At 74.8% G+C, this 48,802-nt stretch carries 50 protein-coding genes and 1 pseudogene; 28 read left to right on the top strand and 23 right to left on the bottom strand.

Annotated elements, in window-relative coordinates:
- Positions 1–19: 19 nt before the first annotated feature.
- The 5 genes from ABEA77_RS26455 to ABEA77_RS26435 all read right to left on the bottom strand — a co-directional run bounded on the left by ABEA77_RS26455 (position 20) and on the right by ABEA77_RS26435 (position 4,575).
- The gene (locus tag ABEA77_RS26455) at positions 20–805 is read right to left on the bottom strand and encodes a hypothetical protein (RefSeq protein WP_345652616.1); all 786 of its coding nucleotides are present in this window, start codon (positions 803–805) and stop codon (positions 20–22) included.
- A 9-nt stretch (positions 806–814) separates the two neighbouring features.
- On the bottom strand, positions 815–1,000 hold the full coding sequence (locus ABEA77_RS26450; protein WP_345652614.1) for a hypothetical protein: 186 nt from the start codon (positions 998–1,000) through the stop codon (positions 815–817).
- A gap of 177 nt (positions 1,001–1,177) precedes the next feature.
- Positions 1,178–2,260, bottom strand: a complete 1,083-nt coding sequence (locus ABEA77_RS26445) for a S1 family peptidase (protein WP_345652612.1) — start codon at positions 2,258–2,260, stop codon at positions 1,178–1,180.
- Positions 2,261–2,617: 357 nt separating this feature from the next.
- Entirely contained in the window at positions 2,618–3,685 is a 1,068-nt protein-coding gene (locus ABEA77_RS26440; protein ID WP_345652610.1) for a serine hydrolase domain-containing protein, read from the bottom strand.
- Positions 3,682–4,575: an IclR family transcriptional regulator gene (locus ABEA77_RS26435; RefSeq protein ID WP_345652607.1), complete on the bottom strand. Its 894-nt coding sequence runs from the start codon at positions 4,573–4,575 to the stop codon at positions 3,682–3,684. Before ABEA77_RS26435 ends, ABEA77_RS26440 begins: the two co-directional genes overlap by 4 nt.
- Positions 4,576–4,629: 54 nt before the next feature.
- Here ABEA77_RS26435 and ABEA77_RS26430 point away from each other — a divergent pair, with 54 nt between their 5' ends.
- Genes ABEA77_RS26430 through ABEA77_RS26410 form a run of 5 tightly spaced genes read left to right on the top strand, consistent with a single transcriptional unit; the run spans position 4,630 to position 9,866 of the window.
- Entirely contained in the window at positions 4,630–6,201 is a 1,572-nt protein-coding gene (locus tag ABEA77_RS26430; RefSeq protein ID WP_345652603.1) for an ABC transporter substrate-binding protein, read from the top strand.
- Positions 6,198–7,199 carry an ABC transporter permease gene (locus ABEA77_RS26425; RefSeq protein ID WP_345652600.1) on the top strand — a complete coding sequence of 334 codons (1,002 nt, stop codon included), beginning with the start codon at positions 6,198–6,200 and terminating at the stop codon, positions 7,197–7,199. The genes ABEA77_RS26430 and ABEA77_RS26425 overlap by 4 nt, the downstream gene beginning before the upstream one ends.
- Entirely contained in the window at positions 7,196–8,113 is a 918-nt protein-coding gene (locus ABEA77_RS26420; RefSeq protein WP_345652597.1) for an ABC transporter permease, read from the top strand. The genes ABEA77_RS26425 and ABEA77_RS26420 overlap by 4 nt, the downstream gene beginning before the upstream one ends.
- A complete protein-coding gene (locus tag ABEA77_RS26415) occupies positions 8,110–8,955 on the top strand; it encodes an ATP-binding cassette domain-containing protein (protein ID WP_345652594.1) in 846 nt (281 codons plus the stop codon). Before ABEA77_RS26420 ends, ABEA77_RS26415 begins: the two co-directional genes overlap by 4 nt.
- The gene (locus ABEA77_RS26410; RefSeq protein WP_345652591.1) at positions 8,952–9,866 is read left to right on the top strand and encodes an ATP-binding cassette domain-containing protein; all 915 of its coding nucleotides are present in this window, start codon (positions 8,952–8,954) and stop codon (positions 9,864–9,866) included. Before ABEA77_RS26415 ends, ABEA77_RS26410 begins: the two co-directional genes overlap by 4 nt.
- Before the next feature lie 19 nt (positions 9,867–9,885).
- Here the strand turns inward: ABEA77_RS26410 and ABEA77_RS26405 are convergent, their stop codons facing one another.
- A complete protein-coding gene (locus tag ABEA77_RS26405) occupies positions 9,886–10,821 on the bottom strand; it encodes an ROK family protein (protein ID WP_345652623.1) in 936 nt (311 codons plus the stop codon).
- A gap of 63 nt (positions 10,822–10,884) precedes the next feature.
- Here ABEA77_RS26405 and ABEA77_RS26400 point away from each other — a divergent pair, with 63 nt between their 5' ends.
- The 3 genes and pseudogenes from ABEA77_RS26400 to ABEA77_RS26390 all read left to right on the top strand — a co-directional run.
- The gene (locus ABEA77_RS26400; protein ID WP_345652589.1) at positions 10,885–11,757 is read left to right on the top strand and encodes a creatininase family protein; all 873 of its coding nucleotides are present in this window, start codon (positions 10,885–10,887) and stop codon (positions 11,755–11,757) included.
- Positions 11,754–12,881, top strand: coding sequence for a mandelate racemase/muconate lactonizing enzyme family protein (locus ABEA77_RS26395; protein WP_345652586.1), 1,128 nt, complete (start codon positions 11,754–11,756; stop codon positions 12,879–12,881). The genes ABEA77_RS26400 and ABEA77_RS26395 overlap by 4 nt, the downstream gene beginning before the upstream one ends.
- A 36-nt stretch (positions 12,882–12,917) precedes the next feature.
- A pseudogene (locus ABEA77_RS26390) lies at positions 12,918–13,446 on the top strand (TetR/AcrR family transcriptional regulator C-terminal domain-containing protein); the annotation flags it as partial.
- Between the two features lie 203 nt (positions 13,447–13,649).
- Here the strand turns inward: ABEA77_RS26390 and ABEA77_RS26385 are convergent.
- Positions 13,650–14,015 carry a MazG-like family protein gene (locus tag ABEA77_RS26385; protein ID WP_345652583.1) on the bottom strand — a complete coding sequence of 122 codons (366 nt, stop codon included), beginning with the start codon at positions 14,013–14,015 and terminating at the stop codon, positions 13,650–13,652.
- Positions 14,016–14,132: 117 nt separating this feature from the next.
- Here ABEA77_RS26385 and ABEA77_RS26380 point away from each other — a divergent pair, with 117 nt between their 5' ends.
- Positions 14,133–15,074: a D-2-hydroxyacid dehydrogenase family protein gene (locus ABEA77_RS26380; RefSeq protein ID WP_345652580.1), complete on the top strand. Its 942-nt coding sequence runs from the start codon at positions 14,133–14,135 to the stop codon at positions 15,072–15,074.
- Positions 15,075–15,129: 55 nt separating this feature from the next.
- Here the strand turns inward: ABEA77_RS26380 and ABEA77_RS26375 are convergent, their stop codons facing one another.
- From ABEA77_RS26375 to ABEA77_RS26360, 4 genes are all read right to left on the bottom strand, one after another.
- The gene (locus ABEA77_RS26375) at positions 15,130–15,978 is read right to left on the bottom strand and encodes an SDR family oxidoreductase (RefSeq protein ID WP_345652578.1); all 849 of its coding nucleotides are present in this window, start codon (positions 15,976–15,978) and stop codon (positions 15,130–15,132) included.
- 108 nt (positions 15,979–16,086) lie between these two features.
- Positions 16,087–16,728, bottom strand: coding sequence for an FMN-binding negative transcriptional regulator (locus tag ABEA77_RS26370; RefSeq protein ID WP_345652575.1), 642 nt, complete (start codon positions 16,726–16,728; stop codon positions 16,087–16,089).
- Positions 16,729–16,842: 114 nt separating this feature from the next.
- A complete protein-coding gene (locus tag ABEA77_RS26365; RefSeq protein ID WP_345652573.1) occupies positions 16,843–18,345 on the bottom strand; it encodes an amidohydrolase in 1,503 nt (500 codons plus the stop codon).
- A gap of 232 nt (positions 18,346–18,577) precedes the next feature.
- Positions 18,578–19,564, bottom strand: coding sequence for a Gfo/Idh/MocA family protein (locus ABEA77_RS26360; protein WP_345652571.1), 987 nt, complete (start codon positions 19,562–19,564; stop codon positions 18,578–18,580).
- Positions 19,565–19,644: 80 nt separating this feature from the next.
- Here ABEA77_RS26360 and ABEA77_RS26355 point away from each other — a divergent pair, with 80 nt between their 5' ends.
- Positions 19,645–21,099 carry a multidrug effflux MFS transporter gene (locus ABEA77_RS26355; RefSeq protein WP_345652569.1) on the top strand — a complete coding sequence of 485 codons (1,455 nt, stop codon included), beginning with the start codon at positions 19,645–19,647 and terminating at the stop codon, positions 21,097–21,099.
- A gap of 26 nt (positions 21,100–21,125) precedes the next feature.
- On the opposite strand, the gene ABEA77_RS26350 is transcribed toward ABEA77_RS26355, so the two are convergent.
- From ABEA77_RS26350 to ABEA77_RS26340, 3 genes are all read right to left on the bottom strand, one after another.
- Positions 21,126–21,839 (bottom strand): MBL fold metallo-hydrolase, encoded by a 714-nt coding sequence (locus ABEA77_RS26350; protein ID WP_345652567.1) that lies wholly within the window; start codon positions 21,837–21,839, stop codon positions 21,126–21,128.
- 90 nt (positions 21,840–21,929) lie between these two features.
- Positions 21,930–22,343 (bottom strand): type II toxin-antitoxin system VapC family toxin, encoded by a 414-nt coding sequence (locus tag ABEA77_RS26345; protein WP_345652565.1) that lies wholly within the window; start codon positions 22,341–22,343, stop codon positions 21,930–21,932.
- A complete protein-coding gene (locus ABEA77_RS26340) occupies positions 22,340–22,603 on the bottom strand; it encodes a CopG family transcriptional regulator (RefSeq protein ID WP_345652563.1) in 264 nt (87 codons plus the stop codon). Before ABEA77_RS26340 ends, ABEA77_RS26345 begins: the two co-directional genes overlap by 4 nt.
- A gap of 109 nt (positions 22,604–22,712) precedes the next feature.
- Between ABEA77_RS26340 and ABEA77_RS26335 the strand changes: the two genes are divergently transcribed.
- Positions 22,713–23,528 carry a site-2 protease family protein gene (locus ABEA77_RS26335; RefSeq protein WP_345652560.1) on the top strand — a complete coding sequence of 272 codons (816 nt, stop codon included), beginning with the start codon at positions 22,713–22,715 and terminating at the stop codon, positions 23,526–23,528.
- Positions 23,529–23,592: 64 nt separating this feature from the next.
- Here ABEA77_RS26335 and ABEA77_RS26330 read toward each other — a convergent pair whose 3' ends face one another.
- The 3 genes from ABEA77_RS26330 to npdG form a co-directional block, all read right to left on the bottom strand.
- A complete protein-coding gene (locus tag ABEA77_RS26330; RefSeq protein WP_345652557.1) occupies positions 23,593–25,446 on the bottom strand; it encodes a coagulation factor 5/8 type domain-containing protein in 1,854 nt (617 codons plus the stop codon).
- Between the two features lie 267 nt (positions 25,447–25,713).
- A complete protein-coding gene (locus ABEA77_RS26325) occupies positions 25,714–25,899 on the bottom strand; it encodes a hypothetical protein (RefSeq protein WP_345652554.1) in 186 nt (61 codons plus the stop codon).
- 161 nt (positions 25,900–26,060) lie between these two features.
- A complete protein-coding gene (gene npdG, locus ABEA77_RS26320) occupies positions 26,061–26,777 on the bottom strand; it encodes an NADPH-dependent F420 reductase (protein ID WP_345652550.1) in 717 nt (238 codons plus the stop codon).
- 79 nt (positions 26,778–26,856) lie between these two features.
- On the opposite strand from npdG, the gene ABEA77_RS26315 reads away from it, so the two are divergent.
- From ABEA77_RS26315 to ABEA77_RS26290, 6 genes are all read left to right on the top strand, one after another.
- Positions 26,857–27,537: a hypothetical protein gene (locus ABEA77_RS26315; protein ID WP_345652547.1), complete on the top strand. Its 681-nt coding sequence runs from the start codon at positions 26,857–26,859 to the stop codon at positions 27,535–27,537.
- Between the two features lie 249 nt (positions 27,538–27,786).
- The gene (locus ABEA77_RS26310) at positions 27,787–28,797 is read left to right on the top strand and encodes a bile acid:sodium symporter family protein (protein WP_345652621.1); all 1,011 of its coding nucleotides are present in this window, start codon (positions 27,787–27,789) and stop codon (positions 28,795–28,797) included.
- 249 nt (positions 28,798–29,046) lie between these two features.
- Positions 29,047–29,922 (top strand): TetR/AcrR family transcriptional regulator, encoded by an 876-nt coding sequence (locus ABEA77_RS26305; RefSeq protein ID WP_345652544.1) that lies wholly within the window; start codon positions 29,047–29,049, stop codon positions 29,920–29,922.
- Between the two features lie 77 nt (positions 29,923–29,999).
- Positions 30,000–30,893, top strand: coding sequence for a beta-keto acid cleavage family enzyme (locus ABEA77_RS26300; protein ID WP_345652542.1), 894 nt, complete (start codon positions 30,000–30,002; stop codon positions 30,891–30,893).
- Between the two features lie 45 nt (positions 30,894–30,938).
- Positions 30,939–31,895, top strand: coding sequence for a 3-hydroxyacyl-CoA dehydrogenase NAD-binding domain-containing protein (locus ABEA77_RS26295; RefSeq protein WP_345652619.1), 957 nt, complete (start codon positions 30,939–30,941; stop codon positions 31,893–31,895).
- A complete protein-coding gene (locus tag ABEA77_RS26290; RefSeq protein ID WP_345652539.1) occupies positions 31,892–32,371 on the top strand; it encodes a thioesterase family protein in 480 nt (159 codons plus the stop codon). The genes ABEA77_RS26295 and ABEA77_RS26290 overlap by 4 nt, the downstream gene beginning before the upstream one ends.
- Positions 32,372–32,439: 68 nt before the next feature.
- Here ABEA77_RS26290 and ABEA77_RS26285 read toward each other — a convergent pair whose 3' ends face one another.
- Positions 32,440–33,246, bottom strand: coding sequence for a sulfite exporter TauE/SafE family protein (locus tag ABEA77_RS26285; RefSeq protein WP_345652536.1), 807 nt, complete (start codon positions 33,244–33,246; stop codon positions 32,440–32,442).
- A gap of 93 nt (positions 33,247–33,339) precedes the next feature.
- On the opposite strand from ABEA77_RS26285, the gene ABEA77_RS26280 reads away from it, so the two are divergent.
- The gene (locus tag ABEA77_RS26280; protein ID WP_345652533.1) at positions 33,340–34,104 is read left to right on the top strand and encodes an AraC family transcriptional regulator; all 765 of its coding nucleotides are present in this window, start codon (positions 33,340–33,342) and stop codon (positions 34,102–34,104) included.
- Positions 34,105–34,181: 77 nt separating this feature from the next.
- Here the strand turns inward: ABEA77_RS26280 and ABEA77_RS26275 are convergent, their stop codons facing one another.
- Positions 34,182–34,400: a hypothetical protein gene (locus tag ABEA77_RS26275; RefSeq protein WP_345652530.1), complete on the bottom strand. Its 219-nt coding sequence runs from the start codon at positions 34,398–34,400 to the stop codon at positions 34,182–34,184.
- 114 nt (positions 34,401–34,514) lie between these two features.
- On the opposite strand from ABEA77_RS26275, the gene map reads away from it, so the two are divergent.
- Complete coding sequence (gene map, locus ABEA77_RS26270) at positions 34,515–35,372, top strand: type I methionyl aminopeptidase (protein WP_345652527.1); 858 nt, start codon at positions 34,515–34,517, stop codon at positions 35,370–35,372.
- 134 nt (positions 35,373–35,506) lie between these two features.
- Positions 35,507–36,169, top strand: a complete 663-nt coding sequence (locus ABEA77_RS26265; protein ID WP_345652524.1) for a biliverdin-producing heme oxygenase — start codon at positions 35,507–35,509, stop codon at positions 36,167–36,169.
- Here the strand turns inward: ABEA77_RS26265 and ABEA77_RS26260 are convergent.
- Positions 36,154–36,360 (bottom strand): hypothetical protein, encoded by a 207-nt coding sequence (locus ABEA77_RS26260; protein WP_345652521.1) that lies wholly within the window; start codon positions 36,358–36,360, stop codon positions 36,154–36,156. The genes ABEA77_RS26265 and ABEA77_RS26260 overlap by 16 nt on opposite strands.
- Before the next feature lie 169 nt (positions 36,361–36,529).
- Between ABEA77_RS26260 and ABEA77_RS26255 the strand changes: the two genes are divergently transcribed.
- Positions 36,530–37,759 (top strand): DUF5937 family protein, encoded by a 1,230-nt coding sequence (locus ABEA77_RS26255; protein WP_425588393.1) that lies wholly within the window; start codon positions 36,530–36,532, stop codon positions 37,757–37,759.
- Here the strand turns inward: ABEA77_RS26255 and ABEA77_RS26250 are convergent.
- The gene (locus tag ABEA77_RS26250) at positions 37,671–38,348 is read right to left on the bottom strand and encodes a PhzF family phenazine biosynthesis protein (RefSeq protein ID WP_345652518.1); all 678 of its coding nucleotides are present in this window, start codon (positions 38,346–38,348) and stop codon (positions 37,671–37,673) included. The genes ABEA77_RS26255 and ABEA77_RS26250 overlap by 89 nt on opposite strands.
- A gap of 333 nt (positions 38,349–38,681) precedes the next feature.
- On the opposite strand from ABEA77_RS26250, the gene efeO reads away from it, so the two are divergent.
- The 4 genes from efeO (at position 38,682) to ABEA77_RS26230 (ending at position 43,023) form a co-directional block, all read left to right on the top strand.
- On the top strand, positions 38,682–39,830 hold the full coding sequence (efeO, locus tag ABEA77_RS26245; protein WP_345652515.1) for an iron uptake system protein EfeO: 1,149 nt from the start codon (positions 38,682–38,684) through the stop codon (positions 39,828–39,830).
- A gap of 5 nt (positions 39,831–39,835) precedes the next feature.
- A complete protein-coding gene (efeB, locus tag ABEA77_RS26240; protein WP_345652512.1) occupies positions 39,836–41,119 on the top strand; it encodes an iron uptake transporter deferrochelatase/peroxidase subunit in 1,284 nt (427 codons plus the stop codon).
- 82 nt (positions 41,120–41,201) lie between these two features.
- Positions 41,202–42,173 carry an iron uptake transporter permease EfeU gene (gene efeU, locus ABEA77_RS26235; protein ID WP_345652509.1) on the top strand — a complete coding sequence of 324 codons (972 nt, stop codon included), beginning with the start codon at positions 41,202–41,204 and terminating at the stop codon, positions 42,171–42,173.
- Complete coding sequence (locus ABEA77_RS26230) at positions 42,091–43,023, top strand: SCO2278 family lipoprotein (protein ID WP_345652506.1); 933 nt, start codon at positions 42,091–42,093, stop codon at positions 43,021–43,023. The genes efeU and ABEA77_RS26230 overlap by 83 nt, the downstream gene beginning before the upstream one ends.
- A 52-nt stretch (positions 43,024–43,075) precedes the next feature.
- On the opposite strand, the gene ABEA77_RS26225 is transcribed toward ABEA77_RS26230, so the two are convergent.
- Entirely contained in the window at positions 43,076–44,098 is a 1,023-nt protein-coding gene (locus ABEA77_RS26225; RefSeq protein WP_345652503.1) for a small ribosomal subunit Rsm22 family protein, read from the bottom strand.
- Positions 44,099–44,160: 62 nt separating this feature from the next.
- On the opposite strand from ABEA77_RS26225, the gene ABEA77_RS26220 reads away from it, so the two are divergent.
- Positions 44,161–45,456: an MFS transporter gene (locus tag ABEA77_RS26220; RefSeq protein ID WP_345652501.1), complete on the top strand. Its 1,296-nt coding sequence runs from the start codon at positions 44,161–44,163 to the stop codon at positions 45,454–45,456.
- A gap of 68 nt (positions 45,457–45,524) precedes the next feature.
- On the opposite strand, the gene ABEA77_RS26215 is transcribed toward ABEA77_RS26220, so the two are convergent.
- Positions 45,525–45,992: a MarR family winged helix-turn-helix transcriptional regulator gene (locus ABEA77_RS26215; RefSeq protein ID WP_345652498.1), complete on the bottom strand. Its 468-nt coding sequence runs from the start codon at positions 45,990–45,992 to the stop codon at positions 45,525–45,527.
- An 83-nt stretch (positions 45,993–46,075) separates the two neighbouring features.
- On the opposite strand from ABEA77_RS26215, the gene ABEA77_RS26210 reads away from it, so the two are divergent.
- Positions 46,076–47,527, top strand: coding sequence for an MDR family MFS transporter (locus tag ABEA77_RS26210; protein WP_345652495.1), 1,452 nt, complete (start codon positions 46,076–46,078; stop codon positions 47,525–47,527).
- 74 nt (positions 47,528–47,601) lie between these two features.
- The coding region (locus ABEA77_RS26205; RefSeq protein ID WP_345652492.1) for an AfsR/SARP family transcriptional regulator at positions 47,602–48,802 on the top strand (1,201 nt) is incomplete at its 3' end.

Below are 48,802 nucleotides of genomic sequence, written 5' to 3'. Positions count from 1 at the left end.
TGCGCCCGCGCCGGTGCGCTCACGCGGCGGCCCCGGCGCGCAGGGCGCGCGCCGCCTGGGTGTGCAGCGCCACGCGCGCGTCGGCGCCGCCCATCTGCGCCACGAAGTCGAGGCCCGCGTCGAGGCCCAGGGTGTCGGGCACCCCGTCGAGCACGGCGAGCCAGCGGCCGGTGCCTGCGGCCTGGAGCCAGTCGCGGCGGCGCACGGCGCGCACGAAGCCGCGCGCCACGTCCACCGGCCGTCGCGCGGCCACCCGTGCGACACCGGAGTGAGAGTCCGGCACGGCCAGGGCGGCGAGCACCGCGAGCTGATGGGCCAGCGTCTGCCAGGGGGCGCCGTCGAGCCAGTCGGTGGAGGGCTCGGCCGCGGGGACCCCGTGCGGGGGCTCCGGGGCCGCGGCCCCGTCCCCCGGCTGCACTGCACGGCCCCTCGATTGCTCCGAACGGGTGAATGTGCCGACCGTGTCCGCGGTGCCGGCCAGCCGGAGAAGTGTCTGCGTCATCGCCCAGTGGCTCCACGCGGACACGGCGGAGGCGTCGGAACTGGGCGGGAAGACCGTGACGGCCTGCTGGAGGAGTGCGAGGTCGGACCGGTCCGCGGGACGGCCGAGCAGCACGCTCGGCAGCAGCAGGTCGGAGCCCAGCACGCGCACCGCCGCGAGTCCGAGGCCGTCGTCGCCGCTGATCCCGGCGCTGCCGCCCACACCGCCGACGTGGTCCCCGCCCCGGAGGGCGGAGACCACCTCGAACGCGAGGTCCTGTACCGCGCCCGTCAGACGGGTCGAGGTACCTGACTGCTCGGTCATGGACTTCCGTCAGCCCTTCTTCGGCCGCGGGGTCGGGGGCGACAGCAGCAGGCCACCGCTGCCGCCGGCCAGGGCCAGCGCCGCGCATTCGCGCGAGTCGCGGAAGGTGCCTTCTGCCTCCAGAGGGTTGAGGGCTGCTTCGAGATCCGTGTCCTGAAGCTGCGTGTCGCGGGTCACGGGTTCGACGGAAGCCATCCCCACCATCCCCTTTCGATTGGTTCTTCGCTTGCGTCACCCATCACAACACACAAACCGCACAAGGGGCAAAAGGGGCAAATCTCCCTGAAATGCCGCACTCTGTAATGTGCGGAGTTCAACAGGCAGAGTGTGCAGGCACACCGGCGCCGACGGCCGCCGGCGCCGGTGCGCGCGTCAGCCGATCTCGGCGCCGAGCGCCTTCAGCGCGTCGGGCACGGGCTGGAAGTAAGTCTCCCCGCCCGAGGTGCAGTTGCCGCTGCCACCGGAGGTGAGCCCGAGGGCGGTCGAGCCGTCGAAGAGGGGGCCGCCGCTGTCGCCGGGCTCGGCGCACACCGAGGTCTTGATGAGCCCGCTCACCGACCCCTCCTGGTAGTTGACCGTCGCGTCGAGGCCCGTCACCTCGCCCGTGTGGGTCTTCGTGGTGCTTCCGCTGCGCTCCACGGTCTGCCCCACGAGCGCGGTGCCCGCCTCCTTGACCGGCTGCGTCTTGCCGTTGTAGAGGTTCACCTCGCTGGGGTGCGGGGTGTCCGGGGAGGTGTACTTGACCAGGGAGTAGTCGTGGGTCGGGAAGGTCGCGCTCTCCGTCTTCGCGAGCTCGCTGCCGCTCTGCTTGTCGGACCAGGTCGAGACGGCCTTCCCGCAGTGACCCGCGGTCAGGAAGTACGGGTCGCCGTCCTTGACCACGTTGAAGCCGAGCGAGCAGCGGGCGTCGCTGCCCCAGATCGCATCGCCGCCCGACAGGTCCAGCGACAGCCGGCCCCCGGTGCGTTCGAGCACGGCCCGGCCGCCCAGATCGCCGACGACCTTGTTGAGCCTGGCGAGGCGGTCGTCGGTCACCGTGCCGTCCGCCGTCACCACGACCTTGTCGGCCCGCGGGTCGATGACCCAGGACGTGCCGGTCATGGTGGCGCGGTCGCGCAGGGTGGCGGTGGCGGAGCGCAGGTCCGCCAGCGAGTTGGGGACCAGGCGGGGCGTCGCGCCCCCGGCCCGTACGGTGTCGGCCGCCGACTCGTCCAGGACGTTGACCACGAGCCGGTGACGCGCGGCGTCGTAGTACGAGCCCTGCGAGGTGTCGTCGAAGCGCGCGGCGAGCGAGTCGGCGGAGGCCGCGGAGATCCCCTCGGGCCCCGGCGGGGCCGGGGCCGCGGGCCTCGCCTGGGCCGAAGCGGCGGCGGACAGGACGGCGGTGGCGGTCAGGGCGAGGGCGCAGGCACCGGCCAGTCGGGTGCGCCGCGGCGAGACGTGTCTGTACGGCAACTCAGGACCCTTCGGGGCAGAGGTTCGGCACGGACACGCGGGGCGGTCTTCACACTCCGAGTCGCGTCCGCGCCCGGTTGCGACGACTTCTTCCCGCCTTGCCGGGGTCGCGGTGTGATCCGCGCCGATTTCGCACCTGCGGGTAGTGCCCGCCCGCCAACCGGCCGCACCGCCGCGCAGCCGCCCGCGGTCCCCGCTACGCGCGAAGGGCCCTGGCGGCCCGTCAGGCCCCTCGCGGGCCGGTCCCCGCGGTCCGCGGGTGGTCCTCACGGGTGGACGCGGCGCGCCCCGGCGGCGTGTCGCACGCGCCGCCGTCACCCCCGCGCGTAGAGGGCGTTGCCCCGCGCGTAGAGGGCGTCACCCCCGCGCGTGGAGGATGTGCGCCGTGTCGTGGAAGGCCCGGCGCACCGCGCCGACCGCGTCGCCCTCGCGCGTGGGGTGGACGCGGTTGGTGAGGAGCACCGCGTAGAGCCCGGCGACCGGGTCGACCCACACGCTGGTGCCGGTGAAGCCGGTGTGTCCGTACGAGGCGGGTCCGAAGGCCGTGCCGACCGGCGAACCCACCGGGTCGAGGCCCTGCCAGGCGAGGCACCTGCGCAGGTTGAGGCCGTCCGTGTGCGGGGCGGTCATCAGCGCGTAGGTCTCCGGGCGCAGCAGCCCGGACGCGCCGCCGGCGAGGCAGGCGCCGAGCCGCTCCATGTCGGCGAGCGGCGCGAACAGCCCGGCGTGGCCGCAGACCCCGCCGAGCACGGCGGCGTTCTCGTCGTGCACCTCGCCCACGACGACCCGGCCGCGCCAGGGGCAGTACTCGGTGGCCACGGCGCGCGCCCGGCCCGCCGCGTCCGGGGTGAAGCCCGTACGGGACAGGCCGAGCGGTCCGCTCACCGTCTCGGCCACCAGGGCGTCGAGCGGGGTGCGCGCCGCCGCCTCGGCGATCAGCCCGAGCAGCATGAAGCCTTGCGACGAGTACGTGACACGGGTGCCGGGCGGCCCGGTCAGCGGCAGTGTGCCGAGCGCGGCGAGCAGCGCCTGCCTGGTGGGATGCTCGCGGTACATCGGCACCTGGCCGGGCAGTCCCGAGGTGTGCGCGAGGAGGTCCCCCACCGTCAGCTCCGCCTTGTCGGTGGCGGCGTACGCGGGCAGGCGGGCGCCGACCGTGTCCGCGAGTGCGAGCTGCCCCCGGTCGACGAGCGCCATCACCGCGAGCCCCACCACCGGCTTGGTCAGGGACGCCAGGTCCCACAGGTCCTCACCGTCGAGGGGCGGGCCGTCAGGGCCGGGGCAGCCGGGGGCGGTGCCGGTGTGTCCGCGCCTCCCGGTCCAGCCGCGGTCGAGGACCGCGTCCGCGGTCCCCACCGACCAGGCCGCGCCGGAGAACACCCCCGAGCGGCGGGCCTGTTCGAGCAGATCGCGCAGTGTGCTCACGCCCGGCCCCCGTCTGTCTCGTGGACGGCCTGGACGGACTCGACGGCTTGGGGGGCCTGGACGCGCTGGGCGGCGGGCACCACGCCGAGGCGCGGTGGCGGGCCGCCGAGCCCGGCCGATACGGTGCGCGCTGCCGCGCGCAGCATCGGTCCGAACACCTCGACGGCCGCGTCGTCCAGGGTGAACACCGGGCCGCACACCGCGAGCGCGCCCACGGGCCGCCCGTCGGAGGCGCGCACCACCGCGGCGACCCCGCGCGTGTCCTCCTCGCCGTACCCGTCGTCCACCGCGTAGCCGCGCCGCGCCGTACGGTCCAACTCCGCGCGCAACTCAGCCGGTTCGGTCAGGGTGTACGGGGTGGCCGGGGCCGGGCGGGCCGGGCCCGCCAGCGCCTCGGCGGCCTCTTCGGTGGGGAGTGCGGCGAGCATCGCGAGGCCCGCCGCCGAGCAGTGCAGCGGCGAACGCCCGCCGGGGCGCAGGCCCGTGGCGTAGTGGCCGGCGGGCTCGGAGAGCGCGAGACAGACGGCGTCGCCCGCGTCGGGCACCGCGTAGTACGCGAGCAGACCCGTGCGCTGCCGCAGGTCGGCGAGGACGGGCCGGGCGAGCGCGAGGCCGGGCTCCGCGTCGAGCGCGGCGGCGGCGAGGCCGAGCAGCCGGGGCCCAGGACGGTAGCTGCCCTGCTCGGCGGCGTGTGCGAAGCCGTACTCGGCCATGGTGCGCAGATGGCGGTGGACCGTCGGCTTCGTCAGACCCGTCCGCCGGGCGATGTCGCCCAGGCGGTGCGGCCCCCCGCCCTCCTCGACCAGGGCGAGCAGCACCTCCATCGCCTTGTCGACCGGACCCTTCGCGGGCTCCTGTGCGGTGCTTCGGGTGTTGACCGGTTTCCCCATGTCGCTTAGCTTAACCCAACCGCATTCCATCTGACGGAACGGATGTGCTGTTCAATGGAACGAATACGTCAGGGGAGGGCGCGCCGCGACGGCCCGCCCCGCCGCGACGTGCTGCGCCTCGGAGCCCTCGCCGTGCCCGCGCTCGCACTGCCCGCCCTGCTCGCGGGGTGCGGGGCCGACCCCGCGAGCGACGCGGGCAACGTCCTGCGCCTCTCCCAGCCGGGCGACCCGAAGACCATGGACCCGCAGAAACAGGGCGACATGACGTCGATGAACGCCCTGATCAACATGTTCGACACGCTCACCACGCGCGGCACCGACGGCAAGCTGCACCCGGGGCTCGCCCTCACCTGGCGGGTCGTCTCCCCGCTGACCTGGCGCTTCACCCTGCGCCCCGGCGTGGCCTTCCACAACGGCGAGCCCTGCGACGCGCACGCGGTGAAGTTCAGCATCGAGCGGCTGCTCGACCCCGCCACCGCCTCGCCCATCGTGGAACTGCGGTACGTCAAGGGCGTGACGGCCGTCGACGACCACACCGTCGACCTGCACACCTCCGTGCACGACCCGATCATCCCCGAGAAGGTCTCCCTCTTCGGCGGGGTCGCCGTGCCGCCCCGCTACCTCGCCCGCGTCGGCGACGACGGTTTCGCCCAACGCCCCGTCGGCACCGGGCCCTTCACCTTCGTCGGCTGGCAGCGCGACCACGAGCTGCGGATGCGGGCCAACCCGCACTACTGGGGCGGCAGGCCCGAGGTCGACGCACTCGTCTTCACCCCCGCGCCCAACGCCTCCTCCTCCCTCGCGGCCCTCCAGAGCGGCGGCGTCGACCTCGTCACCGGCCTCACCCCTGACGCCGCACAGCAGTTGGACGGGTACACCGGCGTCACCCTCGACAGCCACACCGGCATCAGGACCTCGTACCTCTCCGTCAACACCCTCGACAAGGGCCCGCTGCGCGACAAGCGGGTCCGCCGGGCGCTCAACCACGCCGTGGACGTACGGCTGCTCATCAAGGCCGTGCTCGGCGGCAAGGCCACCGAGGTGCCCGCGATGATCCCGCGCGGCGCCTTCGGCTACGACCCCTCCCTGAAGCCCTTCACCCGCTCCGTGCCCACCGCGCGCAGGCTGCTCGCCGAGGCCGGCTACCCGCACGGCTTCAGCACCGAACTCACCGCCTCCAACATCGACTCCGACGTCGCGGAGGCCATCTCCGGCCTGCTCGCCCGCGCCGGCGTGCACGCCCGGGTCAACCTCCTCGACCCCGGCACCTACGCCGACCGGCTCACCTCCGACGACCACGGCGCCCTCGGCCCGCTCTACCTCGCCGCGAGCACCGTGTGGACCCTGGACGGCGAGTCCATGATCCAGTCCAACGTGCGCAGCGACCGCAGGCAGAGCCGCTGGCACAACAAGGAGGCCGACCGCCTCGTCGACATCGAGGAACTCGCCGTGGAACCCGAGAGGCGCCGCCGCGCCTTCTCCGACCTCCAGCGGCTGATGCTGGAGGAGGCACCCTTCGTGCCCCTCTACCAGATCGACACCATTCTCGCCCGCAACCAGCGGCCCCGCTGGACCCCGGGCCCCGCCGGCGTCCTCGCCATGGCCAGCGCGGAGGTCTCCCGATGACCGACCTGACGCCCCGTCACGCCCCGGCGTCCGGCGCGGGGGACGAGGCACCCGCGCGGCGCGGCGACGCCGCCCGGATCCTGCGGCTCGTCCTCACCAGGCTCACCGCCGCGATCCTCGTCCTGCTGTGCACCGCCACCGTCTCGTTCTTCCTCGTACGGCTCTCCGGCGACCCCGTGAAGCTCCTGCTGCCGCCCGACGCGACCGCGCACCAGGAAGCCACCCTGCGCGCGAGTCTCGGCCTCGACCGGCCGCTGCTCACGCAGTACCTCGACTACCTCTGGGGACTGCCGCGGCTCGACCTCGGCACCTCGCTCTTCTACCACGAGCCCGTCAGCCATGTGCTCGCCGACCGGCTGCCCGCCACCCTCGAACTCGCCGCAGGCGCCCTCGTGGTGACCCTCGGCATCGCCCTGCCCGCGGGCGTCTTCGCGGCGATGCGCCGAGGCCGCGCCTCCGACCGCGGGGTGATGGCGGGCGTCCTGCTCGGCCAGTCCACCCCGCCGTTCTGGGTCGGCATCCTGCTCATCCTGGTCTTCGCCGTCGGCCTGCACGCGCTGCCCGCATCCGGCTACGGCACCTTCGCCAACCTGGTGCTGCCGTCCGTGACACTCGCCGTCTACTCCGTCGCCGTCGTCGCCAGACTCCTGCGCTCCTCCCTGATCGACGTGCTCTCCTCCGACCACATACGCACCGCGCGCGCCAAGGGCTTCGGCCCGCTCAAGACCGTCTTCGTGCACGCCCTGCGCAACGCGTCGCTGCCCGTCGTCACCGTCGTAGGCCTCGAAGTCGGCAGCCTCCTCGGCGGCGCCATCCTCACCGAGCAGGTCTTCTCCTGGCCCGGCGTCGGCCGGCTGACCATCGAGGCCATCTCCAACCGTGACTTCCCGCTCGTGCAGGCCACCGTCCTGTTCTTCGCCGCCGTGTTCGTCGTGGTGAACCTGCTCGTCGACCTCTCCTACAGCCTCCTCGACCCGAGGGTGAGGACGTCCCGATGACCGTCACCCCAGCCACCGCCGCCACCGCGCCCCCGCCGGCCGCCACGGCCCGGCGCTCCACCCGCACCGCCGCCGTACGCACCCTGCTGCGCAACAGACTCGCCGTCACCGCACTCGCGTTCCTCGCGCTGCTGATCGTCGTCGCCGTGTTCGCGCCGCTGATCGCGCCCGACGACCCCAACGCGCAGGACCTCCTGATGCGGCTCAAACCACCCGCCTGGCAGCACGGCGGCAGCGGTGCCCATCTCCTCGGCACCGACCAGCTCGGCCGGGACATGCTCTCCCGCGTCCTGTACGGCACCCGGGTCTCGCTCCTCGTCGGCGCGAGCGCCGCGCTGCTCGCCGGCATCGTCGGCACCCTCGTCGGCCTCGCCTCCGGCTACCTCGGCGGCTGGCCTGACCGGGTCCTCATGCGCCTCGCCGACGTCCAACTCGCCTTCCCCGCCATCCTGCTGGCACTCGCCATCGTCGGCTTCCTCGGCTCCGGGCTGTGGTACGTGATCCTCGTACTCGGCTTCACCGGCTGGGTCTCGTACGCCCGCGTCGTGCGTTCCGAGGTGCTGTCGCTGCGCTCCCGCGACTTCGTCACCGAGGCGCGGGCGATCGGTGTCACCGACCCGGCGATCATGCGGCGCCACCTGCTGCCCAACGTGATGGCGCCCCTCGCCACCATCGGCACCCTGCACATCGCCGCGGCCATCGTCGCCGAGGCGTCGCTCAGCTACCTCGGCCTCGGCGTGCCCAAGGAGACCGTCACCTGGGGCTCCATGCTCGCCGACGGGCAGCTCTACCTCGGCACGTCGTGGTGGGTCGCCGTCTTCCCCGGCATCGCCCTGATGCTCACCTCGCTCGCCGTCAACATCACAGGAGACGCCCTGCGGGACGTCGCTGACCCGAAGGCGTACCGACGATGACCACACAGAACAAGGCGACGGCCGCCCCGCGCGGGGCCGCCGGGGAACCCGTACTCGCCGTCGAGGACCTCAGCGTGGACTTCCTCCTCGACACCGGCGCCGTACACGCGGTGCGCGGGGTGAGCTGGCAGGTCGCCGCGGGCGAAACCCTCGCCGTGGTGGGGGAGTCCGGCAGCGGCAAGACGGCCACCGCGCTCTCCGTCCTCCGGCTCAACCCGGAGCCGCCGTGCGTCTACCCGGGCGGCCGGGTCCTCTTCGCGGGGGAGGACCTCCTCTCCTGCGGCGAGAAGCGGCTGCGCGCGGTGCGGGGCGGCGCCGTCTCGATGGTCTTCCAGGACCCGATGACCAGCCTCGATCCGCTCCAGCGCGTCGGCACCCAGGTCGCGGAGGTGCTGCGGCACCACAGGGGCGCGTCGAGGGCCGAGGCCCGCGAGGCGGCGCTCGCCGCGCTCGACGAGGTCGGCGTGCCCGACCCCGCCCGCCGCTACCGCCAGTACCCGCACGAGCTCTCCGGCGGCCTGCGCCAGCGCGTGATGATCGCCGCCGCGCTGGTCGGCAGGCCCGACGTGCTCATCGCGGACGAGCCGACGACCGCGCTCGACGTCACCGTGCAGCGGCAGATCCTCGACCTGCTGCTGTCCCTCAAGGAACGGCACGGCATGGCGGTCGTGCTCATCACCCACGACCTCGGCGTGGTCGCGGAGACCGCGGACCGGGTCGTCGTCATGAACCGCGGGGAGGTCGTCGAGAACGGGGATGTCCTCGACGTCTTCGAGCACCCCGAGGACCCCTACACACGGGCGCTGCTCGCGGCGACCCCGCGATTGGAGCGTACGGCATGAGCGGTGTGTCCCCGAACGGCGGTGTGTCTCAGGACGGCGGTGTGTCCACGGGGGGCGTCAGCGGGCCGGCCGGCGGTCGGCCGCTGCTCGAACTGACCGGTATCCGCAAGGAGTTCGGCAGGGGATCCCGCCGGGTCGCGGCCGTGGACGGCGTCTCGCTCACCGTCTACGAGGGCGAGACGCTCGCCCTGGTGGGGGAGTCGGGCTGCGGCAAGACCACCCTGACCCGGCTGCTGCTGCGGCTCGCCGAACCCACCGCGGGCACGGTCTCCTTCGCCGGGCGCGACCTCGCCGCGCTCTCCGCGGGCGAACTGCGCCGCGTGCGCCGCGAGATGCAGGTCGTCCTCCAGGACCCGTACTCCTCCATGAACCCCCGCATGCGGATCGCCGACATCGTCGCCGAGCCGCTCATCACCCACGACCCCGGACTGCGCGGGCGCCGCGGCGGGGCCCGCGCCCGGCTGCGGGAGCGCGTCGGCGAACTGCTCCGGTCCGTCGGCCTCGACGCGGGCGTGCAGGACCGCTACCCGCACGAGTTCTCCGGCGGGCAGCGCCAGCGCGTCTCCATCGCCCGCGCCCTCGCCCTCTCGCCCCGGCTCGTCGTCCTCGACGAACCCACCAGCGCGCTCGACGTGTCGGTGCAGGCGGCCGTCCTCGACCTGCTCGCCGAACTCCAGCGCGTCCACGGCCTGACGTACGTGTTCGTCTCGCACAACCTCGCCGTCGTACGGCAGGTGGCCGACCGGGTCGCCGTGATGCGCGCCGGGCGGCTGGTCGAAGTGGGCGAGGCGGCGGCGGTGTTCACCGCGCCCCGCGACCCGTACACCCGCGAACTGCTCGACGCCGTCCCGGTGCCCGACCCGCGCGGCGCCCGCGAGCGCCGCGCCGCCCGCACGGCGGTGCCCGGGTGAGCCGCGCGGACCCCTGCGGCTACCGGTGCGAGAGCACCAGGCCCGCGCCGCCGAGCAGCGCGATGTCGTCCACCGCCGTGTCGGCGACCACGACGCGCGGCGGCTCGGCGCCCGGCCCGGCCCCGTCCCTGCGCAGCCGCTCCTCAAGCAGCGCGCGGAAGTGCTCGCCGCCGTCCCTCGCCTCGCCGTGCAGTACGAACAGGCCGGGCGCGAACAGCTGCTGGACGTTGACCAGACCCAGCACCAGGTTCTCCGCGTACTCCGCGACCAGCGCGCGCGCCCGGGCGTCGGCCGACGCCACCAGCGCGCCGAGGTCCGCCCGCGCGCCGAGGCCGAGGGCCGCGGCGCGCGCCCGCAGCCACCGCGTGGTCGCCACCGTCTTCCAGCAGCCGGTGTTGCCGCAGGTGCACCGCTCGTCGCCGCCCGTCACCGCCATGTGCGCGCCGCTGCGGCCGCCGAGCGGCGCCACCACCTCGCCCTCGTACAGGATGCCGACGCCCAGCACCTCGCCCGTCGACACCGAGGCGAAGGTGCGCCGGCCGCGCCCCGCGCCGAACCACCGGTCGCCGAGCACCTGCAGGCGCGCCCGGTGCTCGACCCGCACGGGGACGCCCACCAGCGCGCCGAGCCGCTCGCACACCGGGTACCCGCGCAGCGCCGGTACGTCGTTGACCTCGACGATCAGCCCGGCCGCCGGGTCCACGATGCCGGCCGCCGCCACCCCGATCCCGGCGGGCGGGTGCCCCGCGAACACACCGGCGGCGGCCGTGAGCGCCGCGTCCACCTCGCTCCGGCCGCGCGCGTTCGGCGGATACGCCGCCTCGGCCCGCTCAAGGACCCGGCCCGAGGCGCTCAGCACCGCAGCGCGCACCCGTCCCGGTACCAGTTCCACGGCGCCCAGCGTCCGCGCCCGCGGGGACGCCGGTGCCTCGGCCGGGGGCCCGACCAACCGCAACCGCGTAGTTCTCTGCGCCATGCGGCGAACTCTGCCACGACAGCGTTTCCGGGAGACAGCACTGTGAGTCAACGAAATATGTCCGAGCTGTCCTGGCGCGAGGCCCGCGCCGCGGGCGCCACGGGGATCGCGCTGCTGCCCATCGGGTCGCAGGAGCAGCACGCGGCCCACCTGCCGCTCGGCACCGACACCCTCCTCGCGGAGGCGGTCGTCGACCGGGCCCTCGGCCTGCTCGCCGCGCCCGCGCCGGGGGAGGACACCACCGAGGTGGTGCGGCTGCCCACGCTGCCCTACGGGCACAGCCCCCACCACCTCTTCGCCGCCGCGCTCTCGCTGTCGGCGCCGACGCTCGCCGCCGTACTCGACGACCTGCTGTCCTCGCTGGTGGCCAGCGGCTTCCGCCGCGTCCTCTTGGTCAACGGGCACGGCGGCAACGACGAGATCATGCGGCTCGCCGTCAAGCGGTTCGCGCTGCGGCCCGAGGCCGCGGGCGCCACCGTCGCCGCCTGCTCGTACTGGACGGTGACCGCGGACGACACCGGAGCCGCGGCCGCCGGCGGCCCCGTCGAGCGGCCCGAGGTGACCCCCGGCCACGCCGGGTGGTTCGAGACCTCGCTGATGCTCGCGGCCCACCCCGGGCTCGTCCGCACGCCCGTGCCCGTACGGGAGCCCGTCGCGGTGCCGCCGCTGTTCGACAACCCGCCCTACCCGGGGCTCACCACCGAGCGGCACGGCGAGTGGGCCCGGGTCGGCGGGGCCACCGACGACGCGTCCGGCGCGGACGCGGACGCCGGACGGCGGTTGCTGGACGCGCGGGCCCGCGGGCTCGCCCGCGCCGTACGGGCCTTCGACACCGCGACCCGGCCGGAGGCCGCGCCCGCCCCCGCCCCCACCGCGGGGACCCCAAGGACCCCCGCTGATCGAGGAGAACAATGAAGATCACAGACGTCGACGTGCAGGTGGTCAACCTCCCGCTGGTCAACCCGTTCACCAGTTCCTTCGAGACCAAGACCGGGGAGACCCGCACGGTCGTGCGGGTGCGCACCGACGACGGCGTCGAGGGCTGGGGCGAGACCATGTGGGGCAGGCCGGTCGCCGCGATCGTGGAGAACCTGGCGAAGGACCTCATCGGCACCAGCCCCTTCGCCCTCGAAGCGTTCCACCGCAGGCAGCACATGGTGCCGTTCTTCTACGGCTACCTCGGCTACGCGGCGCTCGCCGCCCTCGACGTCGCCTGCTGGGACGCGATGGGCAAGGCCACCGGGCAGTCCCTGACCGACCTGCTCGGCGGCCCGGTGCGCGACGAGGTCCCGATCACCGCGCTCGTCACCCGCGCCGACGCGCCCGGCGCCGACCGGGCCGCGCTGCCCGGCGCGCTCGCCGAGCACGCGGCCCGCGTCGTCGCCGAGGGCGGCTTCCGCGCGGTCAAGCTCAAGGGCACCGTCGACGTGGAGGGCGACGTGGCGATCCTGCGCGCGCTGCGCGCCGCGCTGCCCGGCGTCGACCTGCGGGTCGACCCCAACGCCGCCTGGTCGGTGCCGGATTCGGTACGGGCCGGGATAGCGCTCGAGGAACTCGACCTGGAGTACCTGGAGGACCCGTGCACCGGCATCGAGGGCATGAGCCAGGTGCACGCCAGGGTCCGCATCCCGCTGTGCACCAACATGTGCGTCGTACGGTTCGAGGAGTTCGCGCCCGCGATGCGGCTCAACGCGGTCGACGTGATCCACGGCGACGTCTACAAGTGGGGCGGCATCGCCCCCACCAAGGCGCTCGCCGCGCACTGCGAGACGTTCGGGCTCGGCATGAACCTGCACAGCGGCGGCGAGCTGGGCATCGCGACCGCCGCGCACCTCGCGGTCGTCGCGAGCACACCGGTGCTCTCGCGGGCCATCGATTCCATGTACTACCTGCACGCCGACGACATCATCGAGCCACTCGGCCTCGCCGAGGGCAGGCTCCGGGTGCCCACGGGCCCCGGCCTCGGCGTCACCGTGGACGAGGACAAGCTGCGGCACTACGCGGCGGTCAACGAGCGCGAGGGTGACCTCACCGGGTGAGGCGGCCGGGTGCGCGGTGCCCGGCCGCGCGCCCCCGGGCCGTCGTCGCCGTACGCGCACATCGTGAGCGAGGAGGACATCGACGATCTGCTCGTCGGCCGCCCCTTCTCCGAGATCGTGGTGCCAGAACCCGGACCGGCCGCGTGGCGCGGGCAGATCCTCGACGTGTACGCGCAGATCCGCGACCAGTACCTCAAATACCCGGGAGTCTCCCGTGCCACCGCTGGGAGCGGTCCCGACCAACCTCGCCACGCTGCGGGTCAGAGAGGGGCTACTGGCGATCCTCCTCGCCGGCGGAGTCGAGGCGCGGGACGCCGCCTGGGCGCTCGACGCCCTGTCCCTCTATGTCAGCGCCTACGCCTTGGAGCAGTCGCTGGTCGAGCAGCGGCGCAGACACCCGGACGAGGAATGGGTGCTCGACCGCGGGGAACTGATCCGCCGGTTCACCGCGCTGCCGGCCGACACGTTTCCGCACACCCGCCGCCACGCCGCCGAGCTGGCCTCGGGCACAGGACACGACCGCTTCGAGTTCACCCTCCGGCTGGTGACGGACCACCTCACCCGGCACGGGGCGGCCAGGCGTCCGGCACCGCCGGATGAACGCGGGCGCACACCCGCTCCGCGCGGACCTCTTCGGCCGGTCGTACAGCGGCCCCCTTCCCGGGGCCGTCCCTGAGATCCCGCGGCAGGGGCGGCGGCCGAGGTGCGGCCGGGGCCGCGTCGCGGTCGGGCGCGGGGGCGCGCGTCACCCGGCCGGGGCCCGGCGCCTCAGGCGCGGGCGCGCTCGTCCACCCGGCGCAGATGGCCGGCGAAGACCCGTGCCGCGTCCGGGGTGAGGGTGCGCAGCGCGACCATCGCGGTCACGATCACGTCGCACAGCTCGGCCTCCACGTCCGCCCAGCTGTGCGTGACGCCCTTGCGCGGGTTCTGGCCCGTCGCGCCGATCACCGCGGCGGCGACCTCGCCGCTCTCCTCCGTCAGCTTCAGCAGCCGCAGCAGCCGCTCCTGCTCGGCGGGGAGCACCGCGCGCTCCTCCAGCCAGCCGTGCAGCCGCTCCACGGCCGCCCAGTACGTGTCGCCGCCCGCGCCCTCCGGGTCGTGCGCCGTACGTTCCTTCTCCCCGCCGGTGCCCATGCCCGCAGTGTGCCAGGCGGGGCCGCGGTGCGGCCCGCGCGCGGTGCGGGACGCCGCGACGGCGCGTACCGGCCCCTCGCCGTGGTGCCGCCGCGGCCTGCGGGTACGTTCTCGACCATGAGGATCGCAATTCTGGACGACTACCAGCACGTCGCGCTCGGCTTCGCCGACTGGGCCTCCCTCGACGCCGAGATCACCGCCTTCCACGAGCCGTTCGCCGACGAGGACGCCGTCGTCAAGGGGCTCGCCGGGTACGACGTGGCCGTCGCGATGCGCGAGCGCACGCCGTTCCCCGCGCACGTCCTGCGCCGCCTGACCGATCTGCGGCTGCTCGTCACCACCGGGCCCGGCAACCGCTCCATCGACATCGAGGCCGCGCGCGAACTCGGCGTCACCGTCGCGCACACCGGCTACATGTCGGCGCCGACCGCCGAACTGACCTGGGCGCTGATCCTGTCCGCCGTGCGCAACATCCCCGCGGAGAACCGGTCCGTGCGCGCCGGCGGCTGGCAGACCGGCGTCGGCGGTGACCTGTACGGCCGCACCCTCGGCCTCCTCGGGCTCGGCCGCCTCGGCTCGCGCGTCGCGGAGATCGGCAGGGCCTTCGGCATGGAGACCATCGCCTGGAGCCAGAACCTCACCGCGGAGCGCGCCGCGGAGCAGGGCGTGACGGCCGTCGCCAAGGACGAACTCTTCGCCCGCGCCGACGTGCTGTCCGTGCACCTCGTCCTCAGCGAGCGCACCAAGGGCCTGGTCGGCGCCGCCGAACTCGCCGCGATGAAGCCGACCGCGCTGCTCGTCAACACCTCGCGCGGCCCGATCGTCGACGAGTTCGCGCTGCTGACGGCGTTGCGCGAGCACCGGATCGGCGGCGCCGCGCTCGACGTCTTCGACCGGGAGCCGCTGCCCGCGCACCACCCGCTGCGGCGCCTTGACAACGCCCTGCTCACGCCGCACGTCGGCTATGTCACCCGGGACACGTACGAGGTCTTCTACCGCGACGCGGTCGAGGACATCGCGGCGTGGGCCGCGGGCTCCCCGGTCCGCGTCCTGACCTGAGGGCGGGGCCCTGCGGGGCGCGGCGGTCCCGACGGCCCGCGCCCGCCGGGGCGCGTCAGCCGCGCCCGATGTACGGCATCGCGGTGGCGAGGACCGTGGCGAACTGCACATTGGCGTCGAGCGGCAGCTCGGCCATGTGCCGCACGGTGCGCGCCACGTCGGCCACGTCCATCACGGGCTCGGCAGCCAGCCGGCCGTCCGCCTGCGGCACCCCGCGCGCCATCCGGTCCGTCATCTCGGTCGCGGCGTTGCCGATGTCGATCTGCCCGCAGGCGATCCGGTACGGCCTGCCGTCCAGGGACAGCGACTTGGTGAGTCCGGTCAGCCCGTGCTTGGTCGCGGTGTACGGAGCCGAGTCGGGGCGCGGCGCGTGCGCGGAGACCGAGCCGTTGTTGATGATCCGCCCGCCCCGCGGGTCCTGCGCCTTCATCCGGCGGAACGCGGCCTGCGCGCACAGGAACGCGCCCGTGAGGTTCGTCCCCACGACCTTCTGCCAGGCGGACAGCGGCAGTTCGTCGAACGGGATGCCGCCGGGCCCGAAGGTGCCCGCGTTGTTGAACAGCAGGTCGAGCCGGGGCGCGAACGCGTCGGCCGCGCGGAACAGTCCGGCCACCGAGTCCGCGTCCGCCACGTCGGCCCGTACGCACACCGCACGGCCGCCGGGCAGCGCCGCCCGTGTCTCCTCCAGTGCCTCCTGCCGCCGCCCCGCGAGCACCAGATCCCAGCCGCCGGCGGCGAGTTCGAGGGCTACGGCCCGCCCGATGCCGGACCCGGCGCCGGTGACCACCGCCACCGGTGCGGGCGGTCGCACCGGCTCGGCGGCACCGGCGGAACCGGAGGGGGCGGCAGGCGGGGCGGGCGTACGGGACGGGTCGGGCGGCGGGGGGACCGAGGACTCACTCATACGCGCAGAGGCTATCCCCCGCGCCCGCGCCGGAGCGCTCGGCGCCCCGCGCCACGGCGCCGCCGGGTGCCGCGGCCGGCGCCGCGCCCGCTCAGGGGCCCGCGTCTCTCATCGGCGGACGCGCCGCATCCGCGCGGCGAGTTCCGGGTTCGCGTACGGCCCGCCCCCGTCGAGCGCGGCGAGGATGCGCCCGATGACGGGCTCCGGCTTGTCCTGGCTCATCTTCTCCTTGGTGACCGCCCGGGTCACCCGCACGCGGAAGCCGACCGTGCCGTGCACGATGCGCTCCGCGTAGGCGGCGTTCTCCGAAGTGCCGCGCAGGAGGAACGGGTTGGGCAGGGGCGCCTCGAAGTGCGCGACGAGCCGGTCGAGTACGGCGAGGTTCTCCTCGTCGGGGAGGATCTCCGGCACGCCGTACAGGTGGGCGGCGGCGAAGTTCCAGGTCGGCACGGCGGTGGGCAGCCCGTACCAGCTCGGCGAGATGTAGCCGCCGGGGCCCTGGACGACCACGCACAGCTCCTGCGAGCCGAGCCGGTGCGCCTCCTCGTCCGGGCGGCCGACATGGCTCACCAGCACGAGTCCGCCCTGGGCCTCGGCGTCCGCGGTGTCCTCGACGAGGAAGGGGTAGTGCGAGACGACGGGCCCGCGGCCCCCTGCGCCGTTGGACACCATGGTCGCCCACGGGTGCTCGCGCACCAGGTCGGCGGCCCAGCCGAGGTCGCCTCCGGCATAGCCGGGGTCCTCACGCATGCGCATCGACCGGGCCGCGGCCGGTGGTTGGCCGGGTTCCGGCCCCGGTGGGCGTGGTGGGGGTGCGCATCGGTCCTCCGTACATGGGTGAGGGCGGGGTGCCAGGGGCGGCTGCTACAGGTTCTTCCAGGTGGGCCGACCGCCCAGCAGGGTGGCGGCGACCGGCAGGGTGCGCAGGGCGTCGGCGTCCACTTGGAGCGGGTCCTCGTCGAGGACGACGAGGTCGGCCGCGTCACCCGCCCTGACCTCCGTGCGGCCGCGGGCGCAGGCGGCCAGGGCCGCCTCCCGCGTGATCCGCTCGTCCGGGTGCCAGGGCCGCCGCCCGTCGCGGCTGCGCGACACGGCGGCGCCGATCGCCACCCACGGGTCCAGCGGCGCGACGGGCGCGTCCGAACCGAGCGCGAGGACGGCCCCGGCGTCCAGCAGCGAGCGGAACGCGAACGCCCGGTCGGTCCGGCCCGCCCAGTGCGTGTCGGCGACGTCGCGGTCGTCCATGGCGTGCTCGGGCTGGACGCTCGCGGTCAGGCCCAGTCGGCCGAAGCGCGCGAAGTCGGCGGCGGAGACGAGCTGGGCGTGCTCGACGGTCCCCGGGACGCCCAGCCGCTCGAAGACGTCGATCACCTGGGTGTTGGCGCGGTCGCCGATGGCGTGCACGGCCGGGGCGATACCGGCCGCGTACGCGCGGGCGACCAGCTCCTCGACGTGCTCCGGCGCGACGGACTGCACCCCGCACGGGTGCGGGTGGCCTGCGGGCAGTCCCGGATAGGGGTCCCAGCACAGCGCCGTGCGGGTGTTCAGGGAGCCGTCGACGATGATCTTGAGGCGTCCCATCGTGACCAGGCCGCCCGGGTCGAGGACGTCACCGGTGCGCAGGCCGCGCCCGATCGCCTCGTCGAGCCGGCCGGGCCACACCGCCGCCTCCACGCGCAGCGCGGTCACGCCGGCGGCGACCCGCCGCGGCCAGTGGCGCAGGAGGTCGGCGTTCTCGAAGTCCACGATCCCGACGACACCCCGCGCGGCGGCGGCTTCCGCGGCCGCCCGGTGGTCGTCGGCCCCTGGCCGTTCGTCGCGGTCGAGGACGTCGAGCAGGGCCATCCACTCGGCCTCACGCAGCAGGCCGTCGTCGGGCGCGCGGACGCCGAAGCGGCGCGCGGCGGCGGAGTTGATCCAGCCGCAGTGCAGGTCGCCGGAGACGAGCGCCAGGGGGCGCTCGTCCGACACCGCGTCGAGGGCGGCCAGGCTCGGGGCGTCCGGCCACAGCGCGTCGCGGAAGCCGTATCCGACCAGCAGGCCGGAGCCGGAGCCGGAGCCGGAGGCGGAGGCGGTGTCGGCGGCGGCGAGGGCGTCGCGCATGACGGCCGCCGCGTGCGCGGCGCTCGTCGCGGGCGCCAGGTCGACCCGCCGACGCCTGACGGTCCACTGGTCGAAGTGCGTGTGCGCGTCCCACAGGCCGGGGCGCACGAACCGCCCGTCCAGGTCGAGAGCCGGCCCCTGCGGCAGCGCGCGTCCTGCCGGGACGACGCTCTCGATCCGGCCGTCTCGCAGCACGAGATCCCAGGATCCGGTGGTGTGCGGGATGTGCGCGCGGCGCAGGACGAGGTCGGGCACAGGGCTCATCGCAGCATCATCGCAGGTGCCGCCGGGGCCCGGCGGCCCGCCCGTACGACGCCCGCCCGCCGCAGGCCCGGCGCCGCGCGGCGCGACGGGCGCTCACGCGCGGGTCCCGGGAGGGGGCGCCGTGGGACGCCTACGCCGCGCGTACACCGCGTGCCCGCGTACACCGCGTACACCGCGTACACCGCGTACACCGCGTACACCGCGCGCCCGCGTGCCCGTGGCGGGGTGGCGCTCAGCGCGGCTCGTCCTGCGGGTAGCGGACGCCGACACGCTCCCGCACGGTGTCCAGCGTGCGCAGCACCGCGAGGGTGCCCGCCAGCGGGACCAGTGGCGACTCGGCGCGGCCCGCGGACAGGCAGGCGGCGACCTCGGCCGCCTCGTGCTGGAGGCCGTGCAGCGCGGAGTCGGCCCGTACGACCTCCGGTTCTTCCGCGGACGCGCGGTGCAGCACGAACGAGTCCGGGTCGAAGAACCCCTCGGGCAGGTCGATGCGGCCACGCGTGCCGGTCACCGTGGCGCGGGTGCCGGACACGCCGTCGAGCCCGCACGTCAGGGTCGCCACCGCGCCGGACTCCCAGCCGAGCAGCATCCCCGTGTTGACGTCCACGCCCTCGGGGGAGAGCTGGGCGTCGGCCTGGACGCGCGCCGGCTCACCGAGGATCAGCTGCGCGAACGAGACCGGGTAGACGCCGAGGTCGAGCAGCGCGCCGCCGCCGAGCGCCGGGTTGCGCATGCGGTGCCCGGGTGCGAACGGGCCCGCGACGCCGAAGTCCGCGCGCACGGACCGCACCTCACCGATCGCGCCGTCGCGCACCAGCTCGACCAGCCGCCGCACCACCGGGTTGCAGTACGTCCACATCGCCTCCATCAGGAACAGGCCGCGCTGCCGCGCCAGGTCCACCAGTTCCTGCGCCTCCCGCACGTTCAGCGTGAACGGCTTCTCGCACAGCACCGGCTTTCCCGCCACGAGCGCGGCGCCCGCCGCCTCCCGGTGCGCGGAGTGCGGCGTGGCGACATACACCACATCCACCTCGGGGTCCGCGAACATCCCCGCCCAGTCGCCGTACGCCCGCGCGACGCCGAACCGGCCGGCGAACTCCTTCGCCGACGCCTCGTTCCGCGACGCCACCGCCACGACCTGCGCGTTGTCCAGTTCCGCTACGTCCTGGGTGAACCGCGCCGCTATCCCGCCGGTCGCCACCACGCCCCACCGTGCCACCGTGTGCTCCCTTTTCCCCGTCGTACGGACCCGTCGACAGGTGCGAGCATATGAAACGACTCCACGACTGAGGAGATGTCATGCCGGTCGGCGGCCCATCCGTCACCCCAGAGCCCACGCCCCCACTCCCGGACGCCGTCCCCGCCACCGCGGCCGGTGCCGTACCGGGTGCCGTCGAGCCCCTGCCCGCGCCCGCCGCCGGCACCGCGCCCGCCGCCGAGACCGGGCCGACGGACGGCGCCTCGGCCGGGGGCGCGGCCGTCGTCCCCGCCCGGCGCGCGGGGCTGCTCCTCACGCTCGTGCTCGGCGGGCTCACCGCGCTGCCGCCGCTCTCCACCGACATGTACCTGCCGGCGCTTCCCGCCGTCACCAACTCCCTGCACGCCCCGGCCGCCACGGTGCAGATCACCCTCACCGCGTGCCTCATCGGCATGGCGCTCGGCCAGATCGTCATCGGCCCGATGAGCGACAAGTGGGGCAGACGCAGACCGCTGCTCGTCGGCATGGGCGTGTACGTGGCCGCCAGCGTCGTCTGTGCCCTCGCGCCCAACGCCGAGGTGCTCATCACGGTCCGGCTGATCCAGGGGCTCGCGGGCGCCGCGGGCGTCGTCATCTCCCGGGCCGTCGCACGCGACCTGTTCGACGGCGTCGCGATGGCCCGCTTCTTCTCCAGCCTGATGCTCGTCTCCGGCGTCGCGCCGATCGTCGCGCCCGTCTTCGGCGGCCAGATGCTCCGCTTCACCGACTGGCGGGGCATCTTCGTCGTGATCACGGTGGTCGGCGCGCTCCTCACCCTCGTCGCCTGGAAGTGGCTGCACGAGACGCTGCCGCCCGAGCGGCGGCACGGCGGCGGCGTGGGCGCCGCGCTGCGCACCATGCGCGGCCTGCTGGGCGACCGCGCCTTCAGCGGCTACCTGCTGACCGGCACGCTCGCGTTCACCGCCCTGTTCGCCTACGTGTCGGCTTCGCCGTTCGTCATGCAGGTCATCTACGGCGCCTCGCCCCAGACATACAGCCTCCTGTTCGGGATCAACGCGGTGGGCTCCGTGGGGATCGGGCAGCTCAACGGGCGCGTGCTCGTCGACCGGTTCAGCATGCACAGGATCCTCGGCTGCGGCCTCGTGCTGATCACCTCGGCCGCCACCGCCCTGCTGCTGATGACCACGGGCGCGTTCGGCCGCGTCCCCCTCTGCGCCGTGGCCGCCGGGCTGTTCTGCCTGATGATGGGCATGGGCCTGGTCAACACCAACGCCAACACCCTCGGCCTGACCCGCGCGGGCCACGCGGCGGGCTCCGCCTCCGCGCTGCTCGGCACCTCGTCGTTCCTCGTGGGCTCCCTCGCCTCGCCGCTGGTCGGCATCGCGGGCGAGCACACCGCGATCCCCATGGCGCTTGTCCAACTCGTCTGCTCGGTGGGCGCGGCCGCCTCCTTCCTCGCCCTCGTACGCCCCTGGCGCCCCGCGCCCCGCCGCACCCCGGCCGCCGGGCAGGGCCGTACAGCCGCCCCTGAGGCCGCCCGCGAACACGCGCGCTGACGCCGCCTCCCGGCCGCCGGGGGGGCTCAGCGCCCCTCGGCCCCTGGCGGCTCCCAGACCGAGCAGTCGTGCGCGAACACCACCCGTCGCGGGTCGAGGCCGGCGATCCGGTCGAGCCAGGCGGGGTAGGGCGGCAGCGGCGGCGCCACCCCGTCGAGCGCGGCCGTGCGGGCCAGGTGGGCGGACGCGAAGTCGGAGGCGAAGTCGTGGGCCTGGCCGGCGAGTACGACCGTGCCGTCGCCCTGCCGCACGACCAGCGACTGGTGCCCGGCCGTGTGTCCGGGCGTCGGGACGACCCGGAGACCGGGCCGCAGTTCGACCTCGCCCGCGACCTCCTCGTAGACCGCGCCGGGGAAGTCGACCAACTCCTCGACGGTGTGGCCGCCGCCGCGCGCGGCGGCGAGCTCGGTGCTCTGGACGAGGACGGGCGTGCCCCCGAAGAGGGGGTTACCGCCACAGTGGTCGAAGTGCAGGTGGCAGTTGACGACCAGGGAGACATCGCCGACGGCCGCCCCGGCCGCCGCAAGGGCCTCCCGCAACGGCCGCCTCCGCGGCCGGTAATGCGCCTCGGTCTCCGCGTCGGCGCGCCCGATTCCGGTGTCGAAGAGGATCAACTCCTCGCCGTAGCGCACCAGATAGGCGAGCACGGGCTCGACCCGCGGCCACTCCCCGCCGGTCTCGGCCGCGGGCCGCACAAAGTACCCGAGCCCCAGCCGCCGCACCGCCGTCTCCCGCTCCACCCCCCCATCCTGCCGCCCTTCCCCCCACCGGCCACCCCGATCCGCCGACAGCGCAACCCGCCGACCCGGGCGCTCCGCCGCCGCGTGCTGCTACACCTTGATGACCGTGACGCGTCCGCCGCACAGGGCGGTGAGGTCGCCGGGGTCCGACGTGAGGATGGTGGCGGGCCCCGGCGCGGCCAGAGCCGTGGCCCCGAGGATGGCGTCGAGGGCGTATGTGCGCCCGTGGAGGCCGGCATCGCCCAGGAGGGCGGCCGCGTGCCGGGCGATCGGTTCGGTGACGGGCTCCACGATCAGGCGGGAGAGCGTCCACTCCAGGGCGGGGCGGTTGATCCTGGGACGGACCACTTCCACGAGCGTGGCCGCCGAGGTGATGACGCGCAGGTCGTCGGCGCGGGCCAGGGCGAGCCAGCCGGTCACCGCCCGGTCGCGCCGCACGGCCCTGGCCAGGCCCTCGCCGTCGAGGACGAGCGTGCCGCCAGGAGCGGCGGCGGAGCGGGTCACGCGGCGTTCGCCCCGCCCTGTGCCTGCTCGCGGCGGGCCTGCTGCAACTGGTCGCGAAGGGCCTGGATCTCCTCTTCGGTGACGGGGCCGTGCTCTGCCTCCGCCACGTGGATGAGTTCGTTGAGGTTGTCCCGCTCGATCTGGCGGGCGACGGCGGCCGCCACATAGGCCGACAGGCCGGACGGCCCGCTGCGCGCCTTCGCGGCCTCCGCGATGTCGCGCGGCATGGTGATCGAGTACTTGCCGGTAGGGTCACTCATGCCCCCTATCCCACTCGTCGTCCCACCCGCAGCCCCGGCAGGGCGGGGGCGGGGTGGGGAACCAGTACGGTTCATGGACGTAGTGCCTGTGCCGGCCGGGGGAGACCCAATGAGCAGTGTCAGTACCGCCGCCAAGAGCGAGCGGCGGATCAGCCCCGTCTTCCTGGGGATCGCCGCCGTGCTGGTGGTCTCCGGGTGGGCGGTGTGGACGGGGTTCTCGGACAGCGCGGGTTTCGCCGTGTTCGTGTTCGTGGTGTCCGCGTGGGTGGTCTCGCTCTGCCTGCACGAGTACGCGCACGCCCGCACCGCGCTGCACAGCGGCGACATCAGCATCGGGGCCAAGGGCTATCTCACGCTCAACCCGCTCAAGTACACCCACGCCCTGCTCAGCATCGTGCTGCCCGTCGTCTTCGTGATCCTCGGCGGGATCGGCCTGCCGGGCGGCGCCGTGTACATCGAGCGCAACCGGGTGAAGGGGCGGTGGCGGCACAGCCTGATCTCCGCCGCGGGCCCCGTGACGAACGCGCTGTTCGCGCTCGTGTGCACCGCGCCGTTCTGGCTGTTCGGGCTCGGCGGGATGCCGCTCGACTTCCGGCACGCGCTCAGCTTCCTCGCGTTCCTCCAGGTCTCCGCCACGCTGCTGAACCTCGTGCCGGTGCCGGGCCTCGACGGGTACGGCGTGATCGAGCCGTGGCTCTCGCCCCGCATCCGCAGGCAGATCGCACCGTTCGCGCCGTTCGGGCTGATCGCCGTCTTCGTCGTGCTCTACCAGGGCACGGTCAACCACGCCTTCTTCGACCTGATCGACACGATCCTCGGCCACCTCGGCGTGGACCAGAACTCCACCTACTGCGGACAGAACCTCTTCCGGTTCTGGACGTCGCAGACCCCGCAGTGCGAGGTGCCCGCCTTCTTCGGCAACTGAGCCGACGGGTGCCGCGCGGGGCCGGGCCTGGGCGCACTCCCCGGCCCGGCCCCGCGGTCGCGGATCACGGGTAGCGCGTCACCTTCGCCAGCCCCACCTCCGCGTCGGAAGGACCGCCCGTCGTGTTGATGACGTGCGCGATCGTGCCCTGCCCGCCGCCCAGCGAGAACGTGATCATGCTGTGGAAGCGGACCCCGTCCCGCCGCGGCGCCGCGAAGGCACGGTCCGCGACGATCGTCGGGTCGGCGGTGAGGTTGCAGTAGCTGCCGAGCCCCCACGCCTCGTGCTCCCGCACGCCCGCCGCCACCTCGTACGCCGGGTGGCCGCGGTGCGGGCCCTCGCGCCACGCCGCCTGGTCCGGCGGGTCGTACGGCATCTCGTTCTGGAAGAAGTACGTACGTCCCCGCTCGCCCGACCAGGCGACCTGCGCCTTCTGGTGGTGCTCCACGAACAGCCCGTACACGGTGACGTCGTCCCCGGCCACCACAAGGCCCGTGTCCGAGGTGTTCTTCGTCCATCCGACGCCGGTGCCGTGGTCGGCGCGCCACAGCCACGTGTTGTCGATGATCACGTCGTGGCTGTTGACCACGATCGACTTCCGCGCCCTGCCGACGCCCGCGCCGCCGACCCGGACGAACACGTCGTGCAGCGAGGTCGGGTCCTGGGCGTGGCCGCGGCGCGCGCCCTCGGGCCCGACGCGCACGAGTGCCTCGCTCTCCTGCTCGCCCGCGTCCACCAGCAATCCGGCGATCTTCACGCCGTCCACGTCGGCGACGTCGAGCGCCGTGACGCCGCCGTCGGGGACGAGCGTCGCGAGGCCGAGGCCGAGCACGACCGTGCCCGCCCTGGTGATCCTCAGCGGCTGCGAGAGGTGGTACACGCCCGGCGTGATCAGCAGGTGCTCGCCCCGCGCGAGCGCCGAGTTGAGCTCCGCCGCGCTCGCCCCCGGCTTCGCTATGTGGAAGTCGCCGATCGGCACGTCCGTACCTGCGGCGCGCCGCCCCTCCCAGCTGGTGTTGTGGCTGTCGCGGCGCACGGCCGGCACGAACACGTGCCAGGCGCCCGCCTTGTCCACGTGCAGGAACGGCTTCTCCCGTACGACCGGGGTGCGCGCCACGTTGGTGAACGGCGGCGAGGGGAAGCTCGTCGCGGGCGCGTTGTCGGTGCCGACGAAGACGATGTTCCAGTTGAAGCCGAGCCAGTCGCCGACCACCGAGTTGCGGGTGAGCCACTGCTGCTGGGTGCCTGACGCCACCCGGCCGGTGATCAGGCTGTCCGCGATGAAGCCGCCGCTGGAGTATCCCCCGTCGTCCAGCTGGAGGTTGCCGGTCAGATAGATCCGCCGGTAGAAGGTGGCCTGGGAGACCGCCCAGCGGTCGGTGCCGCTCCTCGGCACCGGGTGGATGTTCTCCGCGCCGCGCCAGAAGTTGGTCAGCGTGCCCTTGCCGTGCGCGTCGCCGTCCACGTGCAGGGAGTCGGAGATCGTCACGTCGGCGGGCTGCGCGCCGAGCCCGGCCACGTGCGTGTAGTAGCCGATGTTGACGTCGACGTCGTAGCTGCCCGGCTTGAACAGCAGCGCGTAGCGGCCGGCGCCGAACTCGGCCTGCTTCTGCTGCGCGAAGACCGCGTCCAGCGTGGACTGGACGGTGTCCGCGTCCATCGACGGGTCGAAGACATGGACGTTCGGCCCGAGATCGGGGTCCCCGGCCGCGTGCCGGGCCGGCGGGGGAGCGGTGGCCGCGGCCGGCTTCGCGCCGTCCGCGCCCGCGGTCGCGGGGGCCGCCGCCGCGGCCGGCGCGGTCCTCGCGGTGGCGCCGGAGGCCGCGAGGGCGCCCGAGGCGAGCAGAAAGCCGCGTCTGCGCAGGCTGGAGTGGTCCGTTGTGTCCGGTGTGGGGGTTCCGGGGAGTTCACGGGGCACGAGCTGCCGTCCCTTTCGACAACGCCGGACGGCGCACGGGCGCAGCCGAACGGCCGTACGGGCACGCGGCGTCCGACCTACACGTGGACTGCGCCGACCCGACGGGCCGACCCTTGTTTCACGACGTGATTGAACGCGTGGGAGAAGGGGGCGTCAAGGGCGCTGAGCCGACGTCGCGCCGGGTGGGACGGCCGGGGCCGTGCCGGCGGACGGCCGGGCGCCCCGGGCGGTCGGCTGCTGCGGCGGACGGGCGGGGTGCCCCGGCGGTCAGCGCTGTTGCGACGGAGCGGGCGCGGTCCGCGCGCGCCGCAGGTAGTACCACGCCATGTTGGACGACAGGCCCGCGAGCAGGATCCAGACGACGCCGAGCCAGCTGCCCTGGACGAACGAGAGCACGGCCGCGGCGACGGCGAGTGCGCAGACGACGAGGGCGTAGAGGGCGAGGCGGGGCATGGGGTGCTGCTCCTGTCGGACGGGCGGACGGGCGGACGGGCGGACGGGCGGATGGGCGGATGGGCGGATGGGGGAGACCGTTGCCCTCCCAGTCTCCCCCATCCTCCCGTCCGCCCGGCGGCAGGGCCGGAAGGCGGGCTCGGACGTCCGTCGGGGCGGGCTCAGACGTCCGTGACCCGCAGGCCCGCGTGCGCCTTGTACCGGCGGTTGACGGAGATCAGGTTCGCGACCAGCGACTCCACCTGGTGGGCGTTGCGCAGCCGCCCCGCGTAGACGCCGCGCATGCCCGTGACGCGGCCGGCGAGCGCCTGGACGACATCCGTGTCGGCGCGTGACTCGCCGAGCACCATGACGTCCGTGTCGATCGACTCGACCGCGGGGTCCTGGAGCAGCACGGCGGAGAGGTGGTGGAAGGCGGCCGTGACCCGGGAGTCCGGCAGCAGCGCCGCGGCCTGCTCGGCCGCGCTGCCCTCCTCGGGTGTGATCGCGTACGCGCCCTTCTTGTCGAAGCCGAGCGGGTTGACGCAGTCCACGACGATCTTGCCCGCGAGGTCGTCCGCGAGCGACCGGAGCGTCTTCGCGTGGCCTTCCCACGGCACGGCCAGGATCACCACGTCGCTGCGGCGGGCGCAGTCCGCGTTGGCCGCGCCCGCCACGCCGTGCCCGAGCTCCGCAGCGGCGGCCTCCGCGCGCTCCGCGGCGCGCGAGCCGACGATCACCTTCTGTCCTGCGCGCGCCAGCCGGTACGCGAGGCCGCGGCCCTGGTCGCCGGTGCCGCCGAGCACGCCGACGACGAGGCCCGACACGTCGGGCAGGTCCCAGGGGTCCCTGGCGGGCGGCTTGGCGGCGTCCGGGCTCTGTGAAGAAGAGGAAGTCATGGCCCCCAGCCTTCCCTTTCGGGTGAGGTCTTGGCCACTCGGGGCCGCCGGGCGCGGCGTTCGGGCAGGATGCGGGCCCATGGATGCCCAACGCGTAGCCCTGTTGCGCGAGGTACTCGCGGGTACCCGCTGGCCCTCGGAGGCCCGCGGCTTCGCGGGCGCCCTGCGCTCCCGTGTCGTGCCGCAGGGCGGCGGCCTGCTGCTCGTCGGGACCCGGGCGTACGAGCCCTGGCACCTGGCAGCGCACCTGGTGGACGAGGCGGCCTGGTCGGGTAGACCCGAGCTGACCCCCACCCTCGTACGGCACCGGGTGCCCGCGGACGCGCCCGCCCACCTGACGGTGGGCCTCGGCAGGCTGGCGGCGGCCGGGCGCGGCGAGACGCTGCTCGTGGTGGCGCCCGGCCCGGCCGACCAGGGCCTGCTCGAACGGGTGCACGGGGCCAGGCGCGCCGGGGCCACGGTCTTCTCGCTGGACGGCGGCGACCCGGAGATGCACGCGCTGGCGCACGAGGCGCTGACCGTGGCGGGCGCCGTCCCGCCGCCCGGGGAGGCGGAGCCCGAGGCGGCGCGGGACCCTGGGCGCGTCCCGGCGCCCCGTGCCACCCCCGAGCCCGATGTGGACTTCGACACAGTGCAGCACCTGGTGAGCGCGGCGGCCGGCGAGGCCGAGCTGCCCGCCGTGCGCGGCAGGTACCGCCTCAGGGACCGGCTCGCGCTCCTCGCCGACCGGCTCACGGCCCCGCCGCCCGCCCGCTGGTGAGGCCGGGCGGAGGCCCGCGGTCGCGCGTGCGCCGCGTCCACGATCCGGAACACCCCCGCTGCCTGTACGCGCCATCTTTACGATGCCGGGGTGTCACAGGAAGAGTCGCAGCAGGAGCGGAACGAACCCGGCGGACCCGCGCGGCGCACCGCGTCCCCGGTGCCCCGGGACCGGGCGCCGCGGGATTCGGAGCCGCAGGACCGGACACCACCGGTCCAGGCCCCGCAGGACCGGACGCCACCCGTCCAGGTGCCGCGGGACCGGGCCCCGCTGGGCCCCGGCGGCTCCCCGGGGGCGTCGGGCACCGACCGGGCGGCACAGCGCGCGGTCACCGTCTTCCCGCTGCTCATCCTCCTCGCGGGCGCCCTCGGCATGATCAGGCCCTCGGCCTTCACGGGCTGGGGCACGGGCACACCGTGGATGCTCGGCACCGTCATGTTCTGCATGGGGCTCACGCTGACCCTGCCGGACTTCCGGGCGGTGGCGCGGCGCCCCTGGGCGGTGGGGCTCGGCCTCGTCGCGCACTACGTGATCATGCCGGGGCTCGGCTGGCTGATCGCCAACGCCCTCGGGCTGCCGCCCCAGCTGGCCGCCGGGGTCATCCTCGTCGGCTGCGCGCCCAGCGGCACGGCGTCCAACGTCGTCGCCTACCTGGCGCGCGGCGACGTCGCGCTCTCGGTGTCCGTGGCGACGGTGTCGACCGTGCTCGCGCCGCTGCTCACCCCGCCGCTCACGCTGCTGCTCGCGGGACAGTTCCTGCACGTGGACGCGGGCTCGATGGTCACGGACATCCTCAAGCAGGTGCTGCTGCCCGTCGTCGCGGGCGTCCTCGTGCGCCTCGCCGCAGGGCGGTACGTGGACCGGGTGCTCGGCGTCCTGCCGTGGATCTCCGCGGTCGTCGTGGCGCTCATCGTGGTGACCGTGGTCTCCGGCAGCGCGCAGCAGATCAGGAACGCGGCGGGGCTCGTCCTGCTCGCCGTCGTCCTGCACAACGGCCTCGGCCTCGCCCTCGGCTACGGCGCGGGCGCGCTGTCCCGGCTCGGGCGGCCGGCGAGCCGGGCGATGGCCTTCGAGGTCGGCATGCAGAACTCGGGCCTCGCCGCCTCCCTGGCCACCGCGCACTTCAGCGCGGAGGCGGCGCTGCCCGCGGCCGTCTTCTCGGTCTGGCACAACGTGTCGGGCGCCGTGGTGGCAGCCTGGATGGCCCGCCGCGAACGCCGCCGCACGCAGGACACCGCCGCGTCGCCCGCGGCGGAGTAGCGCTCCGCAGCTTGCCGCTGCGCACCCGGCGCGCCCGGGCGGCTCCGCCGCCTGGTTGCGGCCTGCCCGCCGCGCCGCCGGGTCGCGCACCGCCCGCCGGTCATGGCGTCCCCCCGTACGCCCCGGGGCCTGGGTGTGTTGTGCTTCTGACTGATGCATCAGTCAGAAGCGCAATCCCCCAGTACACCGGCAGGGGGATCGAGTACATGGTGTTGAGTTTTCCGCAACGTGCGCCTAAGGTCGTGGCCCGTGGAAACCGACGACGCCCCGACGGCAGGCACCGCCGCCCGGGTCCGCGAGGTCATCGCGGACGCGGGCGTCAGCCAGCGCGAGTTCGCGCGCCGCGTCGTCATGGATCCGTCCAAGCTCTCGCGTTCGCTGAGCGGCACCCGCCGCTTCACGGCCGCGGAGCTGGCGCGGATCGCCGACGAGGGCCGGGTCGACGCGGGCTGGCTGCTCGGCACCAGGACCCGCGCGAAGGACACGGCGTCGGCCGCCGGCGTCGAGGGCGGGCGGCCGCTGCAGATCGTCCGCGAGACGGTCCGGCTGATCGCCGAGCACGGCTTCCACGCCGTGCGGGTCGCGGACATCGCCCGCGCCTGCGCCACCAGCAGCGCCGCGATCCACTACCACTTCCCGAGCCGCGCCGAACTCCTGGAGGCGGCCGTGCGGTGGTGCATGGACGAGGACACCGCGCGCCGTGCCGCCCGCCTCGCCGAGGCGGACGACGCTGCGGCGGAGCTGCGCCAGCTGATCGCGCTCCAGACCCCGCGCACCGGGCAGCAGCGCCGCCAGTGGGCGGTGTGGCTCGACCTGTGGGCCGAGGCCGCGCGCTCCACGGCGGTGGGCGGACTGCACTCCGAGTACTACCGGCAGTGGCGGGAGACCGTCGCCGACGTGCTGCGCAGGGGCGTCGCCCAGGGCGTGTTCCGCGCCTCGGTCGACCCGCAGGAAGCGGCACTGACGCTGACCGCGCTGATCGACGGCCTGGCGACCCATGTCCTCTCGGTGGGCGGGCCGTCGTCCGCCGCCGCGGCGGACGCCATGCACGCGGCGCTGACCGCCCACGTCACCCACACGATCCTGGCTCCGCGGCCGAGAAGTCCGCGGCCGAGTACTCCGTAGCCGAAGAACCCCTACCCCGCCAACCCGCGCCCCCGCTCGGCCACCGCCCGAGCGGCACGAACCCGGGAGGTCCCCCCATGCCCGTCAACGAGAACGTCATCATCACCTGCGCCCTCACCGGCGCGGGCGACACCGTCCGCAAGAGCCCCCATGTCCCCGTCACCCCGGAGCAGATCGCCAGGAACGCCGTGGAGGCGGCCGCCGCGGGAGCCGCCGTCGTCCATATCCACGTACGGGATCCCGAGACCGGCGACCCGGCCCGCGACCCGAAGCTGTACCGGGAGGTCGTCGAGCGCATCAAGGAGACCGGCACCGACGTCGTCATCAACCTCACCGCCGGCATGGGCGGCGACCTGGTCATCGACCCGGACGACCCGCTCACCCACCTCCCCGGCACCGACCTCGTCAGCGGCCTCGAACGCCTTCCGCACGTCGAGGACCTGCTTCCCGACATCTGCACACTGGACTGCGGCTCGCTCAACTTCGGCGACGGCTCGAACCTCTACGTCTCGACGCCCGACATGCTGCGCGCGGGCGCGCGGCGCATCCAGGAGCTGGGCGTACGGCCCGAGTTGGAGATCTTCGACACGGGCCAGCTCTGGTTCGCCAAGCAGCTGCTCGCGGAGGGCCTGCTCGACGACCCGACCGTCTTCCAGCTGTGCATGGGCATCCCGTGGGGCGCGCCCGCGGACCCCGGGGTGCTCCAGGCGATGGTCAACATGCTGCCGGACGGCGCCCGGTGGGCGAGCTTCGCGCTCGGCCGGATGCAGATGCCGTGGGCCGCGCAGTCGATCCTCCTCGGCGGCCACGTCCGCGTGGGCCTTGAGGACAACCTCTACCTCGGCAAGGGCAACAAGGCGACCAACGCCCAGCTCGTCGAGCGGGCCGTGACCCTCACCGAGTCGATGGGCGCCCGCGTCGCGACACCGGACGAGGCCCGCGCCACCCTCGGCCTCACGCCGCGCAAGTAGCCCGCAGCGAACCACGAAGGAACCCCCCTCATGACCTCACCCCTCATGGCCTCACCCGAGAACGTCCGCCGCGTCGCCTGCGTCGGCGCCGGCGTCATCGGCGGCGGCTGGGCCGCCCACTTCCTCGCCCGCGGCTACGACGTGACCGCCTGGGACCCCGCGCCCGACGCCGGGCAGCGGCTGCGCCGCCTGGTCGACGCGGCCTGGCCGACACTGACCTCGCTCGGCCTCGCCGAGGGTGCCTCCGCCGACCGGCTCACCGTGACCGGCGCCCTCGAAGAGGCCGTGGCCGAAGCCGAGTTCGTGCAGGAGAGCGCGCCCGAGAAGCTCGACCTCAAGCGCGACCTGCTGGCCCGCCTCGACGCGGCGACACCGCAGGGCGTCGTCATCGCCTCCTCCACCTCCGGCTATCCGATGACCGACATGCAGACGAAGGCCGCCGACCCCTCGCGCCTCGTCGTCGGCCACCCGTTCAACCCGCCCTACCTCATCCCGCTCGTCGAGGTCGCCGGCGGCGAGAGCACCGACCAGGCCGCGGTCGCCTGGGCCTCCCGCTTCTACGAAGTCGCGGGCAAGTCCGTCATCACGATGGACAACGAGGTGCCCGGCTTCATCGCCAACCGGCTGCAGGAAGCCCTGTGGCGCGAGGCGCTGCACATGGTCGCCAACGGCGACGCGACGGTCCGGGACATCGACCTGTCGATCACCGAGGGCCCCGGGCTGCGCTGGGCGGTCATGGGACCGATGCTGACGTTCGCGCTCGCGGGCGGCGAGGGCGGCATGGCGCACATGCTGGACCACTTCGGCCCGTCCCTGAAGTCGCCGTGGACACGCCTCGAAGCGCCCGAGCTGGACGCGGCGCTGTACGACGCCGTGGTGGCGGGCTGCGACGAGGCGGCGGACGGCCGCTCCATCGCCGAGCTGGTGGCCGAACGCGACCGGGGCGTCGTCGAAGTGCTGCGCGCCACCGGCCGCCTGGGCCGGGGGGAGGGCTCCCGATGACGGGCCTCCCGCTGTTCCGCAGCACGGTCCGCCCCGAGTGGATCGACTACAACGGCCATATGAGCGAGGCCTTCTACGTCCTCGTCTTCGGCCACGCCACGGACGCGCTGATGATCGAGACGGGGCTCGACTCCGGGTACCGCGAGTCCACGGGCTGCTCCCTCTACACGGTCCAGTCCCAGGTCCGCTTCCTCAGGGAGGTGCCCGAGGCCGCCCATCTCGCCGTCCGTACCCGCGTGCTGGGAGCGGCACCGCGCAAGTCGCGCTTCGTGCACGAGATGTACGTCGTGCCGGAGCAGGACGCGGAGCCGGCGCGGGACGCGGCCCCGGCGGCCACGACCGAACTGCTCGCGGTCCACGTCGACCAGCGGGCGGGCCGGGCCGCCGAGTTCCCCGACGCGGTCCTGCACCGCCTCAGGGAGCTGACGGAACCGGCCCCCGACTGGGCGGGCCACCCGATCCCCGCCGTGGCCTGACGTGCCCCGGGGGGCCGGACCGCGCGCCCGCCCCCCCCGGGCGGGGCCCCTGGCGGCCCGCGCCGGGGCTAGCGTCCGGTCAGGACCATGGCGACGGCGACCGCCGCGAGCAGCCCCACGTACGCCCAGGCGTGGACGCCGTCGGGGACGCGCGGCGGGTGCCGCCTGAGCAGCACGATCACCGGGAGGGACGCGGCCAGCAGCGCGGCGGCCGACCGGACGTCGACGAGCCCCACCAGGTGCACCGGCGTGCCCCCGGCGGCCGGCGCGGCCGGGGCGAGGCAGACCGCCGCGGTCGGCAGGGCGACGGCGAGGGTGAGCGGGTTGGCGAGCGCCGTGGCCACCCGCATCGGATGCCCGGCGCGCCGCATCGCGGGCACGGTCATGACGCTGCCGCCCACGCCGAGGAAGGCCGCCACCGCGCCGATGGGCGCGCCGAGCACCGGCGACAGCGGGCGCGGCGCCCCGGTCCCGTCCGGCTCGACGCCGCGGCGCGGCCGCAGGAAGCCGGGCCGCAGCAGCACGTCGGCGACGGTCAGGACGACATAGCCGACGAAGGCCCAGTGCGCGAGGCCCGCGGGGGCGAGGCGCGCGAGGAGCGCTCCCGCCGAGGCGCCGGCCACGAGCAGCAGGAGCAGCGGGCCGCAGCCGCGCAGGGCCGCGAGCACCCGCCGGGGTGTGACGGCCGTCGCGAGCCCCGCGCCCGCCACCATCACCAGCGCGGAGGTGGCCGTCGCCACCCGCATCGCGTCGGGGCCGAGAGCCCGGTCCGCCCACACCACCACCGGCACCGTGACGAAGCCCCCGCCGAAGCCGAAGGCCACCGTCGTCACGCCGGTCAGAAGCCCGATCCCGAGCAGTGCCACCACATCCATGCCTCCACCCCACCAGCCGCGACCCGGGGCGCGCATGCGATGGTCGGCGCGATTGTTTCGTGTCCCGGCCAGGGCGGCCGCTACGGTGGCCCGGTGAGGAACGTTCCCCTGGCCGAGGTCGACCACGTCGGGCGTGCCGTACTGCCGGTCGGCACCGACTATCCGCCGGGCCACCTGCTCGACTGGCACGAGCACCGGCGCGCGCAGTTCCTCTACGGCGCCACCGGCGTCATGGTCGTGGACACCGCGCAGGGCAACTGGACCGTGCCGCCCGAGCGCGCCGTGCTGATCCCCGCGGCCACCCGGCACCGCGTGCGCATGCTGGAGGTGAGCACGCGCAGCCTGTACGTCGAGCCGGGCGCCGTCCCCTGGTGGCCCGCGACCTGCACGGTCGTCGACGTGCCGCCGCTGCTGCGTGAACTGCTCGCCGCGGCGGCCGCATTCGGGCCCGACTACGACCTCGCGGGGCGCGAGGGAGCCGTCGCTGCGCTCCTGCTGCACGAGATCGCCGCGCTGGCCCCGCTGCCTTTCCATGTCGGCATTCCGGCCTCCGCCGACCTCGCCGGCCTCTGCCGCGCCTACCTGGCGGAGCCGGACGCCGGCACCACCAACCGGGAGTGGGCGGGCCTGGTGGCGATGAGCGAGCGGGCCTTCACCCGGAGGTTCCGCGCCGAGACCGGCGAGAGCCCGGCCGTCTGGCGCGGCCGGGCCCGCCTGCTCGCCGCCGTGCCGCTGCTGCGCACGGCGCAGGTCGGCGAGGTGGCGGGACGCCTCGGCTATGCCTCGCCCGCCGCGTTCACCGCCGCCTTCACCCGGGCCTTCGGCGCCCCGCCCTCCCGCTTCACCGCGCGCCCCTGAGCGCGCGGGGGCCGGGCGCGCCGCGGTCGGTCCGGTCCCCGGCTCTCCGGGAGGCCCCGGCGGGTACGCGGGCGCGGTCAGCCCGCGGAGCCGTCGCCGCCCCACGCGGGGTCGTTGTCCCACTCCTCGTTGCGCTCCCTGACCTTCTCCATCGCGTGCTCCGCCGCCGTGCGCGACGCGTAGGGTCCGAAGCGGTTCTTGGCGGGGCACTGGACCCCTTCCTCCACGGTCTTGTGCTGGAGGCAGTAGTACCACTCGCCCGCCTTGGGCTCCGTGCGCTTCTTGAACAGGGCCATCGTCCGTGCCTTTCCCTCCGGGACCGTGCCGGTCCGTGCCGTGCGTACCGTGTGTCCGGCGTACCCGCCATGCTGCCCCGCGGGCGGCCGGAGGACGCTGGTTAGACTCGCCGCATGTCCGGCCAGCAGCTTCTCGTCCCCGGGACGGTCTCCCCGCAGCGCCCCGTCCCCGCAGCCATCGCCCGCCCGCCGTACGTGGGCAAGCCCAAGCCCGACCCGTACGAAGGACCCGACGTGCAGAGCGCGGAGACGATCGAGCGGATGCGGGTCGCGAGCCGTATCGCCGCCGACGCGCGCGAGGAGGCCGCGAAGCACATCGCGCCCGGTGTCACCACCGACGAACTCGACCGCGTCGCCCACGAGTACATGTGCGACCACGGCGCCTACCCGTCCACGCTCGGCTACCGGGGCTTCCCCAAGTCGCTGTGCACCTCCGTCAACGAGGTCATCTGCCACGGCATCCCGGACTCCACGGTCCTGCGCGACGGCGACATCGTCAATCTCGACGTCACCGCCTACATCGGCGGCGTGCACGGGGACACCAACGCGACCTACCTCTGCGGGGACGTGGACGAGGAGTCCAGGCTCCTGGTCGAGCGGACCAGGGAGTCCCTGAACCGGGCGATCAAGGCCGTGCGGCCCGGCCGCCAGATCAACGTGATCGGCCGGGTGATCGAGTCGTACGCCAAGCGGTTCGGCTACGGGGTCGTGCGCGACTTCACCGGCCACGGCATCAACACCGCCTTCCACTCCGGCCTCATCGTCCCGCACTACGACAGCCCGCACGCGACGACTGTCATCCGCGAGGGCATGACCTTCACCATCGAGCCCATGCTGACGCTCGGCTCCTACGACTACGACCTGTGGGAGGACGGCTGGACGGTGGTGACGAAGGACCGCCGCAGGACGGCCCAGTTCGAGCACACCCTCGTGGTGACGGCGACGGGCGCGGAAATCCTCACGTTGCCCTGACGCCGGGACGGGGTACGGTTTTCCCGACAGGACGTCGGGAAAACCCAGCGAGGCGCACGGGTGGTTACTTAGGTAAGCCTAAGCTAAGCTCTCCGTGTCCCTCGGTCGTCCCCCCAGGTCCGGAGGTTCCGCCCGTGCCGACAGCCACCGTCCCCTTCTCGACCCGCATCCGCGAGGTCTCGGCGGCGCAGCACGCCGCCGTCAGCACCTCGTCCTTCATGAGCGACCTCATCGGCGGCAGACTCGGCCTTGAGGCGTACGCCCGCTACACCGAGCAGCTGTGGTTCGTCTACGCGGCCCTGGAGGGCGGGGCGGCCCGCGACGGCCTCACGTCCGACCCCGTCGCGGGGCCGTTCGTCAGGCCGGAGCTCGCCCGCACCCCCGAGCTCGCCCGCGACCTCGCGTACCTGCGCGGCCCCGACTGGCGCAGTGACCTGGAGCCGCTGCCCGCCACGGCCGCCTACGCCGCCCGCATCGAGGACTGCGCCGCCGCCTGGCGCGGCGGCTATGTCGCCCACCACTACACCCGCTACCTCGGCGACCTCTCCGGCGGCCAGGCGCTCGGGGCCCGCGCCGAGCAGCTGTGGGGCTTCGCCCACCGCGGCGACGGCGTGCGGTTCTACGCCTTCGACGCCATCGGCAACCCCGCCGCGTACAAGCGCGCGTACCGGGCCAGGCTCGACGCGCTGCCGGTCGACGCGGCGGAGAAGGCGCGGATCGCGGACGAGTGCCGCCGCGCCTTCGAGTGCAACGGCGCGGTCTTCCGCGAGCTGGGCGAGCTCTATCCGGCGGCCTGAGCCCCGCCGCCGCGCGGGGCGCCGCCCGCGCGGCGGCGGACCGCGGCGAGCGGGACGAGCGCGGGCACGGTGCACACGGCGCCCGCGAGGAACACCCCGCGCGGCCCCGCCGCGACCAGCGCGCCGCGCGCCGCGAGCGCAGTAGGGGCCGGGCCTGCGGGCCCTGGGGCGGCCGGTGACTCGGTGGCCAAGGGGACCTCCTGGCGGGAGCGGGGCGGCGGGGGCCTGCCCCCCTGTCCGGGAGCGTCGCGGGCACCGGGGCGCCCGCTCTGCTCTTTCGTCCTGGGCCGAATCCCCGCCGCCGCGCCGCGGTCCCGTCCGGTCCGCGACGCAAGACACCGGGAGAGCCATGCCCCTGTCATGCGCCTGTGCGCCGACGACCTGACGCGCTGCCGGTTCGCGGTGTCGCCGCTGTGCCAGACGCACGAGGCGCTGCGGCTGCTGCGCAGGCCGGGCCGGCACCGCTACCACCGCCCGTGGCTCGCCCGCACCGCGCGGGCCGCCGCCGGTCTCGACCTGGCCGACCTGCGGCTGTTCATCCCGCGGCAGGGCCGCGGTGACCCGCCCGGCTTCCTCGGGCCGCCGCCGACCGCCGCGTTTGGGATCTTCGAGGACGAGACCGCCCGGCTGCGCGCCACCGACGGGGAGCGGGCGAGGACCGAGATGGCGCGCTCGCTCGCCTGCACGCCCGGCGCCCTCGAACCGTCGCGCGGACAGCGGCTGCTGCGGGACCCCGCCGCCGTACGGTCGCTCGCCGATGCCACGGAGCGCGCCTGGCACACCCTGCTCGCCCCCGAATGGCCGCGTATCCGGGGCGTGCTGGAGGCGGACATCGCCTACAGACCGCGGCGGCTCGCGGCCGGAGGACTCGAAGCCCTCTTCGCCGACCTCGACGGCAGGGTGGCGTGGGCGCCGGACACCCTGACCCTGCGGGTGGACGAGGTGTTCCCCGGCTTCCCTGTGGCCCAGCGGCTCGACGGGCGCGGTGTGCTGCTGACGCCCAGTGTGTTCGTGTGGCCGGATGTCGTGAGCGGCTTCGCGCCGCCGTGGCAGCCGACCGTTCTCTGCCCCGCGCGCGGCATCGGAGGGTTGAGGGGCCGTGCCGGGCGCACGGCACCGCAGGGCGGCCCGGAGACCCGGCCCCAGGACCCGGCGTCCCAGCCCCTGAGCGACAGGGCGGCGGCGCGGTGCCGCCGGCCCTCGTCCGGCTCCTCGGCCCGAACCGGGCCAGGCTGCTCGCCGTGCTCGACGCCCCCGCCTCCACCACCCTGCTCGCGCGGCGCCTCGGCCTCGCCGCCTCGTCCGTCTCCGTGCACCTGGCGGTGGTGCGCGACGCGGGCCTCCTCACGGCGCGGCGCGACGGCCGCCAGGTGTCTACGCACGCACCGCGCTCGGCCGGGCGCCGGCCGCCGCGCACCGCGGCTGAGCGCACCCCGGGTCCGGTGCGTACGGCCTCCGGCACGGCACCGGGCCCGCGGAGCCGTGCGGCGGCGCGGCGGTGTCACGACGCGAACCGCACCCGGCCGCCGAGTTCGATCTCGCCGTCGCGCGCGGGCGCCGTCAGCAGCTGCGAGCCCCTGCCCTGCGTGATGTTGAGCGCCCTGCCGAGCTCCGCCGTGAGCAGCAGCGCCGCCGCGCCCGTGGCCTCGTCCTCGACGACCGCCTCGTCGCGGCGCGGGAACGCCCGCGCCCTGACGCGGCCCGCCGCCTCGTCCTCCCACGCCCACGCGTACAGCCGGCCCTCGCCCGGCGGCGGCGCGGGCAGCGCGTCGACCTCGGCGGGCGAGGCGTACTGCCGCAGCGCGCGCGGCGGCACCCACTCGGGGCGCGCCGTGATCCAGGTGAACTCGCCGTCCTGGCGCACCCACACCTCGCCCGCCTCCACCTGGAGCGACTCCACGTCGAGCAGCCAGGCCGCGCCGACGAGGGGGTGCCCGGCGAACGGGAGCCGCAGGCCCGGCGCGTAGATGTCCACCACGCCGCGCTCCGGGTCGTCGACGAAGACGGTCTCGCTGTGGCCGAGCCGGTCCGCCAGGGCCTGTCGCGGGCCCTGCCCGCGGTGGGACCTGCCGTCCCGTACGACCCCGAGCGGGTTGCCGTGGCGCCCGTCGCCCGCGCAGAACACCCGGAGGACGTCGAGGTGCGGCGCGGGCGCGGCCGACCGCGGTTGGTCTGTCACGCGGGCATTCAAGCACCTCCTGGCGCGGGCCCCTCTCTTGGGCATCGCTTGACCTGAATGTGACCTGCGCCAACGGATCGCATGGCCGGTCGATGACCGTGATGCCCCGCTACGTGGGAAATGAGATCCACATCACTGGACGGGTGGCTATGGGTAAGGTAAGCCTTCGTTAAATTAGGTTTGCCTGGCCTTGGTCGGTGGTCCGCCCCGCCCACCCCCGCACGGGGCCCGTTCGCCCAGAACCCGGGCCCCGGACCGAACCTGTCAGCCCGCTGTACCCCGACTGTGTGCCCGACGCGCCGTCGTCGTGCCGAACGCACCCGTGGAGCCTCCATGCGCCCTGCCCGAACCACCGTCGCCACCGCCGTCGCCGCGGTGGCCGCCCTGACCGCCGTCACGGGCTGCGCCGACAAGACCGACGCCGCGTCCGGAGGCAAGGGCGGCCCCGCCGTCCACGTCACCGCCAAGGACGACTCCTGCGCGGTCTCCACGGCGTCCTTCGCCGCGGGCCACGTCCAGCTCGCCGTGGAGAACCAGGGCTCCAGGGTCACCGAGGTCGAACTCCTCTTCCCCGACGGCCGGATCGCCACCGAGCGCGAGAACCTCGGCCCCGGCACCCGCGCCACCGTCACCGCCGAGGTCAAGGCCGGCACGTACAACATCGCCTGCATACCCGGCATGAAGGGTCAGGGCATCCGCAAGAAGGTCACCGTCACCGGCGGCACGGCGGAGAGGCGCGACCCCGCCAAGGACGCCGCCGTCGACGCCTACCGCGCCTACGCGCAGGCCCAGGCCGACGCCACCCTGCCCAAGGTCAAGACCTTCACCGACGCCGTGCGCGCGGGCGACATCCCCGCCGCGCGGAAGGCGTTCGCGCCCTCACGCGTCGGCTGGGAGCGCACCGAGCCCGTCGCCGAGTCCTTCGGTGACATCGACCCGAAGACCGACACCCGCGCCGACGGCCTGGAGGACGGCCAGAAGTGGACCGGGTGGCACGCCCTGGAGAAGCAGCTCTGGCAGGACAAGAAGCTCTCCGCCGACTCCAAGGCGCTCGCCGACCAGCTGGACAAGGACCTCGCCGACTGGCAGCAGCGCGTCGGCCGCGCCGAGATCACCCCCACCTCCATGGCCAACGGCGCCAAGGAACTCCTCGACGAGGTCGCCACCAACAAGATCACCGGCGAGGAGGACCGTTACAGCCACACCGACCTGTCGGACTTCCAGGCCAACGTCGACGGCGCGCAGAAGGCGTACGAACTCCTCAAGCCCGTCGCGCGGAAGAACGACCCGGCGCTCTCCGCCGAACTCGACAAGCAGTTCGCCGCCATCGACACCCTGCTCGCCAAGTACCACGACAGCCACAGCTCCGACGGGTTCGTGGCCTACACCAAGGTCGCCCCCGCCCAGCGCAAGCAGCTCTCCGACGGCGTCAACGCGCTCGCCGAGCCGCTGTCGAAGCTCGCCGCCGCGGTCGTGAAGTAGCCCCGATGAGCGAGACACCACCCGACGAACCACCGCGGGGGAGCGCACGGGAGGGGGCGCCCCGCGCGCCGTCCCGCCGCGCCCTGCTCGGCTGCGGCGACGCAAGGCTCGCGGTCGCCGCCGCCGCGGCGGGCGGCGGTGCGGCCGCCGCCCTGGGCGGCTCCTCCGGCGCGCCCGCGCCCGGTGCCGAGGCCGTCCCCTTCCACGGCACCCACCAGGCGGGGATCGCGACCCCCGTCCAGGACCGGCTGCACTTCGCCGCGTTCGACGTCACCACCGGCGACCGGGCCCAACTCGTCCGGCTGCTGGGGGACTGGACCCGCGCGGCCGAGCGGATGACCGCCGGCCGCGAGATCGGCGGCGGCGCCGTACCCGCGCTCGCCGAGGCGCCGCCCGACGACACCGGCGAGGCGGCCGGCCTCCCGCCGTCCCGCCTCACCCTCACCGTGGGCTTCGGCCCCTCCCTCTTCGCCGAGGGCCGCTTCGGGCTCGCGGCCCGTCGGCCCGCCGCCCTCGTCGACCTGCCGGCATTCCCAGGCGACGCCCTCGAAGCGGCCCGCAGCGGCGGCGACCTGTGCGTGCAGGCGTGCGCCGACGACCCGCAGGTCGCCGTGCACGCCATCCGCAACCTCGCCAGGATCGCCTTCGGAACGGCCGCGATCCGCTGGTCCCAACTCGGCTTCGGCAAGACCTCGTCCACCACGCCCGGCACCCAGACACCCCGCAACCTCTTCGGGTTCAAGGACGGCACCGACAACATCGCAGGCACCGACACCGCCCTGCTCGACCGGCACGTGTGGGTCGGCGCGGACGACGGCCCCGCCTGGATGGCCGGCGGCTCCTACCTGGTGGCCCGCCGCATCTCCATGCACATCGAGGTGTGGGACCGCTCCCCGCTCAAGGACCAGCAGGACGTGTTCGGCCGCACCAAGGGCGAGGGCGCGCCCTACGGCAAGACCCGCGAGCACGACAGGCCCGACCTCGCCGCGCTGCCGCCCGACGCGCACGTGCGGCTCGCCCACCCCGCCGCCAACGGCGGGGCCAGGATGCTGCGCCGCGGCTACTCGTACACCGACGGCACGGACGGCCTCGGCCGGCTCGACGCGGGCCTGTTCTTCCTCGCCTACCAGCGCGACATCCGCCGCGCCTTCATCCCGGTGCAGCGGCGCCTCGCGCGCGGCGACGCCCTCAACGAGTACATCCAGCACGTCGGTTCCGCGGTCTTCGCGGTCCCGCCCGGCGTCCGCGACACGGACGACTGGTGGGGAAGGGAGCTGATGGCGGCATGAACCACGGCCCGTCAGGTTCCGCAGAGCACGTGTGCAACGGAGCGCGCCCCCGCGCGCTCGTCCGACGCGGAAGGAACCCGGTGTGTTCGCCAACTACCTGATCGGCCTGCGCGAGGGGCTCGAAGCCAGTCTGGTCGTCTGCATCCTCGTCGCGTACCTCGTCAAGACCGGCCGCCGCGACGCCCTCAGGCCGATCTGGTACGGCGTCGGCGCGGCCGTCGTGCTGGCCCTCGCGTTCGGCTGCGCCCTCGAATTCGGCTCGCAGGAGATGACGTTCGAGGCGCAGGAGGGCCTCGGCGGCTCCCTGTCGATCGTCGCGGTCGGCCTCGTGACGTGGATGGTGTTCTGGATGCGCCGCACCGCGCGGCACCTGCGCGCCGAACTCCACGGCAAGCTCGACTCGGCGCTCCGGATGGGCACGGGCGCGCTGGTCGCCACCGCGTTCCTCGCGGTGGGCCGCGAGGGCCTGGAGACCGCGCTGTTCGTATGGGCGTCCGTACGGGCGTCCTCGGACGGCACGCCCGCCCCGCTGGCCGGCGTGGTCCTCGGCCTCCTGACGGCGGTGGTGCTCGGCTGGCTGTTCTACCGGGGAGCCATCCGCATCAACCTCGCCGCGTTCTTCACCTGGACCGGCGGGATGCTGGTCGTCGTCGCGGCGGGCGTCGTCGGCTACGGCTTCCACGACCTCCAGGAGGCGAACATCCTGCCCGGCCTCACCCACCTCGCGTTCGACATCAGCGACACCGTTCCGCCGGACAGCTGGTACGGCACCCTGCTGAAGGGCGTGCTCAACTTCCAGCCCGACCCGACGGTGCTCCAGTCCGTGGTGTGGCTCGTCTACCTGGTCCCGGCCCTCACGCTGTTCCTCCTGCCGGTAGGGTTCTTCGGACGGGATGGGTCCACGAGGTCCGGGAAGCAGAAGACGACCGATGAGAAGGCCGATTCGAACGGCGTGGCTCGCGACGGCGGCCATGGCGGTGCTCTCGCTGACGGCGAGCGGTTGCGTGACGGTGCACGGGGAACTGGCGGTCGTCCCGTCGGTGAAGCGGAGTGAGGCCGCGAAGGCCCTGACCGCCTTCGTCGACGCGTACAACGCCGCGGACAAGGCGTACGACCCGGCCCTCGACAAGGGCCGGGTCACCGGCGCGCTCGGCGCGATCAACCAGGCCGGGCTGCGGTCCAAGTCCGTGACCAGTCCGGGCGGCAATCCGCACCACACCGATCTGGTGCTGAACGACCCGCGGTTCACCATCCCGAAGAAGGCCGGCTGGCCCCGGTGGTTCGTCGCGGACGCGGCGCCAGCGGGACAGCAGCGCACCGGGGACAACGAGGTCCGCTGGCTGATGGCGTTCGTCCGCGAGAGCCCCGACGCGGACTGGAAGGCCGCCTATCTGACGACCATGGCCGCGGGGGCGACACCGCGCTTCACCACCGGCTCCGACGGCTACGCGGTCCCGCCCACCGGCGCGGACCTCGCGGTCGCGCCCGCCCGGCTGAGCGCCGACTACGCCTCGTACCTCCAGACGGGCAGCCCCGACGACTTCGCGCCGGGACCGCACACCGACCGGTGGCGCGCCGACCGCGCCCGCGACGCGAAGCAGCCCGCCAGCACCGTCCAGTACGCCGACCAGCCCCTCAAGGGCGGCGCGTTCACGCCCCTCGCGCTCTCCACGCAGGACGGCGGCGCCTTCGTCTTCTTCGCGACCCGCTACTTCCAGCGCCAGACCACGGCCGCCGGCTACCGCCCCCAAGTCGCCGCGGACGTACGGCCGCTGGTGCGCGGCACCGTCCACACCAAGCTCACCAAGGACTGGATGTCGAGCCAGGTCGCCGAGGTGCCGGCCAGCGGCAAGGTCGCGGTCATCAGCCGCCTTGAGGGCGTGACGGGCGCCACGGGGTCCTGAGGCGCCGCGCGCGGGGCGGCGGCCGGTGCCGCGCGGCCGTCCGCCGCCCGGGTCAGCCGGCCTGCCCGTCCCCGTCCGCCTCCCCGGGTGGCGGCCAGGCGTCGCCCCAGTCGGTGTCGCGCGCCGCCCGGTACAGCGGCCCGTGCCGCTTCGTCACCGTCGTGCGCCGCAGCCCGTCCGCCGCCGTGCACAGGTCGAGCAGCACCTGCCCCTTGCGCAGCTGCGGCCTGCGCACCACCCGGGACGGCGCGGGGGAGACCGCGCCGGGCCCGCGCACCGCCGCCACGTAGCTGAACTTCTCGTCCTCGTACGGCAGCGAGCCGCCCTTCACCTGCCGGTGCAGCGACGACCTGCCGACCCGGGCCGCGAAGTGGCACCAGTCGGCGCCCCGTTCGATCGGGCAGGCCCCGTCGTGCGGGCACGGCGCGGCGACGGTGAAGCCCGCGGCGACCAGCGCGCCGCGCGCCGCGAGCACCCGCTCGTACCCGTCGGGCGTGCCCGGCTCCACGACCACCACCGCCCGGCCCGCCCGCGCGGCTGCCCTCACCAGCGCCGCCCGGCCGGGTGCCGCGAGCTCCTTGAGCACATAGCCGACCGTGATCAGGCCGGCCTCGGGGAGCTCGCCGCCGGCCGCGCCGATCCTGGCCCGCCGCCACACCGCGTCCGCGAGCCCGGGCACGCCCGCCGCCAGCTCCCTGCCGACCGCGAGCGCGGGCTCCGCCCAGTCGAGGACCGTCGTGGGGCGCCCGCCGGGCCAGACGGCACCCGCCGCCCACACGGCCGCGCCGGTGCCGCCGCCGACGTCGAGGTGGCTCTCGGGGCGCCAGCCTGGCGCCGCGTCCGCGAGGGCGCCGAGCGCGGCCCGTACCGCCTCGAACGTCGCGGGCATCCGGTACGCGGCGTACGCGGCGGCGTCCGAGGCGTCGCGCAGCACCGGCGCCTCGGTGGGCGTGGCCCCCCGGTACGTGGCGATCAGCCGGTCGACGGCCGCCGCGGCCCGCGCCGGCGGCACGCCGTCCAGCAGGCCCGCGAGCGCGGCACGCAGGTTTTCCGAGGTGGGAAGGATCGCGTTCACCGCGGAATTCTAGACTCGTCCGGACGGGTGAGAAGCGGGCGCGACGGAGAGGACGGCGGGCGGTGGTGCGAACGGACCGGGACGGTACGGGCGACGGAGGCTGCGGCGGCAGGGCGGACGCGGCGCCCGCCGCGGGGGAGGGCTCCCCGCGGGACGCTGGCGCGGGCCCGGCGCCCGGCGCGCGCCACTCGCTGATGACACGTCCGCTGCTGGTGCTGTTCGCGGTGGCCGCAGGCGCCGCCGTGGGCAGCCTCTACTACGCGCAGCCGCTCCTCGACGTCATCGGGGGCGACCTCGGCGCGGGCGACGGCACGGTCGGTCTGCTGGTCACCGCGACCCAGGTCGGCTACGCGCTCGGCATCCTGTTCATCGTGCCGCTCGGCGACCTGCGCCAGCGGCGCGTCCTCATCCCCGTGATGATGGTGCTCTCCGCCCTCGCGCTCGGCGCCTGCGCGGCGGCGCCGAACATCGGGACGCTCGCGGGCGCGCTGATCGCCGTCGGCGTCACCACCGTGGCCGGCCAGATCCTCACCCCGCTCGCCGGGGACCTCGCCGACGACGCCTCCCGCGGCAAGGTCGTCGGCATCGTCGTCAGCGGCATCCTCACCGGCATCCTTGTCGCGCGGATCTTCGCCGGGCTCGTCGCCTCAGCCGCGGGCTGGCGGATCGTCTTCCTGGCGGCCGCGGTCGCCGCCGTCGTGCTCGCGGCGCTGCTGTACCGGTCCATCCCCACGCTGCCCGCCCGCTCCTCCACACTGCCCTACCGAGCCCTGCTGAAGTCGGTGTTCTCGCTCATCGCGCACGAGCCCAGGCTGCGGATCAGCATGGTGTTCGGGATCTTCGGCTTCGCGGTGTTCACGATGCTGTGGACCTCGCTGACCTTCCTGCTCTCAGGACCGCCGTACGACTACCCGACGGCCGCGATCGGCTTCTTCGGCGTGGCCGGGCTCATCGGCGCGCTCGCCGCCCAGGGCGCGGGCCGCCTGCACGACCGGGGCAGGTCGGTGGCCGGCGTCGGCCTCGCCTGGGCGCTGATCCTCGTCTCCTGGGTGGTCGTCGGCTTCGGCGGGCACGTCCTCGTGGTGCTGGTCCTCGGCATCATCGTGCTCGACATCGGCATCCAGGGGCAGAACATCCTCGCCCAGTCCCGCGTCTTCCAGATCTCGGCCGAGGCGCGCAGCCGCCTCAACACGGCGTACATCGCGGGCAACTTCATCGGCGGCGCGATCGGCTCCGTCGTCGCCACCACCGCCTGGGACACGGGCGGCTGGCCCGCGGTCTGCGTCACCGGCGGGGCGCTCTCGCTCGCCGCCCTCCTCGTCTGGGCGGTCACCCGCCGCGGCGCGCTCCGGCCCTGAGCCCGGTCGGGGTCCCGGACCCGGTCGGGGTCCTGGGCCCGGTCGGGGTCCTGGGCCCGGTCGGGATTTCAGGCCCCGTCGGGGCCGAGCTTGCGCAGCAGATCCCGGAGCGTGGTGGCCTCCGCGGGGGTGAGGCCCGAGAAGGAGGCGGGCGGGGTGGTGTCGGCGAGCTGGGCCCGCCTGGTCAGCTCCCGCCCCTCGCCGGTGAGCACGATGACCTTGACCCTGCGGTCGGTGGGGTGCTGCTGCCTGGTGGCGAGACCGCGCTGTTCGAGGGCGTCGACCAGCGAGGTCACATAGGAGTTGTCGCAGCCGAGCCGCTTGGCGAGCTGCCGCATCGGCAGCGGCTCGTCCAGGGGGAGGACGAGGAGCGCCCGCAGGGGGGCGAGCGGCAGCCCGGTCTCCTCCACGATCCGGTGGAAGGCGGCCATCGCGGCCGGGTTGTGGCTGATCGCGCGGATGCGCTGCCACGCCTCGGCCGCCGGGTCGTCGTAAGGGCCGTCCACGACCGGGACGGGAAGGTCTGAGGCCGTCATCACAGAGTCCGATGTTAGCCGATGCCATTAGTTTATGTTTTCAATGATTGAGTCAATCATCGATAGTGCTAGTGTTTTTTGCCATGAGAGTTCGCCCGGACCAGAAGCCGGTCGTGGCCGTCGTCTATGTCGCCGCCACGTTCATGGCCGTCCTGGACACCACGATCGTCAACGTCGCCCTGCCCGCCCTCGGCCGCGACCTGCACGCCCGCGCCGACGGCGTCGGCCTCGTCTCCGTCGCCTACCTGGTGAGCCTCGCGGTCTTCATCCCCGCCTCCGGCTGGCTCGGCGACCGGATCGGCGGGCGGCGGGCGCTGCTCGGCGCCGTCGCCCTGTTCACGGCCGCGTCGGCGCTGTGCGGCTGCTCCACGAGCCTCGGCGCGCTGGTGGCCTTCCGCGTCCTGCAGGGCGCCGGCGGCGCGGTGATGACCCCGGTCGGGCTCGCGATGCTTTTCCGCGTCTACCCGCCGGCCGAGCGCGTCCGGATCTCCGGCGTCCTCGCGCTGGTCACTGCGCTGGCGCCGGCCCTCGGCCCGATCCTCGGCGGCGTGTTCACGACGTACCTGTCGTGGCGGTTCGCGTTCTTCGTCAACGTGCCGATCGGCGCGGCGACGCTCGTGTTCGGCGCCCTGGGGCTCGCCCGGCACGCCCCCGCGCACCCCGGCCGCCTCGACGTGACCGGCCTGCTGCTCTCCGGACTCGGGCTCGGCTCGCTCATGTACGGCCTGGCCGAGGGCCCCTCGCGGGGCTGGACGGCCCTGCCCGTGGCGGGCGCGCTCGGCGCGGGCGCTGTGCTGCTCGCCGCGCTGGCCGCCGTCGAACTGCGCGTGCCTAGGCCCCTGCTCGACCTGCGCCTGCTCGGCAACCGCATGTTCGCCTGCGCGACGGGCCTGTACGGCCTCGCCTCGGTCGCCTATCTCGGCGCGCTGTTCCTCGCCGCCCTGTTCTTCCAGGACGCGCTCGGCCTGTCCGCCGTGCGGTCGGGGCTCGCGGTCTTCCCCTCAGCGCTCGGCGTCATGGCCGGCGGGCAACTCGTGACCAGGGTGCTCTACCGGCGCTTCGGCCCCCGCAGGATCACGGCCGCCGGACTGCTGGCCATGGCCGCCGCGCTGGCATCGATGGCCAGGGTCGGCGGCGGTACGGACCCCTGGCAGGTGCGGCTCCTCATGCTCTGCCTCGGCGTCGGCGTCTCCTTCGTGTTCATCCCCAGCCAGGCCGCCTCCATGGCCACTGTCTCGAAGGAGCGGACCGGGCGGGCGTCCTCCGTCTTCAACGCGGGGAAGCAACTCGGCGGCGCGGTCGGCGTCGCGCTCCTCAGCACCGTCCTCTCGGCGGCGGGCGGCGCGGCCGGCGGAGGCGTCCCCGCCGGCCCGGACGCCTACCGCGCCGCGTTCCTCGCCGCCGCGGCCGCCGCCCTGCTCGCCGTGCCGGTCGCGCTCGCCGTCCGCGACGCCGACGCCGCGCCCACCATGACACGCCCACGGAACCCCCGCGCGGCCCGGCGTGCCGGGGCGGCCCCAGAACAGGCCGACTGAACCCGGGGCCACCCGCCCCGGCCGCCGCCCGCCGCCCCCGCCGCCGCGCGCCCCGGCTGGGGGACAATGGCGCCATGCGCTATCGAGTCCTGGGCACCACCCACGCATTCCGCGACGACGGCACGCCCGTCGCCGTCGGAGGCGCGCGCCTGCGTGCCCTGCTCACGGCGCTCGCCCTGCGCCCCGGCCGTACGGTGCAGGTCGGCGCCCTCGTCGCGCAGGTGTGGGACGGCGACCCGCCCGCCGACGCGGTCGCCGCGCTCCAGGCCCTGGTCGGGCGGCTGCGCCGGGCGCTCGGGCACGGTGCGGTCGCCTCCGTGGAGGGCGGCTACCGGCTGTGCGCGGCCGAGGACGACGTGGACGTCCACCGCTTCGCCCGCCTCGCGGCCGAGGGATCGCGGGCGCTCGACGCGGGCGACGCGACCGCCGCGGACGCGCGGCTCACCGAGGCGCTCGCGCTGTGGCACGGGCCCGCCCTCGCCGACCTGCCCGACCGGGCGGGCGAGGCACTGCGCTGGGAGGCCCGCCGCAGGGAGGCGCACCGCGCCGGCCTCGCCGCGGCGCTCGCGCTCGGCAGGGCCGACGAGGCGCTGCCGGAACTGACCGCGCTGTGCGAGGCGTCCCCCCTGGACGAGCGGGCGCAGGCGCTGCGGATCAGGGCGCTGCGCGACGCCGGGCGCCCCGCGGAGGCGCTCGCCGCGTACGAGGGGATACGCCGCGCGCTCGCCGATCGGCTCGGTACCGATCCGGGGCCCGAACTGCGCGCTCTCCACGGCGAGCTGCTCGCGGGCGGCGACCGGCGGCCGGCCGCCCCCGGGGCAGGGACCGAGCAGGCCCCCGCGTCCGCGGACGCCGGCGCGCCGCCGCCCGGCCCGCACGCGGTGGGCAACCTCAGGGCCAGGCTCACCTCCTTCGTGGGCCGGCGGGAGGACATCCGGGCCCTCCACGACGACCTCGCGCGCTCCCGCCTCGTCACCCTCACGGGGCCGGGCGGCGCCGGCAAGACCCGCCTCTCCCAGGAGGCGGCGGAGGCCGAGGGCGCCCCCGCCTACCCCGACGGCGTGTGGCTCGCCGAACTCGCCCCCGTCGACGCGCCCGAGGCCGTGCCCGAGGCGGTGCTCGCCGCGCTGGGCGCCCGCGAGACCGTGCTGCGCGGCGCGGGCACCGAGAGCCTGCGCGCCGCCGACCCGCGCACGGGCGAGCCGCTCGGCCTCCTCGTGGAGCATCTGGCGCGTCGGCGGGTGCTGTTGGTGTTGGACAACTGTGAGCATGTGG

Source organism: Streptomyces tremellae, assembly GCF_039540215.1.
Classification (GTDB): domain Bacteria; phylum Actinomycetota; class Actinomycetes; order Streptomycetales; family Streptomycetaceae; genus Streptomyces; species Streptomyces tremellae.
Note: the sequence above shows the minus strand (reverse complement) of the source record. Positions and strands in the feature narration are given on the sequence as shown.

Coding starts and splice junctions, on each gene's coding strand:
- ABEA77_RS26210 (WP_345652495.1), top strand. CDS start 46,076: ATGAGAGTTCGCCCGGACCAGAAGCCGGTCGTGGCCGTCGTCTATGTC.
- ABEA77_RS26375 (WP_345652578.1), bottom strand. CDS start 15,978: ATGAGTGAGTCCTCGGTCCCCCCGCCGCCCGACCCGTCCCGTACGCCC.
- ABEA77_RS26290 (WP_345652539.1), top strand. CDS start 31,892: ATGACGGGCCTCCCGCTGTTCCGCAGCACGGTCCGCCCCGAGTGGATC.
- ABEA77_RS26410 (WP_345652591.1), top strand. CDS start 8,952: ATGAGCGGTGTGTCCCCGAACGGCGGTGTGTCTCAGGACGGCGGTGTG.
- ABEA77_RS26425 (WP_345652600.1), top strand. CDS start 6,198: ATGACCGACCTGACGCCCCGTCACGCCCCGGCGTCCGGCGCGGGGGAC.
- ABEA77_RS26370 (WP_345652575.1), bottom strand. CDS start 16,728: ATGCGTGAGGACCCCGGCTATGCCGGAGGCGACCTCGGCTGGGCCGCC.
- ABEA77_RS26215 (WP_345652498.1), bottom strand. CDS start 45,992: ATGACGGCCTCAGACCTTCCCGTCCCGGTCGTGGACGGCCCTTACGAC.
- ABEA77_RS26355 (WP_345652569.1), top strand. CDS start 19,645: ATGCCGGTCGGCGGCCCATCCGTCACCCCAGAGCCCACGCCCCCACTC.
- efeO (WP_345652515.1), top strand. CDS start 38,682: ATGCGCCCTGCCCGAACCACCGTCGCCACCGCCGTCGCCGCGGTGGCC.
- ABEA77_RS26255 (WP_425588393.1), top strand. CDS start 36,530: ATGCGCCTGTGCGCCGACGACCTGACGCGCTGCCGGTTCGCGGTGTCG.
- ABEA77_RS26435 (WP_345652607.1), bottom strand. CDS start 4,575: ATGGGGAAACCGGTCAACACCCGAAGCACCGCACAGGAGCCCGCGAAG.
- ABEA77_RS26335 (WP_345652560.1), top strand. CDS start 22,713: ATGAGCAGTGTCAGTACCGCCGCCAAGAGCGAGCGGCGGATCAGCCCC.
- ABEA77_RS26395 (WP_345652586.1), top strand. CDS start 11,754: ATGAAGATCACAGACGTCGACGTGCAGGTGGTCAACCTCCCGCTGGTC.
- efeB (WP_345652512.1), top strand. CDS start 39,836: ATGAGCGAGACACCACCCGACGAACCACCGCGGGGGAGCGCACGGGAG.
- ABEA77_RS26285 (WP_345652536.1), bottom strand. CDS start 33,246: ATGGATGTGGTGGCACTGCTCGGGATCGGGCTTCTGACCGGCGTGACG.
- ABEA77_RS26340 (WP_345652563.1), bottom strand. CDS start 22,603: ATGAGTGACCCTACCGGCAAGTACTCGATCACCATGCCGCGCGACATC.
- ABEA77_RS26275 (WP_345652530.1), bottom strand. CDS start 34,400: ATGGCCCTGTTCAAGAAGCGCACGGAGCCCAAGGCGGGCGAGTGGTAC.
- ABEA77_RS26325 (WP_345652554.1), bottom strand. CDS start 25,899: ATGCCCCGCCTCGCCCTCTACGCCCTCGTCGTCTGCGCACTCGCCGTC.
- ABEA77_RS26420 (WP_345652597.1), top strand. CDS start 7,196: ATGACCGTCACCCCAGCCACCGCCGCCACCGCGCCCCCGCCGGCCGCC.
- npdG (WP_345652550.1), bottom strand. CDS start 26,777: ATGACTTCCTCTTCTTCACAGAGCCCGGACGCCGCCAAGCCGCCCGCC.
- ABEA77_RS26300 (WP_345652542.1), top strand. CDS start 30,000: ATGCCCGTCAACGAGAACGTCATCATCACCTGCGCCCTCACCGGCGCG.
- ABEA77_RS26230 (WP_345652506.1), top strand. CDS start 42,091: ATGGCGGTGCTCTCGCTGACGGCGAGCGGTTGCGTGACGGTGCACGGG.
- ABEA77_RS26295 (WP_345652619.1), top strand. CDS start 30,939: ATGGCCTCACCCGAGAACGTCCGCCGCGTCGCCTGCGTCGGCGCCGGC.
- ABEA77_RS26430 (WP_345652603.1), top strand. CDS start 4,630: ATGGAACGAATACGTCAGGGGAGGGCGCGCCGCGACGGCCCGCCCCGC.
- ABEA77_RS26415 (WP_345652594.1), top strand. CDS start 8,110: ATGACCACACAGAACAAGGCGACGGCCGCCCCGCGCGGGGCCGCCGGG.
- ABEA77_RS26380 (WP_345652580.1), top strand. CDS start 14,133: ATGAGGATCGCAATTCTGGACGACTACCAGCACGTCGCGCTCGGCTTC.
- ABEA77_RS26385 (WP_345652583.1), bottom strand. CDS start 14,015: ATGGGCACCGGCGGGGAGAAGGAACGTACGGCGCACGACCCGGAGGGC.
- ABEA77_RS26315 (WP_345652547.1), top strand. CDS start 26,857: ATGGATGCCCAACGCGTAGCCCTGTTGCGCGAGGTACTCGCGGGTACC.
- ABEA77_RS26450 (WP_345652614.1), bottom strand. CDS start 1,000: ATGGCTTCCGTCGAACCCGTGACCCGCGACACGCAGCTTCAGGACACG.
- ABEA77_RS26365 (WP_345652573.1), bottom strand. CDS start 18,345: ATGAGCCCTGTGCCCGACCTCGTCCTGCGCCGCGCGCACATCCCGCAC.
- ABEA77_RS26455 (WP_345652616.1), bottom strand. CDS start 805: ATGACCGAGCAGTCAGGTACCTCGACCCGTCTGACGGGCGCGGTACAG.
- map (WP_345652527.1), top strand. CDS start 34,515: ATGTCCGGCCAGCAGCTTCTCGTCCCCGGGACGGTCTCCCCGCAGCGC.